This is a genomic window from Synechococcus sp. RC10B2, assembly GCF_047502635.1.
In genome coordinates this window covers 57,672-112,902 of sequence record NZ_JANSHO010000018.1, presented here as the reverse complement: position 1 = coordinate 112,902, position 55,231 = coordinate 57,672, and the positions used below count along the sequence as shown (strand labels likewise).

At 61.1% G+C, this 55,231-nt stretch carries 53 protein-coding genes and 2 pseudogenes (2 of these 55 only partly in view); 28 read left to right on the top strand and 27 right to left on the bottom strand.

Annotated features, from left to right (window positions below; all coding sequences use genetic code 11):
• The 4 genes from NW855_RS03435 to NW855_RS03420 form a co-directional block, all read left to right on the top strand.
• On the top strand, window positions 1-108 hold the final stretch of the coding sequence (locus NW855_RS03435; protein ID WP_240527694.1) for a 4'-phosphopantetheinyl transferase family protein. The gene continues 591 nt to the left of window position 1, outside the view; only the last 108 of its 699 coding nucleotides appear in the window; its start codon lies off the left edge, out of view; the stop codon is at window positions 106-108.
• A 43-nt stretch (window positions 109-151) separates the two neighbouring features.
• Window positions 152-601 carry a plastocyanin/azurin family copper-binding protein gene (locus NW855_RS03430; RefSeq protein WP_011429953.1) on the top strand — a complete coding sequence of 150 codons (450 nt, stop codon included), beginning with the start codon at window positions 152-154 and terminating at the stop codon, window positions 599-601.
• 68 nt (window positions 602-669) lie between these two features.
• Window positions 670-3,135 carry an HD family phosphohydrolase gene (locus NW855_RS03425; protein ID WP_011429952.1) on the top strand — a complete coding sequence of 822 codons (2,466 nt, stop codon included), beginning with the start codon at window positions 670-672 and terminating at the stop codon, window positions 3,133-3,135.
• A gap of 180 nt (window positions 3,136-3,315) precedes the next feature.
• A complete protein-coding gene (locus NW855_RS03420; RefSeq protein WP_414402548.1) occupies window positions 3,316-4,539 on the top strand; it encodes a glycosyltransferase in 1,224 nt (407 codons plus the stop codon).
• Between the two features lie 139 nt (window positions 4,540-4,678).
• On the opposite strand, the gene NW855_RS03415 is transcribed toward NW855_RS03420, so the two are convergent.
• From NW855_RS03415 to ffh, 3 genes are read right to left on the bottom strand one after another with little or no spacing between them, the layout of a single operon-like run.
• Entirely contained in the window at window positions 4,679-6,643 is a 1,965-nt protein-coding gene (locus NW855_RS03415) for a peptidoglycan D,D-transpeptidase FtsI family protein (RefSeq protein WP_240527906.1), read from the bottom strand.
• Complete coding sequence (locus NW855_RS03410) at window positions 6,640-7,095, bottom strand: tRNA (cytidine(34)-2'-O)-methyltransferase (RefSeq protein ID WP_011429948.1); 456 nt, start codon at window positions 7,093-7,095, stop codon at window positions 6,640-6,642. Before NW855_RS03410 ends, NW855_RS03415 begins: the two co-directional genes overlap by 4 nt.
• Before the next feature lie 9 nt (window positions 7,096-7,104).
• Entirely contained in the window at window positions 7,105-8,556 is a 1,452-nt protein-coding gene (gene ffh, locus NW855_RS03405; RefSeq protein WP_414346866.1) for a signal recognition particle protein, read from the bottom strand.
• 166 nt (window positions 8,557-8,722) lie between these two features.
• On the opposite strand from ffh, the gene NW855_RS03400 reads away from it, so the two are divergent.
• The 5 genes from NW855_RS03400 (at window position 8,723) to NW855_RS03380 (ending at window position 15,076) form a co-directional block, all read left to right on the top strand.
• On the top strand, window positions 8,723-10,171 hold the full coding sequence (locus NW855_RS03400) for a carotenoid oxygenase family protein (protein ID WP_011429946.1): 1,449 nt from the start codon (window positions 8,723-8,725) through the stop codon (window positions 10,169-10,171).
• Window positions 10,172-10,752: 581 nt separating this feature from the next.
• Window positions 10,753-11,502: a hypothetical protein gene (locus NW855_RS03395; protein ID WP_414508345.1), complete on the top strand. Its 750-nt coding sequence runs from the start codon at window positions 10,753-10,755 to the stop codon at window positions 11,500-11,502.
• Window positions 11,503-11,585: 83 nt separating this feature from the next.
• Window positions 11,586-11,870 carry a hypothetical protein gene (locus tag NW855_RS03390; protein ID WP_011429944.1) on the top strand — a complete coding sequence of 95 codons (285 nt, stop codon included), beginning with the start codon at window positions 11,586-11,588 and terminating at the stop codon, window positions 11,868-11,870.
• A gap of 86 nt (window positions 11,871-11,956) precedes the next feature.
• Complete coding sequence (locus tag NW855_RS03385; RefSeq protein ID WP_011429943.1) at window positions 11,957-13,684, top strand: ABC transporter permease; 1,728 nt, start codon at window positions 11,957-11,959, stop codon at window positions 13,682-13,684.
• A gap of 18 nt (window positions 13,685-13,702) precedes the next feature.
• Entirely contained in the window at window positions 13,703-15,076 is a 1,374-nt protein-coding gene (locus NW855_RS03380) for a nitrate/sulfonate/bicarbonate ABC transporter ATP-binding protein (protein WP_099812237.1), read from the top strand.
• Window positions 15,077-15,338: 262 nt separating this feature from the next.
• Here the strand turns inward: NW855_RS03380 and ndk are convergent, their stop codons facing one another.
• The 3 genes from ndk to NW855_RS03365 all read right to left on the bottom strand — a co-directional run bounded on the left by ndk (window position 15,339) and on the right by NW855_RS03365 (window position 17,114).
• Window positions 15,339-15,788, bottom strand: a complete 450-nt coding sequence (gene ndk, locus NW855_RS03375; RefSeq protein WP_011429941.1) for a nucleoside-diphosphate kinase — start codon at window positions 15,786-15,788, stop codon at window positions 15,339-15,341.
• 74 nt (window positions 15,789-15,862) lie between these two features.
• A complete protein-coding gene (locus NW855_RS03370) occupies window positions 15,863-16,522 on the bottom strand; it encodes a HupE/UreJ family protein (RefSeq protein ID WP_168174241.1) in 660 nt (219 codons plus the stop codon).
• Between the two features lie 79 nt (window positions 16,523-16,601).
• Complete coding sequence (locus tag NW855_RS03365) at window positions 16,602-17,114, bottom strand: hypothetical protein (RefSeq protein WP_414508344.1); 513 nt, start codon at window positions 17,112-17,114, stop codon at window positions 16,602-16,604.
• 73 nt (window positions 17,115-17,187) lie between these two features.
• Here NW855_RS03365 and NW855_RS03360 point away from each other — a divergent pair, with 73 nt between their 5' ends.
• Window positions 17,188-17,520 (top strand): MGMT family protein, encoded by a 333-nt coding sequence (locus NW855_RS03360; RefSeq protein ID WP_414508343.1) that lies wholly within the window; start codon window positions 17,188-17,190, stop codon window positions 17,518-17,520.
• 81 nt (window positions 17,521-17,601) lie between these two features.
• Here NW855_RS03360 and NW855_RS03355 read toward each other — a convergent pair whose 3' ends face one another.
• Complete coding sequence (locus tag NW855_RS03355) at window positions 17,602-18,756, bottom strand: RNA-guided endonuclease InsQ/TnpB family protein (protein ID WP_414508342.1); 1,155 nt, start codon at window positions 18,754-18,756, stop codon at window positions 17,602-17,604.
• A 157-nt stretch (window positions 18,757-18,913) separates the two neighbouring features.
• On the opposite strand from NW855_RS03355, the gene NW855_RS03350 reads away from it, so the two are divergent.
• The 4 genes from NW855_RS03350 (at window position 18,914) to NW855_RS03335 (ending at window position 23,368) form a co-directional block, all read left to right on the top strand.
• Entirely contained in the window at window positions 18,914-20,968 is a 2,055-nt protein-coding gene (locus NW855_RS03350) for a bifunctional metallophosphatase/5'-nucleotidase (RefSeq protein WP_414403026.1), read from the top strand.
• A 151-nt stretch (window positions 20,969-21,119) separates the two neighbouring features.
• On the top strand, window positions 21,120-22,310 hold the full coding sequence (locus NW855_RS03345) for an FAD-dependent oxidoreductase (protein ID WP_071813508.1): 1,191 nt from the start codon (window positions 21,120-21,122) through the stop codon (window positions 22,308-22,310).
• A complete protein-coding gene (gene thiS, locus NW855_RS03340) occupies window positions 22,298-22,495 on the top strand; it encodes a sulfur carrier protein ThiS (protein ID WP_011429935.1) in 198 nt (65 codons plus the stop codon). Before NW855_RS03345 ends, thiS begins: the two co-directional genes overlap by 13 nt.
• Before the next feature lie 45 nt (window positions 22,496-22,540).
• Complete coding sequence (locus tag NW855_RS03335) at window positions 22,541-23,368, top strand: thiazole synthase (protein WP_041438213.1); 828 nt, start codon at window positions 22,541-22,543, stop codon at window positions 23,366-23,368.
• 12 nt (window positions 23,369-23,380) lie between these two features.
• Here NW855_RS03335 and NW855_RS03330 read toward each other — a convergent pair whose 3' ends face one another.
• Complete coding sequence (locus NW855_RS03330; protein ID WP_011429933.1) at window positions 23,381-24,013, bottom strand: class I SAM-dependent methyltransferase; 633 nt, start codon at window positions 24,011-24,013, stop codon at window positions 23,381-23,383.
• 200 nt (window positions 24,014-24,213) lie between these two features.
• On the opposite strand from NW855_RS03330, the gene NW855_RS03325 reads away from it, so the two are divergent.
• From NW855_RS03325 to NW855_RS03315, 3 genes are all read left to right on the top strand, one after another.
• Window positions 24,214-24,945 (top strand): M50 family metallopeptidase, encoded by a 732-nt coding sequence (locus tag NW855_RS03325; protein ID WP_011429931.1) that lies wholly within the window; start codon window positions 24,214-24,216, stop codon window positions 24,943-24,945.
• A 124-nt stretch (window positions 24,946-25,069) separates the two neighbouring features.
• Window positions 25,070-25,201, top strand: coding sequence for a hypothetical protein (locus NW855_RS03320; RefSeq protein WP_011429930.1), 132 nt, complete (start codon window positions 25,070-25,072; stop codon window positions 25,199-25,201).
• A 101-nt stretch (window positions 25,202-25,302) separates the two neighbouring features.
• Complete coding sequence (locus NW855_RS03315; RefSeq protein WP_011429929.1) at window positions 25,303-26,436, top strand: glycosyltransferase family 4 protein; 1,134 nt, start codon at window positions 25,303-25,305, stop codon at window positions 26,434-26,436.
• 29 nt (window positions 26,437-26,465) lie between these two features.
• On the opposite strand, the gene NW855_RS03310 is transcribed toward NW855_RS03315, so the two are convergent.
• The 5 genes from NW855_RS03310 to NW855_RS03290 form a co-directional block, all read right to left on the bottom strand.
• Window positions 26,466-27,452 (bottom strand): ABC transporter ATP-binding protein, encoded by a 987-nt coding sequence (locus tag NW855_RS03310; RefSeq protein WP_011429928.1) that lies wholly within the window; start codon window positions 27,450-27,452, stop codon window positions 26,466-26,468.
• A gap of 103 nt (window positions 27,453-27,555) precedes the next feature.
• Entirely contained in the window at window positions 27,556-28,512 is a 957-nt protein-coding gene (locus NW855_RS03305) for an NAD(P)H-binding protein (protein WP_011429927.1), read from the bottom strand.
• 280 nt (window positions 28,513-28,792) lie between these two features.
• Window positions 28,793-29,083 (bottom strand): 4a-hydroxytetrahydrobiopterin dehydratase, encoded by a 291-nt coding sequence (locus tag NW855_RS03300; protein ID WP_011429926.1) that lies wholly within the window; start codon window positions 29,081-29,083, stop codon window positions 28,793-28,795.
• Window positions 29,084-29,150: 67 nt separating this feature from the next.
• On the bottom strand, window positions 29,151-29,672 hold the full coding sequence (locus NW855_RS03295) for a GNAT family N-acetyltransferase (RefSeq protein WP_011429925.1): 522 nt from the start codon (window positions 29,670-29,672) through the stop codon (window positions 29,151-29,153).
• A 2-nt stretch (window positions 29,673-29,674) separates the two neighbouring features.
• Window positions 29,675-29,845: a hypothetical protein gene (locus NW855_RS03290; protein ID WP_011429924.1), complete on the bottom strand. Its 171-nt coding sequence runs from the start codon at window positions 29,843-29,845 to the stop codon at window positions 29,675-29,677.
• Window positions 29,846-29,967: 122 nt separating this feature from the next.
• Between NW855_RS03290 and NW855_RS03285 the strand changes: the two genes are divergently transcribed.
• The 5 genes and pseudogenes from NW855_RS03285 to NW855_RS03265 all read left to right on the top strand — a co-directional run bounded on the left by NW855_RS03285 (window position 29,968) and on the right by NW855_RS03265 (window position 35,920).
• Entirely contained in the window at window positions 29,968-30,159 is a 192-nt protein-coding gene (locus NW855_RS03285) for a hypothetical protein (RefSeq protein WP_011429923.1), read from the top strand.
• A gap of 169 nt (window positions 30,160-30,328) precedes the next feature.
• Window positions 30,329-31,993, top strand: coding sequence for a CocE/NonD family hydrolase (locus NW855_RS03280; RefSeq protein ID WP_414402116.1), 1,665 nt, complete (start codon window positions 30,329-30,331; stop codon window positions 31,991-31,993).
• Window positions 31,994-32,098: 105 nt separating this feature from the next.
• Window positions 32,099-32,359 carry a DUF6761 family protein gene (locus tag NW855_RS03275; protein WP_011429921.1) on the top strand — a complete coding sequence of 87 codons (261 nt, stop codon included), beginning with the start codon at window positions 32,099-32,101 and terminating at the stop codon, window positions 32,357-32,359.
• Window positions 32,360-32,461: 102 nt separating this feature from the next.
• The gene (locus NW855_RS03270) at window positions 32,462-34,285 is read left to right on the top strand and encodes a glycosyltransferase family 39 protein (protein WP_414402774.1); all 1,824 of its coding nucleotides are present in this window, start codon (window positions 32,462-32,464) and stop codon (window positions 34,283-34,285) included.
• Between the two features lie 177 nt (window positions 34,286-34,462).
• Window positions 34,463-35,920: pseudogene (locus NW855_RS03265) on the top strand (circularly permuted type 2 ATP-grasp protein).
• A gap of 21 nt (window positions 35,921-35,941) precedes the next feature.
• Here the strand turns inward: NW855_RS03265 and NW855_RS03260 are convergent.
• From NW855_RS03260 to NW855_RS03245, 4 genes are all read right to left on the bottom strand, one after another.
• On the bottom strand, window positions 35,942-36,502 hold the full coding sequence (locus tag NW855_RS03260; RefSeq protein ID WP_414402772.1) for a gamma carbonic anhydrase family protein: 561 nt from the start codon (window positions 36,500-36,502) through the stop codon (window positions 35,942-35,944).
• Window positions 36,503-36,767: 265 nt separating this feature from the next.
• A complete protein-coding gene (locus tag NW855_RS03255) occupies window positions 36,768-37,763 on the bottom strand; it encodes an alpha-E domain-containing protein (RefSeq protein ID WP_414375235.1) in 996 nt (331 codons plus the stop codon).
• Window positions 37,757-39,634: a hypothetical protein gene (locus tag NW855_RS03250; protein ID WP_414508341.1), complete on the bottom strand. Its 1,878-nt coding sequence runs from the start codon at window positions 39,632-39,634 to the stop codon at window positions 37,757-37,759. Before NW855_RS03250 ends, NW855_RS03255 begins: the two co-directional genes overlap by 7 nt.
• A gap of 46 nt (window positions 39,635-39,680) precedes the next feature.
• Window positions 39,681-40,169, bottom strand: a complete 489-nt coding sequence (locus NW855_RS03245) for a Tic20 family protein (RefSeq protein WP_011429915.1) — start codon at window positions 40,167-40,169, stop codon at window positions 39,681-39,683.
• A 249-nt stretch (window positions 40,170-40,418) separates the two neighbouring features.
• Between NW855_RS03245 and NW855_RS03240 the strand changes: the two genes are divergently transcribed.
• Window positions 40,419-40,874, top strand: coding sequence for a hypothetical protein (locus NW855_RS03240; RefSeq protein ID WP_240530479.1), 456 nt, complete (start codon window positions 40,419-40,421; stop codon window positions 40,872-40,874).
• On the opposite strand, the pseudogene NW855_RS03235 reads toward NW855_RS03240, so the two are convergent.
• A pseudogene (locus tag NW855_RS03235) lies at window positions 40,842-42,047 on the bottom strand (RNA-guided endonuclease InsQ/TnpB family protein). The gene NW855_RS03240 and the pseudogene NW855_RS03235 sit on opposite strands and share 33 nt — an antisense overlap.
• Window positions 42,048-42,281: 234 nt before the next feature.
• Here NW855_RS03235 and hemH point away from each other — a divergent pair.
• Both hemH and NW855_RS03225 read left to right on the top strand, forming a co-directional pair.
• On the top strand, window positions 42,282-43,307 hold the full coding sequence (gene hemH, locus NW855_RS03230; protein ID WP_011429913.1) for a ferrochelatase: 1,026 nt from the start codon (window positions 42,282-42,284) through the stop codon (window positions 43,305-43,307).
• Window positions 43,308-43,476: 169 nt separating this feature from the next.
• Window positions 43,477-44,814 carry a CCA tRNA nucleotidyltransferase gene (locus tag NW855_RS03225; RefSeq protein ID WP_414508340.1) on the top strand — a complete coding sequence of 446 codons (1,338 nt, stop codon included), beginning with the start codon at window positions 43,477-43,479 and terminating at the stop codon, window positions 44,812-44,814.
• Here the strand turns inward: NW855_RS03225 and NW855_RS03220 are convergent.
• A complete protein-coding gene (locus NW855_RS03220) occupies window positions 44,811-45,542 on the bottom strand; it encodes a response regulator (RefSeq protein WP_049749731.1) in 732 nt (243 codons plus the stop codon). The genes NW855_RS03225 and NW855_RS03220 overlap by 4 nt on opposite strands.
• 275 nt (window positions 45,543-45,817) lie before the next feature.
• Here NW855_RS03220 and NW855_RS03215 point away from each other — a divergent pair, with 275 nt between their 5' ends.
• Complete coding sequence (locus NW855_RS03215; RefSeq protein WP_011429910.1) at window positions 45,818-46,720, top strand: 4-hydroxybenzoate solanesyltransferase; 903 nt, start codon at window positions 45,818-45,820, stop codon at window positions 46,718-46,720.
• 16 nt (window positions 46,721-46,736) lie between these two features.
• Here the strand turns inward: NW855_RS03215 and NW855_RS03210 are convergent, their stop codons facing one another.
• The 3 genes from NW855_RS03210 to ndhN all read right to left on the bottom strand — a co-directional run bounded on the left by NW855_RS03210 (window position 46,737) and on the right by ndhN (window position 50,196).
• On the bottom strand, window positions 46,737-48,638 hold the full coding sequence (locus NW855_RS03210; RefSeq protein ID WP_011429909.1) for a R3H domain-containing nucleic acid-binding protein: 1,902 nt from the start codon (window positions 48,636-48,638) through the stop codon (window positions 46,737-46,739).
• Window positions 48,639-48,653: 15 nt separating this feature from the next.
• Window positions 48,654-49,658, bottom strand: a complete 1,005-nt coding sequence (locus tag NW855_RS03205; protein WP_414508339.1) for an LdpA C-terminal domain-containing domain — start codon at window positions 49,656-49,658, stop codon at window positions 48,654-48,656.
• A 94-nt stretch (window positions 49,659-49,752) separates the two neighbouring features.
• Entirely contained in the window at window positions 49,753-50,196 is a 444-nt protein-coding gene (gene ndhN, locus NW855_RS03200) for an NAD(P)H-quinone oxidoreductase subunit N (protein WP_011429907.1), read from the bottom strand.
• 444 nt (window positions 50,197-50,640) lie between these two features.
• On the opposite strand from ndhN, the gene msrB reads away from it, so the two are divergent.
• The gene (msrB, locus tag NW855_RS03195) at window positions 50,641-51,051 is read left to right on the top strand and encodes a peptide-methionine (R)-S-oxide reductase MsrB (RefSeq protein WP_011429906.1); all 411 of its coding nucleotides are present in this window, start codon (window positions 50,641-50,643) and stop codon (window positions 51,049-51,051) included.
• 49 nt (window positions 51,052-51,100) lie between these two features.
• Complete coding sequence (locus NW855_RS03190; RefSeq protein WP_099812250.1) at window positions 51,101-51,904, top strand: FTR1 family iron permease; 804 nt, start codon at window positions 51,101-51,103, stop codon at window positions 51,902-51,904.
• A 274-nt stretch (window positions 51,905-52,178) separates the two neighbouring features.
• Here the strand turns inward: NW855_RS03190 and NW855_RS03185 are convergent, their stop codons facing one another.
• From NW855_RS03185 to NW855_RS03165, 5 genes are all read right to left on the bottom strand, one after another.
• Window positions 52,179-52,391 carry a CP12 domain-containing protein gene (locus NW855_RS03185; RefSeq protein ID WP_099835041.1) on the bottom strand — a complete coding sequence of 71 codons (213 nt, stop codon included), beginning with the start codon at window positions 52,389-52,391 and terminating at the stop codon, window positions 52,179-52,181.
• Between the two features lie 244 nt (window positions 52,392-52,635).
• Entirely contained in the window at window positions 52,636-53,367 is a 732-nt protein-coding gene (locus tag NW855_RS03180) for an energy-coupling factor ABC transporter ATP-binding protein (protein ID WP_099812251.1), read from the bottom strand.
• 33 nt (window positions 53,368-53,400) lie between these two features.
• On the bottom strand, window positions 53,401-53,670 hold the full coding sequence (locus tag NW855_RS03175; RefSeq protein ID WP_011429902.1) for a hypothetical protein: 270 nt from the start codon (window positions 53,668-53,670) through the stop codon (window positions 53,401-53,403).
• Window positions 53,671-53,762: 92 nt separating this feature from the next.
• A complete protein-coding gene (locus NW855_RS03170) occupies window positions 53,763-54,647 on the bottom strand; it encodes a leucine-rich repeat domain-containing protein (RefSeq protein WP_099887178.1) in 885 nt (294 codons plus the stop codon).
• 116 nt (window positions 54,648-54,763) lie between these two features.
• On the bottom strand, window positions 54,764-55,231 hold the 3' end of the coding sequence (locus tag NW855_RS03165) for an ATP-binding protein (RefSeq protein ID WP_414508338.1). The gene runs 1,134 nt beyond the window's last position; only the last 468 of its 1,602 coding nucleotides appear in the window; its start codon lies beyond the right edge, outside the window; the stop codon is at window positions 54,764-54,766.

Here is a 55,231-nt window from a genome sequence, read left to right as displayed (position 1 = left end):
GTTGCCGAGGGCTATGTTGCCGCTGTGGCGATGGAACAGCGGGAAGCCGGCGAGGCAGCTCCGACTGTGCGGCTCTATGAAAGTGCCGCTCCCCTGACCCCCACTTGAGCTGCTATCTTGGGTTTCCAAGCTAAGTTTTCAGGGTGTCGCCATGTGGAGTGGGCTGCGTCACTTCCTCATTTTGGGCCTCTGTCTGTGGATTGGGTTCGTCGGGATCCCGCATCCGGCATGGGCGCGAGATCTGTCGCGGCAAACGCCCCAGGACAAAGCTGTCGAGTTAGGTACTGCCGACAACCAGTTGGTCTTTGTGCCCAAAGAGCTCTTTTTTCGCAACGGCAACCTCTATCGTTTGCACTTGAGCAACCCCAGCCAGTTGAAGCACTATTTCAGTGCCAAAGATTTTGCCGATGCCGTTTGGACTCGCAAGTTGGAAGTGGCCGGTGTGGAAATCAAGGGCCAGATCCGAGAACTGGAGCTGAAGCCAGGCGCGGCGGTGGAGTGGCAATTTATTCCTTTGAAATCTGGGGTTTACTCTCTGGTTTGCACCATTCCCGGCCATGCCGAAGCGGGTATGATCGGGCAGATCACGATTGGCGACTAGGCTATCTCCTGGGCTAGGGGAGCAAAAGGGGATAGAAAAGAGAAGAACGCTGCCAGGCAAATCCTTCTATGAGAAACCCCCTCACGTCCCCAGTGCAGCGCTGGAGCCGGCGACCTCAGGCAGCCTCTTCTCGAAAAGCCCAGCCCCCCCTTTCCGAGCGGGTTGTCGGCTACGCCCTAGCGCTTCTCTCCCTCACTGCCGTCCACGGGATCCGCTACTACAACGAGCCGCAACTGACCGTTGGCAGCCGCTCCCCGCAAACGTTTCTCGCCCCTGCAGCGGCAGAGATCGAGGACGTGGAGGCCACCCAGGCCCGGCAAGCCGAGGCGCGACGGCGGGTGGTACAGGCCCTCAAAATCAACAGCGCCGCCAACGAGAGCATGCGGCAAAATCTGGAGGCCCTCCTGGCCGCAGTGGAGGCGATTCGGCAAGAGGCCGGCCCTCTGCCCTACGTTTCCGTTCAGTTGCTCTCCCTGCCTACTCAGATCTATCTGCGCCAACTGCCACCCGAAGAATGGGAGGCCTTACAGGCGGCAGTGCGGGAAACGGCCATCGGCACCCCCTCGACCGCTCCGCCTTTTCCGGCACAAAGGCGTCCGGAGCAGCTTCCCCCCGACCAGCGGGCCAGGCAAGAGCTGGTCCAGGTTTGGCAGCGGGCCTGGTTGGATGGAGCGGCCACTCAGACGGCGGCGACGGATCCCTATACCCAGCTAATTGCCCAGGTGGAGGCGGCACAGCAGCGCTACCAAGGGGCTTTGCCGTCTCTGGAACAGCTCACCCCCCCTGTCCCGGCCACGGTTCTCAACTTGACGGAGGCCGACTGGCAACATTTGCAAAACTTGAGCCGGCGGGTCTTGGAGCGCCTGCAGAAGATAGGCATTGTGGATGGCCTGCCCCGCGAGGTGCGCGCCGAAGGGATCCAAGCCCAACTGGACGATCTGGCCTTTCCGGGCAGTGCCGCCCAGCGGCGGGAGCTGCAGGGGCTGGTCTATCAGTGGCTGCAGCAGGTGCTGATCCCCAATCTGGAGGTGGATCCGCAGCGCACCGAGCAGCGCATTCGCGCCGAGCTGGAAAAAGTTGAGCCCGTCCTGATCTCGGTTGCCGAGAACCAGGTAATTGTGCGAGTGGATCAGGTCATCACCCCCGAGATCTTTTTGATTTTGGATCACTTTGGTTTTACCCAGCGCCGGATCAACATCTGGGGCCTGGTGGGGGTAGCTGGCGTCATGGGCTTGGGCCTGGCTGTCTTCGTGCCTTTGCAGCAACGCTTGCAGCCGGGATTGCGCCGCCGGGATCGGGTGTTGATCCTGATGGTTTCCCTGACTGCTCCCCTGTTGGCGGCCTTGTTCAAGCTGGAGTTCAGCTCTTTGCCGGCGGTGGGGCTGTTGCTGGGCAGTTTTTACGGGGCTGGGCTGGGCCTGGTGGTAGTGGTGGGCCAGGCGTTGTTTTTGCCCTTGGTCTCTGCTGCCAACCTACTCACCTTTGTGCCCTTACTTTCCGGCAGTGTGGTGGCCTGCGCCCTGGCCGGGCGCTCGCGTTCCCGCGAAGAGCTGGCCCTGCTGGGAGGAGGGGCGGCGGCAGTGCAGATGCTCACCTATGCGGCTGCTAGCTTGACCACAACGGGCGGCATCGACCTATTGGCGATGGCCTTGGGGGGAGGGATCACGCTGGGGTGGAGCATTGTGGCCCTGGGGGCCAGCCCCTACCTGGAGCGCCTGTTCGACCTGGCCACCCCCATTCGCCTCATCGAGTTGAGCAACCCCAACCGCACCTTGCTGCGGCGGCTGGCGGCAGAGGCCCCTGGCACCTTTCAGCACACCCTGTTTGTGGCCACTTTGGCGGAACGGGCCGCCCAGAAGTTAAACCTCAACGTGGAGCTGGTGCGCACCGGCACCCTCTACCACGACATCGGCAAGATGTTGCAGGCCCGCTACTTCATCGAGAACCAAATGGGCGGCCTCAACCCCCATACGCAACTGGACGATCCCTACCGCAGCGCCCAGATCATCAAAGCGCACGTCAGCGATGGGCTGCGCCTGGCCAAGCAATACAATCTGCCCACCGCCGTCCAAGCTTTTATCCCTGAGCACCAGGGGACGATCCTGATTGCTTACTTTTACCATCAAGCCCAGATGAAAGCCGGAGATCAACCGGTGCCCGAGGAGCCGTTCCGCTACGATGGCCCCATCCCCCAGAGCAAGGAGACAGGGGTGGTGATGCTGGCCGATGCCTGTGAGGCGGCCCTGCGCAGCATGACCCTGAGCGACGGCTTCGGCCCTGAGGTGGTTGAGCGGGCTAAGGCCGTTGTCCGCAAAATCGCCCAGGCCCGTTGGCAAGATGGCCAACTGGTCGATAGCGGTCTGACGCTGCGGGATTTGGAGGTGGTGGCAGACGCTTTTGTGGAGGTGTGGCGGGAATCCAACCACGAGCGCATTCCCTACCCCAGTCCTGCCCCTGCCCTGCCCTCGCCTGAGTCCGACGCTGCCCAGGCCCAGATGCCCGTGCTGATGACTCCTTCAACGGGATCTCCCTAGCCTCGGCGAGCTGAGTAGGTCGAGAAAAGTCTAGTCCCAGAGCTCATCCATCGGTACGATAAGGGATCATTTGCGCCGGTGGCGCGTGGCGCTGTTGCGAAGCGACACAGCTCCAAGTTTGACCTGCACTCAAGCTCTCCGCTTAGGATCCGTTACCCTCGTTTTTGGATGGCCTGCTGAATGCCTCATGTAGCTCCTGCTTCGTCCACCCATCTGCAAGCTTCGGCAGTCCCTATTCAGATCCCGCCGCTCTCTCAACCCAGCTCTGTCCAACTTTCGCTGGTCGTTCCCACCTATAACGAGGCCTCCAGCATTTGCAGCCTGATCCGGCAGTTGTGCGCCCACCTCGACACGATTCTACCGGGAGCCTACGAGCTGATTGTGGTGGACGACAACAGCCCGGATTACACCGCCAAGTTGGCCCAGGAACTGCAAGAGGAGCTTCCCCAACTCAAAGTTATCTGCCGCCAGCGGGAACGGGGCCTGGCCACGGCTGTGTTGCGCGGATGGCAAGCGGCCCGCGGCGAGGTGCTGGGGGTGATGGACGGGGATCTGCAGCATCCGCCGGAGATCATTCTCAAGCTATGGCCTGCCATCCAAGAGGGAGCAGACCTAGTGGTGGGCAGCCGCTACGTGGGGTCGGGGGGGGTGAGCCACTGGAACCTGGGCCGGCGCCTCGTCTCTCGGGGAGCTCAAGCCATCGGGCTGGTTTTGCTGCCAGGGGTTTTTAGGCGGGTGTCGGATCCGCTCAGCGGGTTATTTCTGGTCAGACGCCAGGCCATTGCCGGGATCCCGCTCAGCCCCAAGGGTTACAAGCTGCTGATCGAGGTGCTGGCACGGGGCCGGGTGACAACCATTGCTGAAGTCAGCTACATCTTTCAGGAGCGCCAAAACGGCGAGAGCAAAATTCAACTGCAAACCTGTCTTCAGTATCTCCACCATCTCATTCACCTGCGCTTCTCGCTAGGGCAGGTGGGAGCCTTTTTGCGCTTCAGCACAGTCGGCCTGTCAGGCACGGTGGTGGACATGGTTTTGCTCTATTTGTTACACGACCCGGCCAACTTAGGATGGGATCTCATCACGAGTAAGCTGATCGCTTCGGAAATGGCCATTCTCAATAACTTCCTGTGGAACGATCTGTGGACGTTTCGCCATGTTACCCGATTGCAGCCGGGCCTCTCGAACCGCCTGAAGCGGCTGGCCAAGTTTAATATGATCTGTTTGATCGGCCTGTTTCTTAACTCTTCGCTGGTGATTTTGCTGAGCGAGCGCTTGGGCATTCACTATCTGTTGGCCAACTTAATTGCGATCGGTATTGTTGTATTCTGGAACTTCTACCTCAACTCCAAGCTGAGCTGGAAAAGTGCAGAGGCTAAGCTGGATCCCGGGGGCGACAAGTCTTGAGCGTCTGGTTATTTCAGACCCAATTAAGACACTCCTGAAGCGCTCTGCTCCAGTGCCCTCATCCTCAACTCCTCTCCCAAGGAGTTAAGGATCGGCTTCTCGATCGGTTCCATTGCCATTGGATAGAGATCAGGCCATGTCAAGGGGAATTGGGACGGATCCCCTCTAGGGTGATGATCTCCTGGATAACCGAGCGAACCACAGGAGCCGCCGTTGTCGATCCGAAGGCATCTTCTCCCCGCGGCTCGTCGATCACGGCCAAGATCACGTACTGGGGGCGAAGGGCGGGGAAATAGGCCACAAAACTGGTGATGCGCTTGCCAGGCAGATAGCCTCCCCGCGGCCCTGCCTTTTGGGCCGTGCCCGTCTTGCCGCCGATTTCATATCCCTCGATCTTGGCCGATTGCCCGGTGCCAAAATCCACCGCATCTCGCATTTGGATGCGCACCGCCAGGGTAGCCTGCTCCGACAGCACCCGCACCGGCTGGGGTTGCGGGGATCCCCAAACCAAGGTGTCTGTATCCTTTTCGACCAGACCGCGCACCACGTGGGGCCGCACTTTCAGCCCGCCGTTGGCGATGATGCAGTGCAAGGTGGCTAACTGCAAAGGCGTGAGGGCCAATCCCTGGCCAAAGGCGACGGTGGCCCGCTCCACCGGTACAGTTACAAATTGCCGCAGGGGCTTCAGGCGGCTGGGCGGCTCAAAGGGCAGATCGACACCGCTGCGCTCGTTCAATCCCAGCCGCAGGAGGGCATGGTAGTACTGGCGGGGATCCAGCTTTTGCATCAGGTGCACCATGCCTACGTTGCTAGACAGGCGCAGAACCTCGGTAACGCTCAGCCAGCCATGGGCACCCCGCTGGCGGTAGTCGTGGTTTTGGATGGGCCAGCGACCAATCCAGATCTGCCCCGCGTCGTAGACCCGTTCGTTGGCCGTGAAGGCGCCGGCATCGAGCCCAATGGCGATGTTGATGGGCTTGAAGGTGGATCCCGGCTCGTACAAATCCGTAACAGCCCAGTTGCGAAAAAGGGCAGGGTCATACTCGAAGTAGCGGTTGGGATCGTAGGTGGGCTCGCTCACCAGGGCCAGGATCTCTCCCGTGTGAGGTTGCAGGACGATCACCGTGCCCCGTAGGGCTTGAAACCGTTCCAGTTGCGTTTTCAGGGCGGCGCGAGCAGCCCTTTGCAGCCGCATATCCAGGGTGAGTTGCAGCACCGTCTCGTGGGATTGCAACAGTCCTTCGGGCACTTCGGCCGCCAACAACTGGCCGTAGCCGTCGCGGGGAAGGGTAAGGTGCTGAACCGTCCGCTCCAGCAAGACCTGTTGAGAGTACTCCAGCCCCGCTTGGCCGCGGTGATCCAGATCCACATAGCCCACCACTTCGGCGGCCATTTCCTTCTGGGGATAGACCCGCTGCCGCTCGCTCACCAGCTCCAGGCCGTCCAGATACAAGGCCTGAATTTGAGTCGCCACTTCCGGCGACAGCCAGCGCTCCAGCCGTACCGCGTGAGTGGCCGACAACTGCTGGGTCAGTTGCTCAACTGGCCGCCGCAGCAGAGGGGCCAGAGCAGTGGCAATCTCCTGGGGGGTACGCTTGCCGAAGAGGCGGGGATGGGCCCAAAGGGTATAGGCAGGGCGATCTACAGCCAACAGCTCCGCCTGCTGCCGAGCTAAGGAGTGGCGGTCCACAATCGAGCGGCGGGGGATGAAGGGCCGGAGCTGGGCCCGCTGCTGGGCCTCGGCCCGCTTTTGTAAGAGCGGGCCCTGGTGATGTTGTAAATAGACCAAACGTGCCCCCACCCCCACCAGGGCGACAGCCAGAACCAGGCCCACCGCCGCGATGCGAAAGTTTAGTTGTCGGACTGTCGGGATCCGCTCCCCCAAAAGCCACGCCAGCCGGGATCCCTGGGGCCGGTGGCTGGGCGGCCAAGGGGGCCAAGCAGGTCTGCCCCGCTGCCGTTGGGCAAGTTGCCGGCTTCTCTGTCTGGTCTGCAAAGGTTGCTGGCCCAAACCGGCTCCAGACCTGTCTTCCACTGCCACTCCTGTGTAGATACCACCGTTAGTTTGCCGCCCATCGCCTTGTCCGGCCAGCTTTCGCCTCATTGGGTGGAAAATCCCTGTTGACGCAACGCTTCAAAGAGGGCGATCGCCACCGCATTGCTGAGATTGAGGCTGCGCACCGGCCCGCTCAGGGGGATGCGCACACTGGGATAGGTTTCCAAGAACATAGGATCCAGGCCACGGCTTTCGCTGCCGAACACCAGCCAGTCTCCTGGCTGATAGGCCACCTCGGTGTAGAGGGCCTTGCCGCGCACGCTAAAGCACCAGAACCGCGCCTCGGGGTGGGCTTGCACCAGAGCAGACCAAGAGGGATAGCGATGCAGTTGGACGTGCTCCCAGTAGTCCAGCCCCGCCCGCCTGAGGTAGCGATCCGAGAGGCGAAACCCCAAGGGATCCACCAGGTGGAGGGGCGTGCGGGTAGCTGCACAGGTGCGGGCGATGTTCCCCGTGTTGGCCGGGATCTCCGGAGCTACCAAAACAACATGGAAGGGCATGAGCCGCTCTCAATGGCTGCCAAACCCGCGGCTACCGCCTCCCTTTTTGCCCCCACCTTTGCCCGGCTTGCGGCTGGGCTGCTGTCGCGGCGGCGCTGCAGAACGTCCTCGCCACTGGGGGCCGCCCACCGGCAGTGGGCCTCGTCCACCCGGCATCCCTGCAAGGCCGCCCAGGCTCATGCTGCGCATCATGTCGCGCATGCGCTGAAAATCGCTCACCAGCCGGCTGACATCCTCCAGCTTGTGGCCAGAGCCCAGGGCCACCCGCCGCTTGCGGCTGACGCTGCGGGCCAAGAGATCCGGGTTGCGGCGCTCTTCGGGGGTCATGGAGTTGATCATGGCCTCGGCGCGGGCCAGTTGGTCTTGTCCTTTTTGCAATTGTTCCTCGCTGATTTTGCCCATCCCCGGCATCAGCCGCAGCAGCCCCGCCAGGGATCCCATGCGCTTGATCAGGCGCATTTGTTTGAGGAAATCGGTGAAATCGAACTGGGCGGTCATCATCTTTTCCGCCATCCGGGCGGCATCTCCCAGGTCGATTTCCTCCTGGGCTTTTTCCACCAGGCTGAGGATGTCTCCCATGCCCAAAATGCGCGAGGCCATGCGATCCGGGTAAAAGGGATCCAAGGCCTCCACCTTTTCGCCGACGCCGACGAACTTGATGGGCTGGCCGGACACCTGGCGAATGGAAAGGGCTGCCCCGCCGCGGCTATCGCCGTCCAGCTTGGTGAGGATGGTGCCGGTAAGACCCAGCCGCTCGTGGAAGGCCTGGGTGAGGTTGGCGGCCTCCTGCCCGATCATGGCGTCCACCACCAGCAGGATCTCGTGGGGCTGCACCGCCGCCTTGATCCGCTCCAGCTCCGCCATCATCTCCAGGTCGATCTGCAAGCGACCGGCGGTATCCAAGATAACGTAGTCGTAGCCCTGTTCCCGCGCGGCTGCCACTCCCTGGCGGGCGATCTCGACGGGATCCGTCTTGCCCAGGTCGAAGACAGGGATCTGAATCTGCTGGCCCAGGGTCTTGAGCTGGTCGATGGCCGCCGGACGATAGATGTCGCCGGCCACCAGGAGCGGCCTTTTGCCCTGCTTGCGCAAATACAAAGCCAGCTTGGCACAGGTGGTGGTTTTGCCGGATCCCTGCAGGCCGACCATGAGCACAATGGTGGGGGGCTGTTCCGCCTGGGCAATGGGCACATTCGCCTCCCCCATTACCTTCACCAGCTCGTCGTGGACGATCTTGATAAACTGCTGGTCTGGCGTCACCCCCAGGATGACCTCAGCTCCCAGAGCGGCCTGCCGCACGTCCTCGATAAACTGCTTCACCACCTGGAGGTTGACGTCGGCGTCCAACAGGGCGCGCCGCACCTCCCGCAGGGCTTCTTGGATGTTGGTTTCGGTGATCTTGTCCTGGCCGCGCAGTTTTCTCCAGGCCAGTTCCAACTTCTCGGAGAGGGCATCAAACATGAGCGCTGTTCATCCTGTCAAGGGCTGCTAGGGCATTTCCTACCATAGTTCAATTGGGGCAGCTCCATCTTGGGGATCCCGGCCCCAGCCGCTACCTGGGCCGAGAAAGGCTGGCTACTTTACGAAAGTTTAAGCAACAATAGAAGGCGTCGCTTGCAGACTGGCCATGGTCAGCGTCGCTTCCCGCTCCTACAGCACCACCGACTGGCAGTTGGGCTATCGCTCTTTACGCCAGGAGTATGACTATTGGGCGACGGAAATCGAGGGGCGGATCCCCGAAAGGCTGCAGGGAACCCTCTTTCGCAACGGGCCTGGCAAGCTGGAGGCGGGATCCCAGCGCTACGGCCATCCCTTCGACGGCGACGGCATGGTGTGTGCCATCACCTTTATTGACGGGCGGGTGCATTTCCGCAACCGGTTTGTGCGCACTCCCGAGTTTGAGGCCGAGGAGAAGGCGGGACGGGTGCTCTACCGCGGCGTATTCGGCACCCAGAAGCCGGGAGGCTGGTGGGCCAATTTCCTCGATCTGCGCTTCAAAAACCCCGCCAACACCAACGTTATCTACCAAGGCGGCAAGCTCCTGGCGCTTTGGGAGGCCAGCGCTCCCTATCGGCTCAACCCCGCCACCTTGGCCACCGAAGGGAGCGAGACCTTTGCCGGTGCCCTTGCCCCCAACCAGCCGTTTACGGCGCATCCCCGCCGGGATCCAGCCACGGGGGATCTCATGGCCTTTGGGGTGCAGACAGGACCTTCCTCCACGCTGCTGTTTTACCGCGTCGACGCCCAAGGAAGGCTGGTGGAAAAGCGGGACTACCGCCTGCCGGGTTTTGCCTTTCTGCACGACTTTGTCTGGACGCCCCGCTACTGGATCTTTTTCCAGAATCCGGTGGCCTTCAACCCCTTGCCCTATATGCTGGGCCTGCAGCCGGCGGGCACCTGCTTGACCCTAAAAAAAGGAGAGCCCACCCGCATTTGGCTATTTCCCCAACAGGGCGAGCCGCTGCAACTGCAAACGGAGCCGGGGTTTGTTTTCCACTTTGTCAACGGCTACGAGGTTGGGGATCAGGTGGTGGTGGATGCCGTTCTCTACGAAGCCTACCCTGCCCTGGAGCCAGGGGCTGACTACTTGCAAATTGACTTTGCCCAGGTGCCAGCCGGCAAGCTGTGGCGCTTTGAGCTGGATCCCAAGGCGGGCAAGGTTAAGCGGGAGCTACTGCTGGATCGCTCGGTGGAGTTTCCGGCTATCCATCCGGCCCGTATGGGGGGATCCCATCGCTACATCTACATTGGGGCTACCCATGCTCCCGGCCCCAACGCCCCCCTGCAGGCCATTCTCAAGTTGGACACGACAACAGGCCGCAGCGAGCAGTACAGCTTTGCCCCCCGCGGCTTTGTGGGAGAGCCGGTATTCATCCCCGATCCTGAGGACGCTGCAGAGGAAGCCGGCTGGATTGTAACAGTGGTCTTTGATGCCGCCAGTCAGCGCTCGCAGGTGGTGATCCTGGATGCCTCAGACCTGGCTGCCGGCCCGGTGGCGCGGATCCCCTTGCGGCATCACATTCCCTACGGCCTCCACGGCAGTTTCACCCCTCAGACATGGGTAGAGGCCAGATAGGGAAGGGATCTTGGCATGGCTGGGTTAGTCCCGGGCCGCCGGGCGCGAGCTGAGGAAAAGGTGCGGCTCTGTAGCTCAACATTCTGCAACCTGGGCCGGAGCAGTTGCTACTATCGGCTAGACTTCAGCTACAGTGTTGACAACCGCTGAACCGCGACTTGTTGGGCGCAGGCCTTGGGCGGGTCTGCTAAGCTGACGGGAGGAAAAGAGGAAGGCTGGTAAAGCTCGGTGGTGTGTTGAGCGGGTCTTGGGTCAAGGGCAGAGGTAAGCCCTGTTTTGGCAACGGCAGATGTCTTGCACTGCCTCCCAGCGTCGTCGCCCACCGCTGGGCATTCTGGTAAACATCCTGGATTGACTGCAGCGGAACCGTTACGATGTCCTCAGATCTGAGACCTCCCCTTCGAATTGTACGGCCCCCCAGGCCCACCTCAACCAGCGAGCCCAGGGGATCAGCTCAAGATGTCGGGTCAGCTGCTGGTGGGGGCCAGCCTGTTGTCGCCGCCGCCGCTACGCTAGAGCAGAAGAAAGCGATGGGGAGAGAGCGACCTTGCCTGGAGCCCATCCCGCCGCCCGGGGAGAAGATGCAGTACCGGGCGATTGGCCTCATCGAGGGGCGTTACATTCCCTCGCCCAACCACTTCACTCGCGGGATTTTGCGCACCTCGGATGGTTTAGATCTCAATGCGGTACTGCTAGGCCGGGTGATGAGCCTGGTGCGCAAGTACCTGAAGCCGGAACGCAACTATTTGTGGGTGGTCTATCCCCGCACCCGCGACAAGAGCCAGGATCTGCACGTGCAGTTGATGGGGGTGTGGGCCCCAGAAGAAATGGGGCAAACTCTGCCAGAGGGATCCCGTCCGACGGTGGTGCCGGACTGGTTTTCCATTCGCGGCGAGGTCGTTTTCCAATCGCAGGAAAAAGGGTTCATTATCGTCAAAATCCGTCAATCCGGCAAAAAGAACTCCGCCGGCTCTTCCCCTCAGCGGGCCCAGACGGCCAAGGGCGCCGCATCGCCTGCGGCAACAGCTCCCAAGCCTCAGGCTTTTAAACTGCGCCTGATCGGATCCTTGCCGGGCAAAGGAGTGGGCATCTTCTGGGATCTGCAGGTGCGCCGCCGCGGATCCCTGCTCTACGTGGAGGCAGGAACTCCCATCGGTCCTGTGCTCAAGGCGCCGCCACGCCCGAAGCGTTCCACTCCCCGCCCCAAACTCAAGAAACACTCTCCCCCCTCCACTCGCGGGCAACAGCTAAGCTCAGCTCAACCTTATTCGCCCTCGGATCCTGCCAAAGCACCCAAGCCAGCTAAGCCGATCAAGAAAAAACCTCTGTAGCCTCCATTCCTGGATACGAAGTTGTCTCTACTGCACTTCTGATATTGACCTCGTTGTAATAAACCTTTCACCGTGGTTGCGACATGGCAGAGTCAAACCCCCCTCCCAACAAAGATGAATTTATTTCCCCTCGCTATCCCTACTGGGGTGAGATAAAGCCGCAGAACTTAATTTTCGATGCCAATCTCCAAGAATTTAGCAATAAGGTGTCGCTGATTTGTAGCTTAGAAACGGGGGGCAAGATCACGCCGGAAGAGGCCTATCGCCAAATTAAAGAGCTGTGGAAACAGCTCAAACAGACCAAAAAAGCCATCCTTGACGATCCCAGGTGGAATGAACCTCCTCCCGAGTTACCGGAGGAAGAGTAGCGGGCCGGATCCTCCAGTTCGAAGCGCTCCTAGCTTAACCGCAAACAGTGTACACTGGGGGCGGATGCCAGGCCCATTCAGGGGACATGCGGACTTTTCCTTCTCCGGAGGTGCTCCGTCGGCTGCCGGCTGGGGCTGCCGATGGGGCCATCATTTTGGGTACGTTGGTTCTCCTGGGCTTGGTGGCGCAGGTGGGGGCAGGGACTTTTGAGCGGTTTCAGCCGCCGGCGGTGGTACCTCATATCGACTTGGATCCGCGCAACCTGCCCTACTACGCCGCCCGCTCCACCTTGCGCATGTTCATCGCCCTCGCCTTTTCCACCCTTTTTACCCTGATCTACGGGTATATCGCCGCCAAAAGTCGCTGGGCGGAGCGAATTTTGATCCCTTTGCTGGACATCCTGCAATCGGTGCCGGTGTTGGGGTTTCTCTCCATCACCGTTACCGGCTTTATCGCGCTTTTTCCCGGCAGCCTGCTGGGGCTGGAGGCAGCTTCTATCTTCGCCATCTTCACCAGCCAGGTCTGGAACATGACTTTTTCTTTTTACCAATCCTTGCGCACCCTGCCGCAGGAGCTGGTGGAAGCGGTCACCCTCTACCGCCTATCCGGCTGGCAGCGCTTCGTCCAGTTGGAAGTGCCTGCGGCGATGGTGGGCCTCATCTGGAACGCCATGATGAGTTTTGGCGGGGGGTGGTTCTTTGTGGCCGCCAGCGAGGCCATCAGCGTGCTCAACCAGGAATATACGCTGCCGGGGTTGGGATCCTATGTGGAAGCTGCCGTCCAGGCGGAAGATCTGCCCAAGTTGGGTTGGGCGCTTTTGACCATGGCGGTGGTGATTCTGCTGGTGGATCAGCTCTTTTGGCGGCCTCTGGTGGCCTGGTCGGATAAGTTTCGCCTGGAGCAGAGCGCCGGCGCGGCTGCCCCGGAGTCGTGGCTGTACGATCTGCTAACCACGGCGCGGATCCCACGGCTGATTGGCAATTGGCTAGCTCCCTCCAGAGAATTGGCGGATCGGCTGTTGTCCCATTTAACTCGCCTGCGCTGGGGGGATCCACCCAATCCAGAGGCGGAGCGACGCCGCGAGCGGCTGTTGACTCAGCTCTCTTGGGCTGCCATTGCCGGGATCGGGATTTGGATTGTTTATTTTGTAACCACCACCGTGGGCTTTGGGGAGGTGCTGCTGACCTTTGGGCTGGGGATCCTCACCCTGCTGCGGGTCAGCGTGCTGTTGGTTTTCGCCACCGTGATCTGGACGCCGATTGGGGTGGCCATCGGCTTTAATCCAGGCCTGGCGAAGCTGCTGCAGCCGGTGGTGCAATTTCTGGCAGCTTTTCCGGCCAATTTCCTCTTTCCGTTTGCCACCTTGTTTTTTATCCGCACCCAGATCAGCATTGAGTGGGGCAGCATTTTGCTCATGTCGCTCGGTGCGCAGTGGTACATTCTTTTCAATTCCATTGCCGGCGCCCAGAGCATCCCCACCGATTTGCGCGAAATGGCCGTGGATGTGGGCTTGCGGGGATGGCAGCGCTGGCAAAAGCTGATTATTCCGGGGATCTTTTCCGCCTGGGTTACCGGGGGGATCACGGCCAGCGGCGGGGCTTGGAACGCTAGCATTGTCTCGGAGATCGTGGCCTGGGGATCCACCACTCTTAAGGCTACAGGATTGGGCACCTATATTGCGGAAGCAACGGCGGTGGGAGATTGGCCCCGCATCACTTTGGGCATTGGCATGATGAGCTTGTTTGTGGTGGGCATCAATCGCCTTTTCTGGCGGCGGTTGTATCAATTGGCGGAAGAAAAATATCACCTTTAATCTTTGAGGCCATCTGATATGAGCTCTGCGGCTTCTCCGGTTCTGATCGAGGTTGAGAAGGTCTACAAGCGCTTCCCTTTGCCGGAGGGCAAGGGCGAGTTTACAGTTTTAAGCCAGATCGATTTGCAAGTGCGGGCGGGGGAAGTTTTGGCTTTGTTGGGCCGCAGCGGCAGCGGCAAAAGCACCCTGCTGCGCATCATGGCGGGCCTGATCCCGCCTAGCGAAGGGCGGGTGTTGAGCAATGGCCGACCCCTGCGGGGCCCCAACCCGGATGTGGCCATGGTGTTTCAGAGTTTTGCTCTCTTGCCCTGGCTGACGGTGCAAGAAAATGTGGAGCTGGGGCTGCAGGCTCAAGGGATCCCGCGCCAGATCCGGCGGCAAAGGGCCCTCAAGGCCATCGACCTGGTGGGCCTGGATGGGTTTGAGAACGCCTACCCCAAGGAACTCTCGGGGGGCATGAAGCAGCGGGTGGGCTTTGCCCGCGCCTTTGTCTTGGAACCCAAGGTGCTGTTTATGGATGAGCCCTTCAGCGCCCTGGACGTGCTGACGGCGGAGAACCTGCGGGGGGAGATCGACGAGCTGTGGAACACCCAGGCTTTCCCTTCCCAGAGCATTCTCATCGTTACCCACAACATCGAAGAGGCCGTGTTTTTGGCGGATCGGGTGGTGATCCTGGGATCCAACCCGGGGCGGATCCGGGGAGAGGTGAAAATCGACCTGCCGCGGCCCCACGAACGTACGGATCCCCGCTTCAAGTCCTTGGTGGACTACATCTACGAGATCATGACCAATCCGGAGATCCCGGTCACCGGCGAGGTGGCTGTCCCCAGCCGGGTGGGCAGCAGGGCACCCTCTCCCTACGCGCTGCCCCTGCCTCATGCGCGGGTGGGCGGCATCAGCGGTTTGCTGGAGCTGATTGTGGAATGGCCCCAGGGACGGGTGGAGATTGCCGAGCTGGCCGAGCGGCTGCAACTGGCCGTGGACGATCTGCTGCCGATTTTGGATGCGGCGGTGCTGTTGGGCTTTGCCGAGGTAACCGGCAGGGTGGTACAACTGACCGAGATCGGCCAGGACTTTGCCAACACCACCATCTTGCGCAGCAAGGATCTCTTCCGACAGCAGCTTTTGGCACGGGTGCCGGTCTTCAAGAGCATCCTGCAGACTCTGGAAGAAAAAAACAGCCGCTCCATGCGGGCGGACTTCTTCTTGGATCTCTGGGACGAACATTTTCCCCACGAGGAAGCTGAACGGCAGTTTGCTACAGCCGTTGACTGGGGCCGCTACGCGGAGCTCTTTGAGTACGATGCTTCGGAAGAGCGGCTGTATCTCCCGGATCCCAGCGAAAGCTCCGCCGCTTCTGAGCCCGTCGGCCTCGATTCCCGTTCTGGCTAGGGCCGGCTTGGCTCTGCCTTTTCCAGAGCTGTGTTGTAGGGCAGAGGTACGATGCCTGTCTCAGAAAGCCCAAAGATTTATAGCCGTTTCAAACAAAATACATAAGACACCACCCAAGCACCCCGCGCCGCTACCTTCACCCCCAGCTCCTCCCCCTGTGGGAGAGGGGAGCCCCGGAGCGCTGCACAGTTTTCATCTCTAGCTTCTGTTCGAAGGGAGAAGAGAGCTAGGGATCGACGCGACGAACCATTTTGCTGCCGCCCTACTCATAAATCCAGCTTTGGGTGGCGGGCGTCCAATTTACCAGCTCAGATTCCTGAAACCAAAGGGCGATCTCCCGTTGGGCGGTCTCAGGGCCATCGGAGCCGTGGACGAGGTTGCGGCCTATGTCGATGCCGAAATCGCCGCGGATGGTGCCCGGCTCGGCGTCCAAAGGGTTGGTCTTGCCGATGAGCTTGCGGGCGGCGGCAATCACCCCTTTGCCCTGCCAGACCATGGCCACCACCGGCCCCGAGGTGATGAACTTCACCAATCCGGGGAAGAAGGGGCGCTCCCTGTGCTCGGCATAGTGGGCTTCCGCCAGCTCTTGGCTCACCTGCACCAGTTTCAGGCCCACCAACTGGTAGCCTCGGCTTTCCAGGCGCTGGATGATGCTGCCCACCAGCCCCCGCTGCACGCCGTCTGGCTTAATGGCGATAAAGGTGCGCTCCATGGGATCTCCCCTTGTTGTTACTAATCTTCACCGTTATCCTTGTACCGGATTGGGGATCCCCAGTGCAAGGGTGTCTAGGATCCCACCACGGCCAAGGCCAGGAAGCCACTCCCCACCACCGCGATGGCCCAGCCGGCCCAGCGCAGCAAGCCCGGGATCCGCGACCCCCAGGTTTCAGCCGCCCAGAGGGCAAAAAGTGCCACTCCGTACTGAACCAAGCTCAAGCCCAGCAAATAGCCCAGCCAAGGCATGGGTTCGGCGCCGATGATCGCCTCGGCATAGGCATAGCCATGGAATAGCCCCGCCAGGGATCCCCACAGGAGCAAAAGCCAACTTGGGATCTGCCGCGATTGGGCCAGCAGCAGGCCAAAGAGCACCACCGAGCTGGCGATGACCAACTCCGTCAGCCCCAGGGGATCCCAGCCGGCCAGGTGGATCCCAGTGCCCACCAGACCTGCCAACACAAAGCCCAAAGGGATCCCGTAGCGCCAGGGTTGCCTTGCCGCAATTAAGCCAATGGCCACCACAAAGGCCAGGTGATCTGGGCCGATCACCGGATGGGCCAGGCCCGACAAAAACCCCTCCCACCCCGTGGCGGGCAATCTCCCGCCCAAGGCGTGGTGGGCAAAAGCCGGCCCAGAGGCCAGCCAGGCGATCCCCGCCCCCAGTCCAACGGCCCAGCCGCGGCCCACCTGAGCAGGCAAGGACAAAGGTCGCTGCCACTGCCAAGACATGCTTTTTGCTACCTCACGATTGAACCTATGCGAATGGGTCTAAGCTTGCTGTACCAACAGGCGGGTTTTCTGGGCAAGTTCAAAGGCGCTCGCTGTACCCTTGCAAGTTCTCCGGCTCAAATTGGCGCAAGATCCGCGTGGCCTCGCGCAGGCGGGTTTCGTTCTCTTCCTCCACAATGAGTACGTACTTACCCGCATCGAGGCGGTTGCGGTAGGCCAAAGCATCGCCGGAGCCACTGGTCAGGCCCACCCCGCCCCCGACAAAAAAGCTGCCCATGGCCCCGCTCAGCGCACCCAGCAGGCCGCCGATGAGGTGGTTGCCCAGGGATCCCGCCCAGGCAAAGGTATCCAGGCCGCTGAGGACGCTGAACCCCACCCCGGCCAAAAAGCCAAAGGGCACCAGCCAGATGGCCAGGCGCTGCATCTGGCGGCGGGCCGCTTGGGCCGGATCGATCAGCCCAAACTCGTCCGCCGTTTTGTAGCCTCGCCCCAGTAGGTGCAGCCGCTGCAGGGGAAAGCCAGCCTGTTCCAGGGCGCTGTAGGCCGCCTCGGCAGCCATGCGATCCGGCAGTACTGCAATGAGGTAACTCATAGGTAGCTCATGGGATAATCTGTGCCCGTCATCGGCCAATTCCATTGTCTCCTGAGTTTGGGGAGGGATCCCGGTGGCCCAGTCTGTCAGCCTCTACCAGCGCTTCTATGAGGTCGTGCGGCGGATCCCGCCAGGGCGGGTGGCCACCTATGGGCAGGTGGCGCGGCTGGCCGGCTACCCTGGCTACGCCCGCCAGGTGGGCTATGCCCTGTTTCGCCTGCAAGGTCAAGAGACCGATATCCCGTGGCATCGGGTGATCAACGCCCAAGGGCGCATCTCCTACTCCCCTTTTCGCCTCGGCTACGACGAGCTGCAAAAAGTTCTACTCCAAGCCGAAGGGATCCCCTTCGACGCCGAGGGCCGGGTGGACTTGCAACAATTTGGCTGGGATCCAGGGGAAGCTTAACCTAAACTTGACCTAACCTTAGACAGGCCATAACGAAACCCCCATCCCACCCCTGGTAACGTAAACTACCCGACACCCGCGCTATGCGCAGGGTGCGGGCTTTATCCCAATCCCTAGCGGCCCCAGAGGACAGCTAAGTTTCGGAATTTCAGGCGAGTTTACAGTCGCCCCAAGGAGAGAGATCACCTGAGCAGCGTTATGGTCAGCATCCCCTTCCCACCCACAATGCCCACACTTGAACGACTTACCATTGCGGTAGGACTTACCCCGCTCAGGGTGGATGTGCAGGCATTTATGGCAGGTCTGGCTGGTGTAGGCAGGCGGCACCAGCACCACAGGTACTCCAGCAATGGCAGCCTTGTAGGCCACAAACATCCTGAGCTGGTAGAACGCCCAGTTGTTAGTCCTGCGCCGCTCAGCCTTACTCCGAGACTTCTGATTCAAGCAATCTCTGATGCCTGTCAAGTCTTCAAAAGCCAGTGCCGCACCAATAGCCTGGGCATCCCTGACCAAGGTTTTGCTGATGTTATGGTTCAGCCATGTCTGGTAGCGCCGTTCTCTCCCAGAGAGCCTTCTCAGCAGCCTCCTAGAGCTGCGAGTGCGTTTGGATTGAACCTTGGCGCGTACACGGCTGAACCGGTCACGGACGGCCTGGATGTGTTCTCCACTCCAAGAGCGCCCGTTGCTAGCGGTGGCGATATCCCGCCTGCCCAAGTCAACTCCGATTACCTTTGGAGTTTTACCGGTCGGGGGAGTGTCCAACTCAACCGCAATGTTGATGTAGTAGTCCCCTTGCTTGGTCTTGGACAGAGTAGCGCTGGTGGGCGTTTGCCCCCGCAGCAAAGCGATTTGATAACCGCCAATCTTGAGCTTGAGCCAAACCCGTCCGCTCATCAGGGTCACGCCCACGGCTTGGTCGGACTCTCGGTACTTAAAAGTACGCACATCCAAAGTCAGGCTGGTGGGGCGAAACTTGTGGACTTGTTTCACCGCTTTGGCGTTGCTAATCACACGGCGGAGCGCCTGACAGACGTGGTTGGCTTTCAGCCCCGTTGCTGCCCTTACCGGCCGATAGACCAAGTGGTGCAGCTTGGCGGTGTTCCAGCAGTTCTTTTGTTTGGCGGTGTCGAGAATCTGGTTGCAAGCATTCGCAAAGCCCTGCAAAGTGCGGTCAATTTCTTGACGCAACTCTTGTGGGACTATCAGCTTGCAACGTACAGAGATAGTCTGGCTCATGGGCTTATTGTAGTTCATCCAGACTTTGGCCGGCAAACCTATATAGAGGAGGGCTTTCCTCCCGACACCAAGCCTGCGGCTATGGTGCGGGCCTCCAGCCCGAAAATTTGGTGAACGCGGATGCGTCCTCTCTTGCGGATGGAGTGAAGGAATTGTCATGAAACCAGCTTGTCGCGCTCGAGGGTCTGCCCCTGCCAAGAGATGGCTTCCGGCTTGGCTGAACCCTCTGGCCAAGTCCCTGTGGGTTGGGCTGTGCTGCCTGGTGCTGAGCCTGGCCAGCGCCTGCGGTACCAGCAGCAGCTCAGTTCCCCCGTCCGGCGGCGGGGCAGGGTTTATCGCCTCGGATCCCAACGTCACCCTCTCCACTCAGCCGCCCGCTTTTACGCTGCAGATTTTGCACGCCAGCGACTTGGAAGCTTCCATTGCCGCCGTTCAGGATGCCCCCCGCTTCTCCGCCGTGGTCAACGCGCTGCGGCCCGCATTTCCCAACACGGTGGTGCTCTCCAGCGGCGACAACTACATTCCCAGCCCCTTCTACAACGCCAGCGCGGATCCCTCGCTGCGGGGCCGGTATGACCGCACCCCTGGCAAAGCCGACATTGAAATCATCAACGCCATCGGCTTCGAGGCGGCTGCCTTTGGCAACCATGAATTTGACCAAGGCACACGCCAAATTCGCGACTTGATCCGACCCGACACCAGCCGCGGCTACGCGGGCGCCCGCTTTCCCTACTTGAGCGCCAACCTCAGCTTCAGCGGCACTGGCGAATTGACCAGCTCTGACTTTGCTGCCGATGGCCAAGAGGCCAGCTCCATCCGCGGCAAGATCGTCAAGACGGCGGTGATTACGGTGGGAGGGCAGCGGATCGGCCTGGTGGGTGCCACCACTACGCGCCTGGCCGCCATCTCTAGCCCTGGCCCTGAGGTGAGGGTGGAAGGCAAAGTGGACGACACCGACCAGGTGAATGCCGCCCTCATCCAGAACTTCGTCAACCAGCTCACCGGCCAGGGCATTAACAAGATCATCCTCCTGGCCCACCTGCAGCAGCTCCAAAACGAGGTAACCCTAGCCAGCCAACTGCGGGATGTGGACATCATCATCGCCGGCGGCTCCCACCGGGTGATCGCCAAGCCCACCGACCGCCTGCGCCCTGAAGATGTGCGCACAGGTGACTACCCCATCCTGCGCTCCTCGGCCAGCGGCCAACCCGTGGCAGTGGTGAACACCGGCGCCAACTACCGCTACGTGGGCCGCTTGGTGGTCGGTTTCGACGCCAACGGGGTGATTGCCCGCATCGATCCGGTGAGCGGCGCCTATGCCACCGACGACCAAGGGGTAGCAGCCGTGCGCGGCACCCCCAACCCCGACGTGGTGCGGATCGCCAACGAGATCGGCAACATCATCCGCACCAAGGATGGCCGCACCTTTGGCTCTACCACCCAATTCCTCAACGGCCTGCGGGCCGAGGTGCGCACCGAGGAAACCAACCTGGGCAACCTCACGGCGGATGCCAATTTGGCCTATGCCAGAACGGTTGACCCCACCACCGTCATCTCCCTCAAAAACGGCGGCGGCATTCGCGCTCCCATTGGAGCTACCACCGGCGGTGGCGGCGGCGAGCCGGTGCGGCGGATCCCTCCGCTGGCCAACCCCGATGCCGGCAAGCAGGCGGGCCAAGTTTCGCAACTGGATATCGAAACTTCCCTTGCCTTTAACAACGGCCTGTCGCTGGTGACGGTTACCGCTGAGGAGCTGAAGCAACTGATGGAACATGGGGTGGCGCAAAGCCAGCCGGGGGCCACGCCGGGCCGTTTCCCGCAGATCGGCGGCTTTGCCTTCAGCTTCGATCCCTCGCGGCCACCGGGATCCCGCGTGGTCTCCTTGCGGGTGGACACGCCCACCGGCCGGGATGTGGTGGTGCGCAACGGCCAGTTGCAAGGGGATCCCCGCCGTACCTTCCGCCTGGTGACGTTGGGCTTTTTGGCCGACGGCGGGGATGACTATCCCTTTCCGCGCCTGTCTAACCCCAACCGGGTGAACTTGGCTCCCAGCTCCGGCAACAGCTTCGATACCCCCGGCAGCGAGCAGGATGCCCTGGCCCGCTACTTGCGGCAGATCGGCGTGTTTACCCAAGCCGACACTCCGGCTGCCCAAGATACCCGCATCCAGAACCTGTCGGTGCGCCAAGATACGGTGCTGCAGGGCTTGTAGGCTGGGCTACTCTCAACCGGTGGATGAAGCCAACCGCCCCTCTCCTCTCTGGGGAGAGGGGATGGTTTTAATGAGGAGCCATTCAGCATTCTCGACCCAATAGAATATGCCACCATAGTGCTGCGGGTAGCGCTAGACACGCCAACGCCCCATGAGCCTGTCAAACCCATCTTCTCTGGCCGCCCCCCCGCTCGCTTCTTGGAGAGTGCAGCCGGATCCCGTCCTCATCCTTGGAGCCGGTCTAATGGGGCGCCTGTTGGCTGCCACCCTGGTCGAGGTCGGGCATTCTGTGCGCATTGTGGAGGCAGCTTCTCCCACTGCCCCTGAGAGCAGCGCGGCCCATCTGGCTGCTGCTATGCTGGCTCCTCTGGCGGAGTCTGCCGTCGCCGAGGCCAGCGTAGTAGCGCAGGGGTACTATGCCCTCTCCCGCTGGCCCGCCCTTCTGGCCAGCCTGCCAGAGCCGGTTTTCTTTCAGCAGGAGGGCACTGTGATCCTTTGGCACCGCCAAGATGCCGGGGAAGCCAAGCGTTTCTCGGCCCTACTGGCTGCTGTAGGGGAACGCCTTCCCCATCTCCCCAAGCCTCAGCAACTAGATGCCCAGGCGCTGGCCGAGCTGGAGCCCTCGCTGGCCGGGCGATTTGGGCAGGGCCTGTATCTTCCCCAGGAGGGCCAACTGGACAACCGCCAACTGCTGGCTGCTTTGCTGGCCAAATTGCGCCAGCACGGGGTGGAGGTGGAGTGGGGCCGCCCCTGGGATCTGGAGCAGGCGCGAGCTTGGCAGGAGCAAACCGGCGGGTGGGTTTTGGACTGCCGCGGCCTGGGATCCCGAAAAGAATGGGGCGGACAGGCACCGCTGCGGGGAGTTAGGGGCGAAGTGGTACGTCTGTATGCCCCGGAAGTATCTTTGCGGCGCCCGACCCGGCTGTTGCACCCCCGCTACCCGATCTACATCGCTCCCAAGCCGGGGCACCTGTTTGTGGTGGGAGCTACCGAAATCGAATCTGAAGATCGCTCGCCGGTGAGTGTCCGCTCGGCTCTGGAGCTGCTCAGCGCCGCCTACGCCGTGCATCCTGCCTTTGCCGAAGCGCGTATCCTGGAGTTAGGCAGCCAATGTCGCCCCACCTTGGCAGATCATCTCCCCGCAGTGGTGGAGCGCTCCCCGCGGCTGTTGCAGATCAACGGCCTCTACCGCCATGGTTTCCTCATCTCCCCCGCCATTCACGATGCCGTTTTGGAGTACCTCCACCACGGCAGTTGCCGCTTGGCGCAGCAGCTTGGGATCCCCTTTCAGGTGCAGGCTGCCCCTCTTGCCGGTGAATCCCTATCGCCATGCGTGTCTTGATCAACCAAAAGCCTTACGATCTGCCGGAGGGCACCACGTTGGCCGAGGCGATAGCCCAGGTGGGGGCCAGCGGCCCTTTTGCGGTGGCGGTTAACTTGGAGTTTGTGCCACGCGACCGCTACGAGCAAACCCGTTTGCAAGAAGGCGACCGGGTGGAGATCGTCGTGCCGGTTGCCGGCGGCTAGTGCCCGATTGCCTCCCCTCAAATCCCGCATTGTTGCCCCTCAGCGATGTCCACTCTTCTTCCTGTCTCCCCTTCAACTCGGGCCGATGAGGATCCCTTGGTGCTCTACGGCCAAGCGCTGCCCAGCCGCCTGCTGCTGGGGACAGCCCGCTATCCTTCGCCGGCTATTTTGGAGCAGGCGGTGGCGCGGGCCCAGCCCTGTTTGTTGACCGTTTCCCTGCGGCGCCAGGGGGCGCTGGGGCCGGAAGCTTCCCAGGGGTTCTGGGCCTTGCTGCAGAAGCTAGGGATCCCGGTTCTGCCCAACACCGCCGGCTGCCACAGCGTGCAGGAGGTAGTCACGACGGCGGAGATGGCGCGGGAGGTGTTCGGCACCGACTGGATCAAGCTAGAGCTGATTGGCGATGACTACACCTTGCAACCGGATCCGGTGCAACTGCCCGCTGCCGCCGCCGAGCTGGTTCGGCGGGGGTTTAAGGTCTTGCCCTACAGCACCGACGACCTGGTGCTGTGCCAGCGGCTCTTGGATGCCGGCTGTGAGGTGGTCATGCCCTGGGCCGCCCCCATCGGCACGGGCAAAGGCCCCCTCAACCCCTACAACTTGCGCCTGCTGCGGGAGCGGATCGAGGCGCCGCTAATTGTGGATGCTGGACTGGGCCTGCCCTCCCACGCCTGCCAGGTGATGGAGTGGGGCTTCGATGGGGTGCTGTTGAATACAGCGGTGGCCCTGGCCCGGGATCCGGTGGCGATGGCCGAGGCCTTTGCGGAAGCGGTGCGCTCAGGCCGCCGGGCCTACTTGGCCGGCGCGATGACGCCTCAAGAAGCAGCTCAGCCCAGCACGCCAGTTCTCGGCACCCCCTTCTGGCACCAGGGTTAACTGCCCTATAACTCAAGCAACAGGCTTTTGCGCCTGGACGACCTGCAGGGCTCCTCCAGCGTGCAGGGTCTGCCGGACGGCTTGCCAGCCCTGCTGCTGCAGGTACTGGGGCAAGTCCAGCTTGAGGAAGTGCCAAGCAGTCTCGGTCTCAAACAGGGCTAGAAACAAAACCAGTCCAGGCCAAAGTAGGGGCTGCCGGGGCGCGTGCAAATCGAGAATTAAAAGCCCTCCCCCCGGTTTGAGCACCCGCCACCCTTCGCGCAGCACCTGTTCCAGATCGGGGAGGGGCAGCTCGTGCAGGGCCAGGCTGGTGTGTACCCAATCAAAGCTGTCGGTGGGGAAGGGCAGATCCTGGGCAAAGGCTTCCACAAATTCGACGTGGGGGAGGCGCTGGCGGGCTGCCGCCAGGGCCTTGGGGGAAGCATCCAGCCCAACGACGTTTTGGCTCAGCTCGGCCAAGATCGGGGTTACCTCAGCGGGGCCACAGCAGAGATCCAACACCCGCTCCTGGGGATGAATCTGGATCCCTTGTAGGGGCAATCGCCGCAATCGCTCGCGGCCCCCCACCGCCAGGGCCGCCGCGCGGCTGATGCTGCGGTAAAGCCAGGGAAAGCGGTAGCTCCAGTCGCGCAGGAAGGTGGCCATAAGCAGGGATCCCTGGGGGGCTTCTTCAACCTACCTGTGAGACGGCTCCCCTGTCTCCTTGCTGCCCCTCACCCCAACCTCTCTCTCGGAGGGAGAGGGGAGTTGGCCTGGCTATTTTTGCCTGAGGTGGAACTTTCTTCTGCTGGCAATCGTCTAGACCAGCAGGTCATCTTGGGCCTTTTCCCCACCCACCTGCTGGTATGACTCAGTTTGAGCTGCCTCCTTCCCCTTCCGCAAGGCCTGGCCGGCACAGCGTGGTTTGGCTGGTGGCTGCTGCCGGGCTGACGGTCTTGCTCTGGCAGTTTCCCTGGGGCAATTACCTCCTCTACCCCTTTACCCTGTTAGCCACCTGGTTTCACGAGATGGGCCATGGCCTGATGGCGCTGCTGTTGGGGGGAGAGTTTCATCGTCTCGAGATCTATCCCGACGGCTCGGGGCTGGCCATCCACAGTGGCCAGCTATTTTTGGGGCGGGTGGGGCGGGCCTTGGTAGCCGCTGCCGGGCCGATGGGGCCGCCGCTAGCCGGGGCCCTGTTCATCCTCACCTCCCGCCGCCGCGGCACAGCTCGGCTGGGGCTGGTGTTTTTGGGATCCCTGTTGTTGCTCTCGACGCTGCTCTGGGTGCGCTCTCCCTTTGGCCTGTTGTTCCTCCCGGCCATGGGTTTGGGCATCCTGGCAGTAGCTCGCTGGGCTTCTCCTTGGCTGCGGGGCTTTGCCTTGCAGTTTTTGGGGGTGCAAGCCTGTGTGAGCACCTACCACCAACTCGACTACCTGTTTGTGGAGTCTGCGGTGATTAACGGGCGGCTGGTCCTCTCGGATTCCAGCCAGATTGCCCAAAACCTGTTTTTGCCCTACTGGTTTTGGGGAGGGGTGATGGCGGTGTTCTCTTTGGTCTTGCTGATCACCAGCTTGCAACTGGCCTTTCGCGACTAGGGGGCAAAACCGCAATTTTGGAAGTGATTCCTGTCACCTAAAAATCCGTCGCCCATCACTGCCCAGCCGCAAAAACCGCCGCTACAGTAGGGGGCATGAGGAGTGAGGAGTGTGGGAGCGGATTATGTGGCGAGATGTTATCGGACTGGCCCTGGCGGCCACGCTGTTGTTGATTAGCAAAACGGCGGCTGATACCCTCGGCCAGAACCAAGAGCCAACTCATTCTGTTCCGCTGCAAGACAAGCTGCTGGAATAAAGTTGTGCCGCTGCTGTCCCAAGCCGTTATCTCGTTGCCGCTTTGTGCAACACTCATCCTCAGAGAATCTTTAGAGTCTTTTCATTAGGCTTGGGATCCCAATGCGCATAGCCCTGTTTACGGAGACGTTTCTGCCCAAGGTGGATGGCATCGTCACGCGGCTTTGCCACACAGTGCGCCATCTAACGGCTCGCGGCAACTCGGTGCTTATCGTCGCGCCTCAGGGAGCCCCCAGGCGGTTTGCGCGGGCACGGGTCTACGGGATCCCGGGCTTCCCCTTGCCTTTGTACCCGGAGTTGAAGCTGGCTGCCCCTGGCCCGGCCATCGGCAAGCTGCTCAACCGTTTTCGACCGGATGTGATCCACGTGGTCAACCCGGCAGTTTTGGGGTTGGGGGGCCTCTACTACAGCCAGACGATGGGGATCCCGCTGGTGGCCTCCTACCACACCCATTTGCCAAAGTACCTCAAGCACTACGGGCTGGGTTTCCTAGAGGGGGTGTTGTGGAGCCTCCTCAAGCTGGGACACAATTTGGCGCGGCTCAACCTCTGCACCTCGACGGCCATGATGCAGGAGTTGAGCGCCCACGGCATCGAGCGGGTACACCTGTGGCAGCGGGGGGTGGATACGGAGCTGTTTCACCCGCAGGCTGCTAGCCCAGAGATGCGGGCCCGCCTCACGGCAGGGCAGCCGGAGCGACCCCTGTTGCTCTACGTGGGGCGGCTCTCAGCAGAAAAAGAGGTGGGGCGGATCCGGGTGTTGCTGGAGCAGATCCCGCAAGCGCGGCTGGCCATTGTGGGCGACGGGCCGGAGCGGGGATCCCTGGAGCAACATTTTGCCGGCTACGATGTGGTGTTTACGGGCTACTTGCAGGGGCAAGACCTGGCAGCGGCCTTTGCTTCCGCGGATCTGTTCGTGTTCCCCTCCCGTACCGAGACGCTGGGGCTGGTCTTGTTGGAGGCCATGGCTGCCGGCTGTCCGGTGATCGCCCCCCGCTGCGGCGGCATTACCGATGTGGTGGACAGCGGCCGCAACGGCTTTCTCTTCGAGCCGGACTCCGACAGCGACTTTGTTCGGGCCACGCGGCAGCTGTTGGACAGCGCCGGGCAGCGGCAGCTCTTCCGGCAGCAGGCCCGCCAAGAGGCTGAGCGCTGGAGTTGGTCGGCAGCCACGCAGCAGTTGGAGGAGTACTACCGCGCCGTCATCGCCGAGTCGGGATCCAGGCTGCGGAAATGACGTTCCAGGACACCTAGGGTGGAGTCCACTTAGGCAGAGACGGGCCGATCCCCTTCAATAGCCCGCACCTGGTCGACGAAGAATTCTTCCAAAGATTGCCGCTGCAGATGCAAATCGGTCACCACCGCCCCCGCCTGGCTTAGAAGCGTTAGCAGCTCCGGCAGGGATCCGCCCCATTCCCCCGACCAGTGGGATCCCTGGATGGAGAAGTGCTCGAGGCGGTCGCGGAACTGGTCGATGGCGCCGCCGTGCCCTTGCACGTGGTAGCTTTTGCTTTGGCCCAGCAGCTCGTCCAACGTCCCCTGCTGCACCAATTTGCCGCCGACCATGAGGCCGACGCGGTTGCAGATCACCTCCACATCTCCCAAGATGTGGCTGTTGAAGAACACCGTTTTGCCCTGTTGCTTGAGGGACAAGATGATCTCGCGCATCTGGTAGCGGCCCATGGGATCCAGCCCCGACATCGGCTCGTCTAGGAACACCAGCTCCGGGTCGTTGATCAGGGCTTGGGCCATGCCGGTGCGCTGCAGCATGCCCTTGGAGTAGGTGCGCAGTTGCTTTTTGCGGGCCGTATCGATAGAAAGCCCCACCAGCTCCAGCAGTTGCGGGATCCGCTCCTTGAGGAGGCTATCGGACAGGCGAAAGACCTTGCCGGCAAAATAGAGAAACTCCCATGCCGTCAGGTAATCGTAAAAATAGGGGTTCTCCGGCAGATATCCCACCCGCTGCTTAATGGAGCGATCCCCCAGAGGCTTGCCCAGGAGCGTGCCCCTGCCGCTGGTGGGCTCCACAATCCCTAGCAGGCATTTGATCGTGGTGGTTTTGCCGGCCCCATTCGGCCCCAACAGCCCAAAAGTTTCGCCGCGGGCTACCGTTAGAGAAAAATCCTTCAGGGGGCTGACCACCTTGTTTAGCCAAAAGCCGGTGCGATAGGTTTTGGTCAGGCCGGAGATGGCAATGGCCGGTTCGGGATGGAGGTCAGTCGCTTCAGGGGAGGGGGCAACCGTCTCGCTCATAGAGAGAAAGCCGGGGCTGAGAAAAGAACCAGGGCGAACCCTGGGGGATGCTGGGCCGCTATCCAGTTTACCCTGTCCCAGCTACTGGTTTGGTTGCAGTTTCCTAGAAGGGCCTCTTGACCTTGGGTTGTTTAACCTTCAGCTCGCGAATCCGTTTCAACATCTTTTGGAAATACTCAGCCAGGTAGTCTTCAAGGGAGGTCAGGGAAGCCAGTTCAATGCCCAAGGCTTCGCACACAGGCGTCATGTCGGCATACATCGGCTCTTTGGCGGCAATTACCTCCACAAACGCCAGCCGGTCGGCAATGTTCCAGCTCCACTGAAAAAACTGGGCCACCCTGCGCGCTCCCCGCAAGACCCCCAGTGGTATGGTTCGAACCTTGGCCTTTTTGCCGGAAAGCTGCTCACAGAGAGCGATGACCTCTTGGGAAGTCCAGGCCTTGGGTCCCACCAAGGGAAAGACCTGCTGCTTGGCGGCTTCGACGCTGAGGGCTCGCACGGCAAATCGAGCTGCATCTAGGGTGTCGAGGTAGGCCGTGGGGATGCTCTCGCTGGCTACCCAAACAATTTGCTCTTCCAAAATCGGGATGGCGTACTGGCCGATCAATCCCTGCATAAAGCCCGCCGGACGAAAGATGGTGTAGGGCATCTGGGATCCGATCAAGTATTTCTCGATGTGGTGCTTGAAATTCATCAGGGGCACATTAGGGTACTCGTGCTGAGCACCCATGATGGAGAAAAAGATAAAATGCCCCACTTGGGCAGCCCGTGCCGCATTGATCAGAGCAACTTTGCCATCCCAATCCACCTGGCGGGCGCTGAGGGTGTCGGTTACTCGCACCGTGGCACAGTCGATCACCGCCTCGACGCCTTCCATCGCCGCTCGGAGCGTGCTGGGCTGCAGTAGGTTCCCCACCTTGAGGTGAGCCCCCCACTCGCTCAAGAAAGCAGCCTTGGCTGGGTTCCGCACCAGACAGGTAACCTGATGCCCCTCTTCGATGGCCCGCCGCACCACCTGACGGCCCAGCGTTCCCGTTGCCCCCACAACCAGCACGTTCATAAAATTATCATTTCTTAACCTTAGGCTTAGTCTATCAGACGGATGCAGCTCCTAACACAAGAGGATAGCTTGGTAGCCCCGTACTTTAGTGCGGAGCGGAAAAGCCCTTGAGCCACTTTAGTTGCTTCTTGACAGCGCCTTCGCGAGTCCATTTTGGGCTGCGTAAGAATCCCCTGGGTGGGAGTGTCAAAACTTGACCTGAGCAGTGGCAAACAAATAGGGATCCCCGCGGCGCCGCAGGGATCCCTGGTTATGGCTCAGTCTGCCGCCGAGAGAGTGTCTAGCCAGCCAGCTCGTTCATGCGTTGCGCCAAAGTGAAGTCCAGTTCCGTAATGCCCCCGGCATCGTGGGTGGTGAGATCCACCCGCACGCGGTTGTACACATTGGTCCACTCGGGGTGGTGCCCCATGCTCTCGGCTACCAAAGCCACACTGCTCATCCAGCCAAAAGCTTCCACAAAAGAGCGAAATTGAAATTGGCGATGCAGCTTCCCATCCTGCAAGGACCAACCCGGCAGGCTTTCCAGCTTGGTCTGGATCTCAGCCTCGCTGAGTTTGACAGGTCTGGACATGGGCGTTCCCTCCAGTCGTTGCCACCGCTTTCATCAAAAAATCACCTGAGGGCGGATCCCGGCTTCTTTACAAAACTTCGTAGTCTTCCGGTTCCTGCGAGGCAGCAGCAGGGCCAAGGGGTTTGTACAGCCAGTAGCCTTGCACAGTAAAGTGGGCCTGCCTGTAAAAGTTGAGGGCAGCTTGGTTGTGGCGGTAAACCTGCAAGGTAATGGCCGCTAACTGCTGCTGGGATCCCCAGCGTTCCACCTGTTGCATCAAAGCTTTGCCCAGTCCGCGCCGCCGGTGGGCAGGATCCACCCAGAGCAAAAAGATATAGGCCACTCGCCGATGGGTGGCTTGATCGGTGGAAACGCCGGCCCAGACACCGCCCACCGGCTCCCCTGTTGCTTCCTTGAGGATCCACCAGCAGGGGGTACGGGGAGGGTCGAAGAGGCGATCCAACGTCGCTTCCAGATGATCCCAGTGCCTTTGCTCGGGGAAAGATTCCTGCAAGGTGGCCTGCAATCCCCGCCGCACCCAGGGCCGATCCCAGGCGGAGCCAAGGCGCCAGCGGTAGCCAGCAGGCAAAGGGATCTCCGGTTCAGCCATCCTCAGCCATTCGCGGAAAAAAGAGCGGCAAGGCCCACCGCTGCTGCCTCCTCGATCGGGGCCGGCTGAGCCATATCTTCTGGCAGAAACGAGCGAATGCTCACCACCACCAGAGTGAATAGAAACACCAGCAGGATGAAGGCGGGAAAGATATACTGCCGTAGGATGTTCATATTTCTACACCTTAGCTCCTACAGTATAGTGCAAGTCGGGATGCGAGCGCGAAGAGGCTTCTCCAGGCCAGCCGCTGTTAGACTGGTGTAGCCATAGCTTTTGCGGGCAACTCCTCCGTCCGATGTCCTCCGCACCCTCTGAGCCCAATCCGGAAAACTTGCCTGTCTTGGGGCAGAAGGTACAGGCCAAGCTGCGCGCTCTGGCAACCCTGCCTGGCCTTGGCGAGAAAGGGATCCGGCTCCTGCTGCGGGTTGCTCAAGCCGACCCGGAGTGGAAAGTGCGGGCAAGAGCCTACGAAGTGTTGCCTCTTTAGAAAGAGGCGATCCTGCCCGATGGTTCGGTCTGGTCTTCCGACAAGCCCTCCTGAGCTGGCCTAACTCCAGCAACAGCTCAATCCACCTGGCTGCGGGTTTCTCTTTCAGGGCAGGGAAGAGCTACAGGTCTTGAGCCTAAAATACGCCTATCCCCTGCTGTGGAGATCCTTGGCTTCTTCAATGGACCCCACTGACCCGACCATGCTGCCTGTGCGCCCCCGAGAAACCGTTTCCATGTTCACCCGCGACGGGATCCAACTGGACGCGGATGTCTATCGCCCCGAAGGGGAGGGGAGCTACCCGGTCTTGCTGATGCGGCAACCCTACGGGCGGGCCATTGCCTCGACGGTAGTATACGCCCATCCGCGCTGGTATGCGGCCCACGGGTACATCGTGGTCGTCCAGGATGTGCGGGGGCGGGGCACGTCCAAGGGATCCTTCTACCCTTTCCGCCACGAAGCCGAGGACGGGTTCGACGCCGTCAACTGGGCGGCCGCTTTGCCGGGGAGCAACGGTGTGGTGGGTATGTACGGCTTTTCTTACCAAGGCATGACCCAACTGTATGCCGCCTCCACCCGTCCCAGCGCCCTGAAGGCCATCTGCCCAGCCATGCTGCCCTACGATCTCTACGCCGATGCCGCCTATCCGGGGGGAGCCTTCGCTTTCTACAACAACCTCAGTTGGGCCCTGCAACTGGAAGCTGAGGGGGCGCGCCTGCGCGGCGATGCCAACGCTTACCAGGCCCTTTTCAAGGCCTCCCGCAACCTGCCCCTTTACGATCCCATCCCCCTCAAGCCAGGCGTGCTGCAGCAATATGCGCCCCAGTCCTATTACTTTGACTGGCTGGAGCACAGCGAGCCCGACGACTACTGGCGCCAGCTCTCCCCCCGTCTGGAAGCGGTGGATCTGCCGATGTTGCACATTGGCGGCTGGTTCGACAGCTACCTAACCGGCAGCCTGCGCCTTTACAAGGAAATAAGCGCCCGCAGCCAAAACCCTCAGTACCTGGTTGTCGGGCCCTGGGCCCACCTGCCTTGGGGGCGCAAAGTGGGGGCGCTGGACTTTGGCCCCGAGGCCGTCAGCCCCATCGATCGGCTGCAGGTGCGCTGGTTCGACCAGTTCCTCAAAGGCAAAGACACAGGGATCCTCCAAGAGCCGCCGGTACGCCTGTTCGAGATGGGATCCAACCGCTGGCGCAGCTTTGAGGCCTGGCCCACGCCGGAGCCGAAGGTTTTCTACCTGCACAGCAGCGGCCTGGCCGCCCTTTCTGAAGCAGAGGGATCCCTTCGCCCAGAGCCCCCACCAAAGCAGCAGTCGGATACTTTTGTTCACGATCCCTGGCGACCCGTGCCGGCCCTAGGAGGCCACCTCATCCATCCCGCCGGGCCGCAGGAGCGCTCTGCCCTCGACTGCCGCGCCGATGTTCTCACCTACACCACCTCTCCCCTGGCAACCGACCTCGTCCTGGCAGGGGACATTCTCGTGGAAGTGTATGTGGAAGCCGACAGCCCCAGTTTCGATCTCTGCGCCGTGCTCTCGGTGGTGAGGCCGGAGGGCCAGGTGTATAACTTTTCCCAGGGCTACCGCCGGCTGCGGGATCCCCAGCCCAAGGCCCCCATTGGGATCCCTTGCCAGCCCACCTGCATCCGCATTCCCCGCGGCCACGCCCTGCGCCTCAGCCTTAGCGCGGCCTGTTTCCCGGCCTACCCCGTTAACACAGGCACGGGGATGCGAGAAGAGCGGCTCATCGAGGCCCGCATTCTCACCCTCGCTCTTCACAGCGGCAGCGACACCCCCTCGCGGCTGCATCTGCCCATTGTCGAGGGGAGTTAGGGGGAGTGACAGTTTAAGACAACACAGCTTCTCATCCCTTCGCAACTCCTCCTCACAAACAGACATCAAACGTTAGGATAGAAGCAAGCAGGGCAAGGGAACCCCATGTTGCAAGACCCGAAGTTGATCCGGCACTATCAGGCTTTGACCGACGCGCTGGTGGACAGTTGGCATCGCGGCTATCGGCGCACTGACGAGCTGCGCCTGCTGGTGGATGGCTACCTGCTGGCCCTGCGAACTGGCAAGCAATTGCAGCCTTTTGAGATCTACCGCCTTGAAGACGAGGTCAACCGCTTCCTCTACGACCCCTCCAACTTCGTGGAGCCGGAACTGGAGCGGGAGACCGAGGCGATGCGGGGCTATTGATATTGCTTATTGATATTGCATAGAGAGGGGCCGGGGGTGAGGGATCGAACACCGGCAGAGGCCTGGTAGGCTGGGGTCAGTGCTGTTCCTCACTCCAGTCCTATGGCGGTTTGGGATACGCTGGCAACTTCTCGGCGTCCGGCCCTGCTGGGATCCGGCTTGGGCTTGGGGATAGCCTTGACCCTTGGGTATGGGCTGTTCGGCTACCACGTCTTGCAGGTTGGCATCTGGTTGTTGAGCATCCTGTTGGTGGGGTTGTACGTGGCCCAGTTTCCCCCAGCTCAGCCCCCTTGGGATCCGACGCGGCTGCGCTGGCGCCAGGAGTTGCTGCACCTGGGGCTATTGGCGTTGGTTTTTGCTCCCATCTACCTCTACGACCTGGCCAACATCCCCTTTCAGATCAACACCGACGAGATTGTCATCACCTCCATGGCCCGGCGGGCTTCAGCGGTACGCTACCCCGATATCTTTGGGCTGATGCCAGAGTACTTCTATTTTCCCCGCTTTATGTTCAGCCTCTTTGGCGGCCTGACGCGGCTGATGGGGGGAGTCACGCTGGTGAATGTGCGCACGGTGCATGCCACCTTCGGGGTTGTCACCATTCTGGTGGCCTACGGGTTTTTTCGGTCGTTCTGGAACCCCCGGCTGGCCTTGGCGGCGGCGGCCCTCCTGGGATCCAACCACGCTCTGCTGGGCATCAGCCGCATGGCGATGCGGGAGAACCTGATTGTGCTGGTGGAGTGTGCGGCCCTGGCCTTGATCTTAAAGGGCGTGCGGGAAAAGAATCCCCTGCTTTTGTATTTGGGGGGAGGGGCAGCGGGTTTCTCCCTCTACGGCTATCTGCCGGGGCGGGTGGTGATCTTGCTGGGGTTGCTGTTTGGCGGCCTCTACCTGCTCCTGGGCCGGGAGGATCTGCAAGGAGAAAACAAGCAGGCCAACCCCTTCTGGACTTTGGCCAAGCTGACGGTGCCGGCGGCGCTGGGGTTTTTCCTGGTGGCTGCGCCCATTCTGGTGGCCACTGCCACTGCTCCGCCAGTGAGCGCCGAGTATGCCCGCCAGCAATTTCTCTTTTTCCCAGAAGGGCGGGCGCTGCAGCAGATGTGGGTGAATGCCGCTACGCCAGCCGAGGCGGTGTGGCGCAACATCCGCAACGGCCTAAGTATGTTCAACGACCCCAGCCAGCACGACCGGGGCTATATCTATCCCAACTACGGCCATGCCTTTGTAGATCCCCTGACAGGGGTCTTGATCTGGCTGGGGCTGGGATCCGGGCTCTACCGCCTTCTCAAAGGGCGCAGCCAACCCCACGACTGGCTCTGCCTGGGCAGCTTCCTGTTTCTCTACCTGCTCTTTAGCTTGGCCATCACCAAAGCCCCCAACTACACTCGCCTGCTGGTGATCCTGCCCTTTGTAGCCTACCTAACCCTGGAAGGGATCCAGGCGCTGGCTGCTCTCCTGGGACGTTGGGGATCCCGGGCAAGAGGTTGGCTGCCGGCAGCGGCGATGGCGGGGGCGGTCCTGTTGATCGGGGGATGGAACTTGGCCATTTTTGGGGATTTTGTCCACAAGGGCTGGACCCAGGGCAACGATGTGGGGGCCACCGGGCGCTATGTGGCAGCTCGCCAAATGGATCCCGACTACCGCTTCTATCTGGCGGCTAGCACTGCCTACCCCTATTTCAGCTGGGGGGAACCCCACTATTGGCAAAGTTGGATCCAATTTTTTGCCGGACGGGAACAAAAGGTAGCGGTGTTTTCCCCTGAGGTGTTGCCCATCCAGGCGCTGGAGCCACCGTTTACCCTGTTCATGAACGAGTGGGTATGGGATCAGCAGGGGGCAGAGCTGCAACGGCGCTTTCCCAAGGGGCAGTTGCATCGGATCCCTGCCGAGCGGGGGCTATGGGCCTTTGAGGTGGCGGATCCCTAGAGCTCCCCCCCTGGTTTGGCCAACCCACTGTTCGCGGGACGGAGTCCTTTCGCGTCAGCGGGACGGAGTCCTTTCTTTTTACCAGGCTAAAAGTAGCTGAAAGCACACTATGCAGATCCAGAGCCGCCAACAGTAGAAGAAGTAGAAGAAGATGATAGCGTTCCAGGGATCCCAGACGTGCGTTGTGATGCCTACGACCCGGGCGAGGGGTTTTACGACGAGCTGTTTTTGGGGCGTAACCAGCCCCGTCCTGAGGCGATCCCGCTGATTGAGCGCATTCATTCTCTGGAAGAAGGGGAACTGCAGCAGCGGCAAGCGGCGGCGCAGGCGGCCCTCTTTCAAATGGGGGTGACCTTCAACGTCTATGGCGATAGCCAGGGCACGGAGCGAATTTTCCCCTTTGACATCATTCCCCGCATCGTCTCGGCTTCCGAGTGGCAGCGGCTGGAGAAGGGTCTCAAGCAGCGCATCCACGCCCTCAACCTGTTCATCGACGATGTCTATCACGACCAGAAGATCCTTAAGGATGGGGTGATCCCTGCCGAGCTGATCGAAACGGCCAAGGGATTTCTGCGGCCCTGTGTGGGGCTCAACCCACCGGGGAGAATTTGGTGCCACGTCACCGGCACCGACCTGGTGCGGGATCGGGACGGAACTTGGTACGTGCTGGAAGATAACCTGCGCTGTCCGTCGGGAATCTCTTATGTGCTGGAAAATCGGCGGGTGATGAAAAGCACCTTTCCCTCCCTGTTCAACACCATGGGGATCCGCCCGGTGGACGATTACCCCAGCCACTTGTTGGATACTCTGCTTAACCTGGTGCCGCACCTAGCCAATCCAACGGTGGTGGTGCTCACCCCCGGCATCTAAAACTCCGCCTACTTCGAGCATTCTTTCCTCGCCCAGCAGATGGGGGTGGAGCTGGTGGAAGGGCGGGATCTGGTGGTGGCCGATGGCTATTTGCAAATGCGCACCACCAAAGGGCTGCAGCGGGTGGATGTGATCTACCGCCGCATCGACGATGACTTCATCGATCCCCTTGCTTTTCGCCCTGATTCCCTCTTGGGGGTACCCGGCCTGTTTGAGGTTTATCGGTCAGGGCGGCTGGCGATTGCCAACGCTTTGGGAACGGGGGTGGCGGACGACAAGGTGATCTACGCCTATGTGCCCCAGATGATCCGCTACTATCTGGGAGAGGAAGCCATTTTGCCCAACGTGCCCACCTACCTCTGCTGGGATCCCAAGGATCAGGCGTATGTGCTGGAGAACCTCGACAAGCTGGTGGTGAAGGCAGCCAACGAGTCGGGTGGCTACGGCATGTTGATGGGATCCCAGGCCACACCGGAAGAGCGGGCTGCTTTTGCCGAGAAAATCCGCGCCCAACCGCGCAACTACATCGCCCAACCCACCCTGTGCCTTTCTCGCGTGCCCACCTTGGTGGATCGGGGAGAAGGCCCCCGTCTAGAACCCTGTCATGTGGACTTGCGGCCCTATATCCTCTACGGCAAAGAGATCTACGTTCACCCAGGGGGGCTGACCCGCGTCGCCCTCAAGAAGGGATCCCTGGTGGTGAACTCCTCCCAGGGGGGCGGCAGCAAAGATACCTGGGTGCTCTGCGCGGATCCCGGCTGTTGAGAGACGGCTGGCAAAATAGGCTCAAAGTCGCTTGCCCGAACCTCTGCTCCACCGACCAAAGCGGCTGGCATGTTGAAGCGCCAGATCCACGTAGTGCTGAGCGTGAAGGCGCAGTTGCTCGACCTCTTCCTCGGTGAGGGTGCGGATAGCCTTGGCTGGGATCCCCGCCGCCAAAGAGTGGGGTGGCACAGACCGGGTGACCACTGCTCCAGCTCCCACCATGCTGCCCGCCCCGATGGTGACCCCGCTCAAGAGAACGGCCCCAATCCCGATCAGACATCCCCCCTCGATGTGGGCACTGTGGATGACCGCTCGATGGCCTATGGTCACTTCCTCGCCAATCAGGGTCGGCTGTCCGGGATCCCCGTGCAGAATGGCTCCATCTTGGATATTGCTGCGGCGGCCAATCACAATGGGCGAGAGATCCCCCCGCAAGATGGCCCCGTACCAGATGCTCACCGCTTCCGAAAGATGGACATCGCCGATCAGTGTGACATTGGCGGCAATAAAGGCTGCCTGGTCGATCCCTCTCGGCTGCTGCTCTAACCCCACTTTCCAAACGCCCTTGGCAACGGCTTCCATTTCCCCAATCCTACTGCTACCGGGGGTGCGGCAATTCCAGACCTGCCCCAGCGCTCCGCGCCGCCTCCAGTCCCAGAAAAAGAGAGGAGCCAGGGATCCAGAAAATCAACCCGTCCCTTTGCTCCTGTTTCACCATTGTCAATCCATTGCACAATAGCAATGAGATATAAGCAACACATTTGGCTCATTGTCGATAGCTGTGGAAGCGTTCGTTAGATTAATTTCTAACTCTTGTAGGAGAGGGGCTAGGGGTGAGGGATTTTAGCTAAGCCTGCCGTTGCAGCAGGGGAGAGGATTCAGACGGTTGCAAGGGGCGAATGGCAAAGAAAGTTTCGTAGATACAATCGCCAACGTGGTTCATTTGTAGCTGCAATTTGTCGAGAAACTCATGTAAGCCCTGCTCCATAATGTCGTCGATGGTTAGGTAGTCCAGCTCAGAACGCAGGCGGCCCAAAGCTCGCTCGCTGGGATCCCGCCAGGTATCGGCTGGGGTGCCGGTGATCTGGTGCAGGGATCGATCCGCGTGAATAAGACAAAACTGAATAGAGCGGGGAAATTGCCGATCCAAAATCAGGAAAGAGGCCACCTCCCTGGGATTGATGCGGTGTTGGCGGCTGTGTTTCCGATACATTTCATAAGCACTGGCCGACTTCAGCAAGGCGATCCACTGCAGCTCATCCAAAGCCGTGCCCACGTACTGCAGAGAGGGCAGCAAGATAAAATACTTAACGTCCAAAATGCGCGCCGTTTTGTCTGCCCGCTCCAAAAGACGGCCAATCTGGCCAAAGTGCCAACCTTCCCCGTGGGTCATGGTGGCATCCATCACCCCGGCGAATAGGTGACTGGCCAGCTTCACTTCCGTGAAAAAATCGTGGAGCTGACTCAGGTGGGGGCCTTGCTGAGCTGCTTCTTTGACCATCAAATAAAAGCGGTTGACCCGCTCCCACATTTCTGAAGAAATGACCTCCCGCACAGAACGGGCATTTTCTCGCGCCAGCCGCAAACAGGAAAGGATGGAGTTGGGGTAATCCCTATCAAAAGCCAGGAACTGGATGACCGTTTCTTGGGTCGCCTGGCCATAGCGTTGGTAAAACAGCTCCTGATCCCCGGTGGTGTAGACGATGGGATCCCACTGCTGGGCGGGACCGCTGGGCAAGTCTAGGATGAGGTTGAGATTGACATCGATGAAGCGGGCGATGTTCTCGGCGCGCTCCACGTAGCGGTTGAGCCAGTAGATGGAATCGGCCACGCGACTCAGCATGCTGTTACCTCCTCTGGAGTTTCTTGTCTCTGCGCTCCGTTCAAATTCAACAAACGAAGCAGCCGCCGCACCTTCACCAGCAGCACCCCCGTCAGGCCGGTCAAGATCCACCCCATCCACTCGGCTGCAGTACCCAGATAGCGCACCTGCACGCGATGATCCCCCGGCGGGATCCGCACCTGCAACAGCCCCAGTCCATTGTGCTCGGCAGATGTGAGGCGACCATCCACCTGTACCCGCCAAGCGGGGTAGTAAAACGTGCGCAGGACTACCCATTGATCCTGATTGGTGGGGTTAACGGCCCAAAAACGACGGTAGCCATAGCGCCACTGCTCCACTTCCAACAGTGGCTCCAGATTGCCTTGCTCTTGTCCAAAATCCACTACGTCCCCCTGCCACCGCAGCAGCGGATCCACCTCTGGGGGCGGCATGGGCAGGGTTGCTTGGCGAGGTCGGTACTCCAGCGCATCCACCAGCGCCAACCCATCGGGAAAGCGCCAGTGCAGGTGCAAAAAAGCAATGCCCGGCCGCTCTTGCGGCTCGTGGGGGAACTGCTTGGCCGCAGCTAGCTCTTGAAAGGTTTGGACAAGCTGCAGATCGAAGCCGGCTTTGGACATCAGTTGCAAGCCCTGCCAGGTTTGTACTCCCATGGCCAGGCCGATCCCCACCAGCAAAAGGAGCTGCAGGCGCTTGTGCCCCCATCCCCACCCAGCTAAGGATCCCAATAGCCAAGGCACGGTTACTGCCGTCACCGCCATCCAGCGCCAGGAAAACTGGATGCGCCGCAGCGGCAAAACCCACTCGTAGAGCCCAGCCAGCAGATCCGTCATCATCAGCAACGCCACCAGGCTGGCTCCCAGGCTGTAGAGCAGGGTGGCTTTGGCAAGAGGGAATTCGTCAGCTCCGCTTCCCTGCAAGAGCAACGTCCCCTCTGTTCGGCGGGCCAGCCACTCCAGAAAAACCAGGAGCCCCGCCCCCACCAGAACCGCTGCCATCCAGACCCAGTACCCCACCAGGTTGCTCTCAAACCAGTGCTCTGTCCAGCGCGGCTGAAGCTGCATGAGCCCGCTCAGCATCAGGCGATGGTGGGGCGTGTACTCTTCGGCAAAGTTGACAAAGTCCACCTGGACATGGCGCTGATCCCAAAAGGCCGGCAACAGATAAAAAGCAGCCCACCCCAGCCCCAGCCCAAATCCTAGGTAGCAGCGTCCCACCCTGGGCCAGAAGGGATCCCTTCCCCCCAACACCCAAGGCAGGGGCAGCCAAATCAAGGTAAACACCAGCAACGTGGGCAGATGAGAGAGCGTCAGCAACCCATAGCTCAGCGCCAAAACCGCAACCGGCCCAATGGACTGGGGCCGGCAGATCGTCTGCAGCGAGGCCCAGAAAATCCAGGGCAGGATTGCAATGGCCCACACTTCTCCAATTGCCCCCCGTTGGTAGATGTCTACCAACCAATAGGGGCCGGCCATGCTCAGCAGGGCCAAGCCCAGCGCCAAAGCCCAAGGAAGCACTTGCCGCAGCAGGACGTACAGCCCCAGCCCGAAGACTGCCATCGCCAGGCCCATGCTGGCCACCAAGGATCCAGGCATATCCAGCCCCAGCAGGCGAAACGGCAAAGGGGCCACCATGCATAGAGGTGGATAGAAGGCAAAGGTGGGGTTGCCGTAGCCGAAGTTGGAATACTCCAGCCAGCGGGGGTAAAACTGCCCGCCGAAAAACTGCCGCTGATACTGAAAGGCCCAACTGAGGTTGAAGTGGGTGGAATGAGTGATGGGGTAGCCCCGCTGCAGCATCGGCCAGAGCAGGGCCAGCACTCCAGTTAGCAGCGCAAGCCCGACCAGCAGCTTCGGTTGGCGTAACGCTTTCATCCTCACTTCTGGACTAGGCGTTGCCTACCTCCCTCTTTGCCAGGAATTAATAGCGAATCCAGGCATAGGCGGCATCGGAGAGCACCGGCACCTCGGCATAGTGGCCGCGAACGTTCTGCACCCAAGCGTAGACGGTGATGGCGATCACGCCCAGAAGTGCGGTGGTGGCCAAAATGCTGACAAGTGCTGCCAGGCCGAGGTTGCCAAAGAGCATAGCAAACACCTGCATCAACACTTGCACCAAGAACAGGGCAATGTTGAGCAACAGCGCCTGCATGGTGTTGAAGCGAACAAAGTGGGCGACACGGCTGTTGCGGACTAAAAATAGCAGGGCGAGAAATATCCCCACCCCCAACCAGCCTGTGGCCAGGGGCAGCAAGCGCAGCAGTGGACTAAAAATGGGGATCAAACCTGGCAGAGATTGAAACAAACCCGAGGGCACAAAGCCGAAGGGCAGGGCCGATACCAAAGGCAGAAGGTAGGGAAGGGATCCCCACAGCCGATTGATGGGAGTGATGTCGCCGCGCCAGGTCATGTCTCGAGCCCCTCAGTTCAGTGCAGTAGTGCTGGAGTCTGCTTGTTGGTGCGCTTTCAGAATTTCTTTAAACGGCACCTAAGCTTTGCGCTTATTGTAGTCGATGAAGTTGGCCGGCTCAACGCGCCTAGCCCCAAGCTGGCCTCCGCTTTCGAGTGAGGGGGAAACTGTTCAAGATGAGCATCTTGCAGGATTGGGGTTGATATAATCGACGGCAACTCCCACCCACAGTGATTTTTGGCCTCCGCCATGAAGATTTCGCCATCTCTCGCTGCCCGCCTCTTGGGAGCTGTTCTCTGGCAAGCTTGGTCTGTGCTTGTCGGCTTTTTCAACGACCGCCTGTTGCCGGAGCGCTGCCACGTTCGGCCCGAAGCTCTGCCGGAGTGGATGGCTCAGGTGTGGGCCGGCTATCTGCGCTATCGCAAAGCCTCTCGTCCGGGAGCGATTCAGTTTCGCGGCTTGACGGTGGATCCCGGCCAAGAGGGATCCTCAGCTCACCTTGTTGGGGCTGGCCCGCTCCGCTACCGTGGCTGCCCTCTGGAGACAGTTGCCCGGGATGCCGTCCAACCCTTTGGCAAAACCCCTTTTGTGCCCCCCTACCAGCGGCTGCTCAATACGCTGCGCTTGAAGTTGAGCCTGGCCGATGTCGATAGCTATTCGGTCACGCCGGCCCTACAGCGGGTTTACCGCGGCCAAGAGTTGTAAACTACCCGGCTCCGACTGCCCCCCGTATACGGGGGGCAGGGGGATGTAGGGTGGCCGGTTTACAGCAGCCCCCAATAATGCAATGACATAGGCGCTACGCTTCGCTGACGCTAATGCTGCGTTGTAGTCTGCATCCCCTTCCCAACTGCAAGCCGGGTTGACACAACGGAAGCGTTTCCCTTCCCGTTGCCCGATCCACAGGCACTGGTGGCAAATCTGCGAGGTATAGGCAGGCGGCACCACCACAACCGTGACCCCGGCCCGCAGCGCCTTGTAGTGCACAAACTGCCTCAGCTGGTAGAACGCCCAACTATTCGACCGCCGACGCTCCGTTTTGCTCCGTGGCGGTTGGTTGACACGCTCTCCGATTCCAGTTAGGTCTTCCAAGGCAATCGTGCTATTGGTCGCCTTTGCCCTGGAAACAATAGCCTTGCAGATGCAGGGATTGACCCAGGTTTGCAAGCGTCTCTCCTGACCAGACAGCTGTTGCAAGAGTTGGCGGCATCTACGCCGACTAGACCTTGTGCCCTGACTGGCTTTGCATGGGAGCACCGCTCGCAACCAGGATCAACGGCTGTCCATTCCAGGGATCTCCCTCTGAGGTATGGGCAATATCTCTCCTCCCCAAGTCCACCCCAATCGCCTTAGCCGCGGTTTGCAGCTCCGGCGGTTGCGTTTCCACACAAATCGTAGTAAGAACCCTCTTTGCGTTTGACAAGGTGGCCGATTGGGGATTGGTGCCGGCCAGCATCCCTCGTTGATAGTTGCCGATGGACAGCTCCAACCGTTCCCGCCCCTCAACGGTGGTGAGCGATACTGTCCAGTCTTTCGCTCGGAAGGAGAAGATGCGGGCAGCGTAGGTCACGAAGCCCGCCTTGAAGGCTTTGACCGGACGGTTTTTTCTGGCTGGCAGTCTTGCGGGCAGATACCACCCGTCTGCATACCTGTTGTGCCAGGTTGCTGGATAGGCCAAAGCGGGCACGGATGTCGCGGTAACCCAGAGATTGGAGCTTAAGGGCGTTGAGGATCTTCTCCGGCGTGTTTTGGTTGACCCAGTTCAAGGCCTGCACAAAGGCGTCCAGCGTCGCATCTAACTTGGCGGCTTGCGACTCCGATAGGACTCCGTCCCGCTAGCGCGAACAGTTCGCAGGAAATAGTCAAGACTTGGGTCATGCTGTCACTATACATCAACAGACCGCATTCCTCCCGACGCTCGGCTGCGCCAGAGCGCGGGGCTCCTGCGGTTTCTAGCTGACACCGGGCGGAGCAGTAGGGGAGGAGGGGGGATCCCTGGCTAAGGATGGGGGCCGAGAGAAAGCTGAGAAAGGTTGCAAGAAAACTTAATGCCCCTTCCCCGCTGGGGGGCAAGACCTCCTACAGTGGATAAGGAAGGTCATTGGGTTTGTCATGTCCAAAAGCGGCGTGCTCCTGCTGAACTTGGGGGGGCCAGAGACCCAGGCTGATGTGCAGCCCTTTCTCTACAACCTCTTTGCCGATCCCGAGCTGATCCGCCTGCCCTTTCCCTTTTTGCAGAGGGCTTTTGCCTGGGCCATCTCCACGCTGCGGGCGCCCAAATCCCGGCGCAACTACGCGGCCATCGGGGGGGGATCCCCTTTGCGGCGCATCACCGCCGCCCAGGCACAAGCGTTGCAGGCTCAACTGGTGGCGGCGGGCTACGACGTGCCGGTGTATGTGGCCATGCGCTATTGGCACCCGCTGATCGAGTCGGTGGTGCAGCAGATCAAGTCGGATGGGATCACCCGCCTGGTGGTGCTGCCGCTCTACCCGCAGTACTCCATCAGCACCACCGGCTCCAGCTTCAAACTCCTGGATCGCCTCTGGGCCGAAGACCCGGAGCTGGCCCGCATCGAGCGCCGCCAGATCTGCTCTTGGTACGACCAGCCCCAGTATGTCCAGGCCATGGCTAGGGCCATCCGGGAGCAGTTGGATGCCTTCGAGGATCCGGCAGGGGTGCATGTGCTCTTTAGCGCCCACGGCATTCCCGAAAGCTATGTCACCCAGGCCGGGGATCCCTACCAGCAGGAGATGGAGGCCTGCGTCCAGCTCATCTGGCGGGAAGTTGGGCGCCCCAATCGCCACACCCTCTCCTATCAGAGCCGGGTGGGCTCGGTGCGCTGGCTGCAGCCCTATACCGAGACGGTGATCCCAGAGCTGGGAGCGTGCGGGGTCAGGCAACTGCTGGTGGTGCCGATTAGCTTTGTGTCGGAGCACATCGAAACCCTGCAGGAGATCGACATCGAGTATCGGGAGCTGGCCCACCAGGCTGGGATCCGCGAGTTTCGCCGCGTGCCCGCGTTGAATGCCGACCCGCTGTTTATTGCCGGGCTGGTGGCGCTGGTGCGGCCCCATCTGCTCACTTCAGCACCTGCTTTTGTACCGGCGGCGGTGGGCGGCTCGCTGCTGGAGCGATAGCTAAAAGGGATCCAGGCCGCGAGCGGGCCTGGGCAAGCGAGGGTCAAATCCCCAAAAGCAATCGCTTGTTTTTGCGCAGCGGTCAGGTGAGGGTACGGCCTGTCTGGTTGCTTGCGCTCTGGGGATCCTAGCCCTTTAGATCATCGAAGTCTCCCCCCTGTGCACATCGATGAGCGAAGCCCTGCTGAGCAAGTGGCTGCTGACCTATTTCCGCCAACGGCTGCCCTTTCCCAAAGAGTGGCTGCCCCAGGGGAGCTACTGGGTGGGGGGATCCCTGCGGGATGCCTATCTGGCTTGGCTGCGGGGCCAGGCTGGAGACTCCAAGGGGCCGGTGGATCTGGATTTAATGTGTCCGGCGGATCCCGTGGGGTGGGCGGCGGGGGTGGCGCGGCGGCTGAAGGCCGGCTTTGTGGTGCTGGATGCGGAGCGACAGATTGCCCGCATCGTGCTGGGCCAAGGAGGGGCTTCCACCCCCACAGCGGCGACGGTGGACGCGGCCCTGCAGGTGGGCCCCACCCCGGAGGCAGATCTGCGGCAGCGGGACTTCACCTGCAATGCCCTGGCTCTGGAACTGCAGGAGGGGCACCTGTTGGATCCCACGGGGGGGCGGGCAGACATTGAGCAGAGGTGTCTGCGCATGGTTCACCCCGACAACCTCAGTGCCGATCCGGTGCGGCTGTTGCGGGCCTATCGCCAGGCAGCTCAACTGGGGTTTGCGCTGGATCCGGCCACGGCAGAGGCGATTCGTCAGCGGGCCCCCCTTTTGGCCAGGGTGGCGGCAGAGCGGGTGCGGGCCGAGGTGGTGACCTTGTTGGAGACGGGGATCCCCGGCTTGGCCCACCTGCAGGTAGCGGTGGCGGCAGGTCTGCTAGCGGCTTGGCTGCCCCGCCTAGCGCCCCAGAGCCCCGGCTTTGCCCAGGCCCAAGCGGTGTGGCAATGGGCCGAGATCTGGCAGCTTCAGTATCCCCGCACTCTGGCGGAGCTGGCCCAGCCTTTGGCGGATCGGCGCGGCGGCCTGTTGGCAACGGTGTTGGCAGCCCTGCTGTGGGATCCGGCGGGCACCCCTGCCGAGACGGTGGAAGCCGAGCTGGAACGGCTGCGCTTTAGCCGCGCCGAGATGCGGGCCATCCAGAAGCTGCACCAGCTTCTACCCCTGTTGCAAACGCTTCTGACCCATTCCCCCACTCCCGGACAACAGTGGCGGCTCTATCACCAGGCGGGATCCCTCTTCGGCGGCCTGGCCCTGCTGGCAGCAGCCACCGGCAGCAGCCCCCAAGAGATAGAATCCTGGCTCCGGCGCTACGAAGATCCCCAGGATCCCCTGGCCCATTTGGTGCCCCTGCTGGATGGGAACGACCTGCTGCACAGCTTGGGTGCTAAACCCGGACCCTGGGTGGGCCAGTTGCTGCAGGCTCTACAGGAGGCGCAGGCCGCGGGGCAGATCCAAACCCGCGCCGAAGCCCTCTCTTTTGCCCGCCGCTGGCGTGAGAGGAGTTCCCAACCCTAGCCAAAGCGATAGCCGAAGCCGCGCACCGTCACCAAATACTCTGGGTTGCTGGGATCCAGCTCCAACTTTTCCCGCAGCCAGCGGATGTGGACGTCCACCGTTTTGCTGTCGCCCATGAAGTCGGATCCCCAGATGCGCTCCAAGAGCTGTTCCCGCGTCCAGACGCGGCGAGGGTTGGACATAAACAGCTCCAGCAGGCGGAACTCCTTAGGCGAGAAACTCACCTCCACTCCCCGCACCAAGACGCGACACTCTTGGGTAAACATGCAAATATCCCCGTAGCGGAGCACCGTGGCCTCGCTGGCGTGGGACTGCTGCCGACGGCGCAACACGGAGCGACAGCGGGCGATCAGCTCCCGCATGCCGAAGGGCTTGGTCAGGTAGTCGTCGGCTCCCAGCTCCAGGCCCACCACCCGGTCGGTCTCGCTGCTTTTGGCCGTCAGCATCAGGATGGGGATGGTGTTGCCCTCCCGGCGCAACAGCCGGCACAGATCCAAGCCGTTCAAGCCGGGCAGCATCAAATCCAAGATCATCAAATCCAGCCGTTCGGCCGTGTGAACCAGCTCCAGCGCTTGTCGACCATCGGCGGCCTGCAAAACTTGGTATCCCTGTTCTTCGAGAGCAACGGCAACGGTTTCTCGGATTGCATCCTCATCGTCCACCACCAGCAGAGTCTCCAGAAGGGGAGGAGCTTCCTTGACTTGAACTTCGGGAAGTTGACTGGTCATGGAAAGGGTTGCTTGCATGGCAGACTCCGTCTCGCTTGCGCGAACGGCCTCACAGGGGAAAAGCAGCAAAGTTCATCACCCTCAACAGCAGCCCCCCGCTAGGATATCAAACTTCTCAGGCTGGCCAATAGTGGGAAAAGAGGAGCCAAATGCTGGCCAAAAAGTAGAGACGGCGAGGGGGACGACAAGGGTTCCAGGGCGGGCCAGTTTAGGATGATTTAAGATCGGTGCGGAGCTCCATTCCTCTCGGCAACTGGCCCTCTTTCGACCTGGCTATGTCTGCCTCTCCTTCTGCACTCTGGGCCACTGGCGGAGCGATTTTACGGCTGTTGCGCTGGCATAAGCCGGCAGGGCGGCTGATCCTGATGATCCCGGCTTTGTGGGGGGCTTTTCTGGCCGGACGGGGAACGCCGCCTTGGCCGCTGGTGGGGATCCTGATTTTGGGCAGCTTGGCCACCAGCGGGGCGGGCTGTGTGATCAACGACCTCTGGGATCGGGATTTGGATCCCTTGGTGGAGCGCACCCGCAACCGCCCCTTGGCCAGCCGCGAACTGACCGTTGCCGTCGGCATCGTGATGGCGCTGCTGACCTTGGCCTGTGCGGCGGGGCTGGCGCTTTTTCTCAACCCGGTCAGCTTTGCCCTCTGCGTGGCGGCAGTGCCGGTGATCCTGCTCTATCCGGGGGCTAAGCGGGTGTTTCCCGTGCCCCAACTGGTGCTAGCCCTGGCCTGGGGATTTGCCGTGCTCATCAGTTGGACAGCGGTGAGCGGCCAAGATCCCCACACACCCCTGTGGGAGGAGGGGCTGGGCTGGCTGTGGCTGGCCACGGTGTTGTGGACGTTGGGGTTCGATACGGTCTATGCTCTATCGGATCGAGAGGACGACGAACGGGCCGGGATCCACTCCAGCGCCCGCTTTTTTGGGAGACAAACCCCAACGGCGGTGGGGCTGTTTTTCTTGGGCGCCGCCCTTGCCCTCTTGGGGGTGGGGATCAGCCTGCAGTTGCACGCGGTCTATTTCCTTAGCCTGGCAGTTGCCGCCGCTCTCTGGGGCCGGCAAACCTGGCAGCTTCACCAGGTCAATCCCCCTCCCACTCTCTACATGGCCATCTTCGGCCAAAACGTCCTCCAGGGCTTCATTCTCTTGGCAGGGATGATCGCCGGATCCCTGCTGGCCTGAGGAACCCTGGCTGGAGCTAGTTGGGATAGATGCGCAGGCGGCGGTTGGGCTCTTCGCCGAAGCTCTGGGCCCGCAGGTGATAGTGCTCCACTAGCTGGTGCTGCAGCTTGCGGATCAGAGGGGAGCGGGGCAGCAATTCCACCGGCTGGGACTTGGGAATGACGATCTGCTCTACCGCCAGCCGGGCCTCCTCCAAGGCTTCCGTTTCGTCGCCCGAGCTGGCCCGAATGAACAGCTCTAGGTCGGAATCGGAGCCGTCCTCGCTTTCGATGTTGAGGATGTGACGCAGGGCGCGGGCAAGGGCGATCAGGGTATTGGCCTTGACGGTGTGAATCGGGATTTGGCGGGCGTGGGCCAGTTGCTGGATCTTGGAGCGGCTGCGCACCTGGGATCGCAAAGCCAAAACAATATCTGCCTCATCCAGATCTTTGGTGACATCCGCCGACAGCTTCAAAGTCTGGATCACCTGCTCCAGATGGAAGCGGCTAACCCCGTAGGGATAGATCCTCAGCGGCCCATCCAGATCCCGTTGCCGTTCTGCCAGGGCAGCCGCAGCAGGTTCCTCCCAGTCGGCATCCTCTTCCGCCTCAGCCCTGGACTCTGCCTTGGGGCTGGCCATAACTTGAGGCTCAGCACGGGATCCCGCTGCTGCTGGCGGGACAGATTCCTCCCCCTTGGCCGAAGGCGAGCCAGATTCGCCGGGCTGGCGCAGACGAGTTTCACTTGGTTCTAGGGGCAGAGCTTCCATCCGCCCAGAACGGCGCCATCCCCCCCGCTCCCGTGTTGGGGACAGGGTGCTGCCGGCAGGGGGGGGCCACTGGGGCCCAGACAGGGTGGGGCGCTCGATCACCACTTGGCCGCGTTCGTCCAGGCTGCGCAGTTGCACCAGCGGCTCGCGGTTGCGCAGGAGGCGATCCACAGTGGCCGCCACATCTTCGTGGATGACCCAGCGATCCCGCTCCAGCATCTCCACCGCAATCTCAAACGTGGGGGGGGCCTTCCGCTCCAAGACGCTCTTCTGGCAGCCCCGCCGCCGCGCCTCTTCGTCTCCGAGCGTGACCGACTGGATCCCGCCAATTAGGTCGGAGAGGGTGGGGTTTTTGATCAGGTTGTCGATGCGGTTGCCGTGGGCAGTGGCCACCAGTTGCACCCCCCGTTCGGCGATGGTGCGGGAGGCCAGAGCCTCCAACTCGGTGCCGATCTCGTCGATCACCACCACTTCCGGCATGTGATTTTCCACCGCCTCGATCATCACCTTGTGCTGCAGCTCCGGGCTGGCCACCTGCATGCGCCTGGCCCGGCCAATCCCTGGGTGGGGCACGTCGCCATCGCCGGCAATTTCGTTGGAGGTATCGATGATGATGACCCGTTTGTGCAGCTCGTCCGCCAGCACGCGGGCAATTTCCCGTAGGGCGGTGGTTTTGCCCACCCCTGGGCGGCCCAGCAACAGCATCGAGCGGCCCTGCTCCACCAAATCGCGGATCATGCTGATGACGCCGATAACGCAACGCCCTACCCGACAGGTGAGGCCGATGATCGTGCCCTGGCGGTTGCGAATGGCGCTGATCCGGTGCAGAGTTGAGGCAATGCCGGCGCGGTTGTCGCCGCTAAACTCTCCCACTTGGCTGATGACCAGATCCAGGTCGGCGCGGGTGACCACCTCCTCCGAGAGGTAATCGGCAAAGCCGGGGAAGCGGGCTTCCGGGCGGCGGCCCAAATCCAGCACCACCTCTACCAGCCGATCCAACTGGGGATGCTGCTCCAGGCGCTGGCGGATGGAGGCGGGCAGAACGTCCAGCAGCTTGCCCAAATCGTCGTTGTAGAGGACTTGCCCGGGAAAAGAGGTGCGTTCGCTGGAGCGGTGCGGAGCACCTTCCCGATCCGCCGACGGGTTGAAGGGCTGTACTAAGAAACTCATGGTCGGGCAACGTTGTTAAACACTGGAAAAACAGGTTTGTCTGGGGGCCACCGCTCGTTGCTTCACTTGCTGCACCAACTGCTTGGCCACTGGGATCCCACCTGCCAATCCAGGCCCCCCCTCCAAGTAGGTGGCCACCAACTGTCGCGCATAGCTGCCGAAGGCCACCCCCGCCACCGGCCAACGGGGATCCAGCAGCGACACCGTTTGCCCATTGGTTCCTCCTGCCAACTGCACATAGCCGGGCAACCCCATGCTCAACACCTTTCGGGCCAACTTCAGAGTCGCCTTGCCGGCGCCAGCTCCAAGATCCCCGCTCATAGGCCGACCGTCCACCTGCCAGATCAACACCTCCGGCAAGGGATCCATCAAGGCCAGCAAATCCCGCAAATAGACCTCGAGGCCGGGACCATCGTTAAAGCTGATCGAGACGGCCCGCAGCCACCGCAGCCAGGGCTTTAGGGATCCCCACAATTGCGCGAATTGGCTCTGTCGACCGATACGGGTGTGGATTTCCACCGCCTCAACCCCCAGCTCTAGCAAGGACGGCAGGATCTCCGCCGCCGCAACCTGATAGCCTTGGGTGGCGATGCGTTGGTGGGGACACACCGGCTCACAGCGGCCACAGCCGTAACAGAGCTCTGCCCGGATGTGAACCTGGGTGGAAGTGCCTGCCCGGATCAGGGCGTGGGGCGGACAAACGGCTAGGCAGGGCTGCGGACAGTCGGCAGGACAGACGGGATCCGTCAGCACCGCCTTGCGAAAATGCACATCTTCGCCGTCGTTGACGCTGACCATCAACCAGGGGGACCCCACCTGGGGAGCTTCTGCCTGGGCCCGCCGGATCCCTTCTTGGGCAGCTTGCACAATGGCTGGGTCAGCGGCGACGTCAATGCAATCGGCACCGGCAAGCGTGTAGAGGAAAGCTAACTCTCGAATCGACGGCAAGTGGTGGAAACTTGCGCCGCAGATCAGCTTAAACCAAGTACCCTGTTGCAGCGAGACGTTCGGCAAGGTCACAGGCACGGAAGGCCACCGGCAAGATGAGAGTCTGGGCTGCAGGCCGCCTACTTGAGATGGTAGCAAAGAATTTTCGAGGAATCTGAACAGATCCTCAGGCACTCTGCAGAGGTTGCCACCGAATTGACCGCTCTCGACCCAGCTCCACCACAAATTTCACGCCCTTATCTTCTTGGCTCAGCTTCACCAGGTAGGAGAGCTCTTGCCGGCTGAGCACATGCCCCTCGTAAAACCAAAACACCAATCCCTTGGCCTTTGGGGGCAAGGTGGCGCGGTACTGCTCGATCAACGAGGGGTAGAAATAGGTGCGCCGCTGCGATTTGCCCAGCGTGGCAGGCCGCACCCCATGGCTGGACGTCAGATAACTGGCCAGATCCCCAATCCCCTTGCTGGAAAGGGTGACTACCTCGTAGCCAGCTCCGCGCAGCCGCCGCAGGTAGTGCCCTTCCGATCCCCCTTCTGGGGTAACAAAGATGGCCAGAGCCCCACACTGCTCGAGCTGCTGCACAAACTTGGCGCCTGAGCCGACCAGCAACATGGCAATAACTCCGTCGTTTTCAGGGTTAGCAAAAGAATCCCCAGGCCAGCCCGCCTAGGCCGAACGGATCCCTTGCCTGTGCTCATTGTAGCGGGAGTATGTCCCCAGCCAGGGATAGAAGCTACAGATAGAACTCATAGAGAAGCTCGCCGACTCTTTGCCGCGCGGAAACTGCCGGCTTTGGCTGAGGGGTAGCCGACCAATGGTGAAGATACCCGTACCTTCGCCTTTGTGGGGAAGAAGACGTGAAGAAGAGTTAAGATACATACAAGCATCTGCTTGCAAGTCTCAGAAACAGCCGGACAGGGCAACTGGAGAGTCCGGCGGCGATGGCTTCACCCATGTCAGGACGGACAAACCGCTTATGCGACGAGGCAAGCTTTTGACTTGACAGTGGCCGGGTTCGTTACGGCACCCCTCAGCTTGACAGGAGAGCAACAGGCGATGGCTCAAGAAATCTATCCCGTTACCAAAACCGACGCTGAGTGGCGACAACTGCTCACCGAAGAGCAGTACTATGTGCTGCGCCAAGAGGGAACCGAGCCCCCCTTCCGCAACGCCTACTACGACAACAAGGCTCCAGGGATCTATGTCTGCGCTGGCTGTGGGCAGGAGCTCTTTTCCTCGGCAGCCAAATACGACAGTGGCACTGGTTGGCCCAGTTTTTGGGAGCCGATTGCTCCTCATGTGATCGGCACCAAGACGGATTGGAAGTTGCTTGTGCCTCGCACCGAGGTTCACTGCTCCAACTGTGGTGGTCACTTAGGGCACGTGTTTCGGGACGGTCCCCCACCAACGGGTCTGCGCTACTGCATCAACTCTGCTGCTCTGAAGTTCATCCCCGCCACCACCTGAGCCTCTCCTCAGGCAACGCTAGAATTGAGCCACCTGCCTGGGTGAACCTATGTCGGACTACACCTTTTTGGATGCTGCCTCGATTTTGCTGCGGGAGGGTCTGGAGGCGCTTTTGGTGCTGGTGGCTTTGCTGGCCCTTCTGCGCAAAAGTGGGCAGTCGGCCCCGCAGCGCTGGGTGTGGCTGGGGGGATCCATGGGTCTGCTGGCAGCGGTGATGCTCGCCTTGCTGGTGAAGTTGTTTTTCCAGCAGTTGCTGACCCACACCCGCCAAGAGGTACTGGAGGGGATGACTGGGCTGGTGGCAGCAGGTTTGCTGTTTTCGGTCAGCCTCTGGCTGCACCGGCGGGCCGCCCTTGCTTCCTGGCAGACCTTTGTGCAAGAACAAGCCCAGGCAGCGCTCGCCACAGGCCAGGTTTTTTCCCTAGCTTTCCTGGCCTTTGCAGCGGTGTTTCGCGAGGGGGCAGAAACGGTGTTGTTTTACGTGGGATTGGCCCCTTCCCTGGCGGCAAAAGATCTCTGGCTGGGGATCGGTCTGGGATCCCTGCTGCTGGTGGGGATGGCGGTCTTGCTGCTGCAGGTGGGGCTGAAGCTGCCCTTGGGGGCTTTTTTCCGGGGTTTAAGCCTGCTGATTTTTTACTTGGGCTTTAAGTTCCTGGGCAGCGGCCTCCATGCTTTGCAAGTGGCGGGCTGGCTTCCGATCACCCCCTTATCCGGGATCCCGAAGCTGCGCTGGTTGGGTTTGTATCCCACTTGGCAGACGCTGATCCCACAAATGGTGCTGCTGGGAACAGCCTTTGTCTTGTGGATGAGGCAATGGCGGCGGGCTGACTCTGCTCAAAAGCTTTCTCCGTGAGAAACTTTCTTTGCGAGCAGGGTACCTCCCACAACCCTCAAGTTCGAGGGGCTGGGGTTTCGAGGGTTGTTGCTCGAAGTAGCCGGCGATCCTCCCTCTTCCTGGGGTGAGCAAAGTGTCCCGGCTGGACTCAATTCTCGGTGCCCAGCTACGCATTCCGGCCCAGAAAGACGAAGCCCGCCAGCAGGGAGCTGGCAGGCCGCTGGATCTTGTCGGGGATCCCACTTGCGATCGCTGTCGATAAACCGAGACCGATCTGCAGGGTTACCAGAAATCAGGTGTCGTAAACACGGCACTCGACGGCGTCGGGGTTTTCAGCACAGTGCTGCTCAAGGCTGCTGGGAGCTTTGGGCTGGTGGCTGCGGGCTGCCAGCACTTCCTCAACAGCATCCCAAGCTGCACGGCAGTGAGGATCCCCTTCGCCGTACTCAGAACAGATGTTACGGGCGTTTTCCAGCTCTTTGGCAATGACTTCAGACAGTCCCATATTCTCAAGCTCCTTTCAACGAGATGGGGCCAGGGGCCCACGGGTATAATCTGCTGACGCAGATCCGCAGGGATCTAGCGCACTCGCGGATCAACAGGCAGAAACCTGCCGCTCCGCAGGGTAGATAAGTCCAGGATGATGCCTTGCTGCCAACCTATCGATCGCTGTGGATACATTACCATTCTAAGCAGCGACCGCCGGGGGTTGCAGCCACCCTTTTGCGATCTCTTCGGGATCAGCGGGGCTAAGACCTGAAGGCGCCAAACAGTTGTCCAAGCTGTTGCCGCACCTGCTCTGGGGATCCCTGATGGCGCACCTGTCCTTCGGAGAGGAAAATTGCTCCATCCGCCCATTCCAGCTCTGCCAGCCGATGGGTTACCCAGAGAGCGGTGATCCCCTCTTGATCCACCAGGCGGCGGATGCACCGCAGCAACTCCGCCTGGCTCTCGGGATCCAGCAGGGCTGTTGGCTCGTCCAAAAGCAGAACCTCGCTGCGCCGGGCCAGCGCCCCGGCGACTGCCACCCGTTGCTTCTGTCCACCGCTGAGGCCGTGGATGGGCCGGCGGATCAAGTGCCGCAAGCCCACCTGCTCCAAGGCCATTTCCACCCGCTCGGCAATCTCTTCCAACGTGAGGGGTTCTGCCCCCAAACCAAAGGCGACGTCTGCCCCTACCGTCGGCATGAACAGTTGGTGATCCGGGTTTTGAAACACGTGGCCCAGCCGCCCGCGCACCTCCAGGTGGCCCGCTAGGGGCTGAGGATGGGTGAGGGATCCGGACAACAGTTGCAATAGGGTAGACTTGCCGCTGCCGTTAGGCCCCAGCAGCATCCACAACTGGCCTTTGGGAATGACAAAGCTGCACTCCCGCAGAACCGGGGGACGCTCCGGCCAGGCAAAGGTCAGGCCCTCCACCCGAATGGCCGGCGGGGACTCCCTCTTGCCGCCGCGCAAGGACTCTGTCCCCCTCTCCGACATGAGAATCCCTCGCGAAGACCCGAAGAGCTGCTCTCAACCCTGCAACTGCGCCAAAAAGCCGGGACGAGTTCCTGGGGCACCAGGGCCACCCGACTTGGTGGTCATTTGCACGCCACACAGCTCGCCGGTGAGCAGGAACACCTTTTTGCCGGTGCGGTCACAGGTCAGCTCCAAGCTTTGGGGGGATCCGCTCTGGAGAGCGTTGACCACGCTTTGGTAGGCGCGGTTGGCCGCTTCCTCCTCTTTTTGGTGGACGACGATGGGGGCGGGATTCCCTTTCAAAAGCAATTCTAGGATATACATGGCTGACCGTTCGCGTAGTGGGCTGTGGACACCTGATCCCAGTATCGCAGGTCGGCGGAAGACCTGGAGGCCGGCAAACCCAGATCCCAGCGCTAGGGGCAGGGGCGGGCGGAGGTGGGATCCCCTGGATTGAGACCGGCAAACCAGCTCGACAGGGCCGCCGGCAGGCAGAGGCCAGGGTTGCCCTCGATGTGGAGCCGTTCCAGCCGCGGCAGTTCTGCCAAAAAGCCGGGCAGCTCGCCCGTGAGCCGGTTACGGGCCAAGCGCAGATCCCGCAATTGCTTGAGTTGGGCCAGCTCCGGAGGCAGGGATCCGCTGAGGCGGTTGTCTGACAAGTAGAGGTTTTCCAGGTTGTGCAGTTGCCCCAGTTGGGGCGGAATGGGCCCAGAGAGCTGGTTGCGATCCAAAAACAGCCCCTTGAGGGAGCGCATCTGGCCCAGTTGGGCGGGAATGGCGCCGCTGAGCTGGTTGTTTTGCAAGCTGAGGTTTTCTAGGCGGCTGAGCCGGCCTAGCTCTGGGGGGATGGGGCCGGAGAGCTGGTTGTGATCCAAAAACAGGCCCCGCAGGTTGCGCAGTTGCCCTAGCTCCGGCGGAACGGGGCCGGAGAACTGGTTGTAGTCGAGAAAAAGCTGTTCCAACTCCCTCAACTGCCCCAGCTCGGCGGGGATGGGGCCAGAAAGCTGGTTGTAACTGAGAGACAAAGCCCGCAGGTGGTGGAATTGGCCAATCTCCGGCGGCAGGGATCCGCTCAGCCCGCGGCGATCCAACACCAACTGGACAAGGCACTGATCCCCATCAAACAGAGCCACTTCCTCCACCACCACCTCAGGCCGGCCCATCGCAGCCAAGACTTGCCGTAGGAGGAGAGGATCCCGCTCCCGACAAGAGGCGAAAGACCAGGCCATCGTCCCCCAGCTCAGCCAAGCCCCAATGGCCAGCAAGAGCAAAATCCGAGCTTGTCTTTTGACTGATCCCATTGCCCCTTCCCGGCCAACGTCTTAAGGGAGCATAACTCCCCTCCAGATCCTTGCCAACTACTTACTAGCTGGGGGAAGGGGCAACAGTTCTTCCAGAGCAGGGCGCCAGGCAGGAGCTAGGATTGGCTGCCTTGAGAGCGCTGGATCACCTCAGCTTCGCTTAGAGGGGTAGGGGCGTGGAAAGACAGGCACCAGGGAGTTTGGATTTTGCAGGGCGGGTGAAGCTGCTGCGAGGAGAGATAAAACTGTCCCACCTTTAAGACAGCCACATCTTCTCCGCTTCCTCCCCGCTGGGCAATTTGCTCGCGCACTACCTCAATGGCTGCCGGAGACGTGACTCGGCCAAAAAACTGGGTGGAGCAGTTGGCGATGACGTTGTGGTCGATGCTCTTGGGTGCTTGGGTAGCAAAAATGAGACCCAAGCCGTATTTGCGCGCTTGGGCGGCCAGGCGCAGCAGGCTCTGCTTGCAGGGGGTAGTCCCCTGGGAGGGCACAAAGTCTTTGGCCTCGTCGATGACCAGCAGCCCGCGCACTGGCGCTTCCGGCGGGGCGGGGTTTTTCTTGATCCAGGTAAACAGCGCCAT

What these genes read in the sequence shown, in the direction of transcription:
- NW855_RS03430 (WP_011429953.1), top strand. Translation starts at nt 152, where the DNA reads ATGTGGAGTGGGCTGCGTCACTTCCTCATTTTGGGCCTCTGTCTGTGG.
- NW855_RS03425 (WP_011429952.1), top strand. Translation starts at nt 670, where the DNA reads ATGAGAAACCCCCTCACGTCCCCAGTGCAGCGCTGGAGCCGGCGACCT.
- NW855_RS03420 (WP_414402548.1), top strand. Translation starts at nt 3,316, where the DNA reads ATGCCTCATGTAGCTCCTGCTTCGTCCACCCATCTGCAAGCTTCGGCA.
- NW855_RS03415 (WP_240527906.1), bottom strand. Translation starts at nt 6,643, where the DNA reads ATGAGGCGAAAGCTGGCCGGACAAGGCGATGGGCGGCAAACTAACGGT.
- NW855_RS03410 (WP_011429948.1), bottom strand. Translation starts at nt 7,095, where the DNA reads ATGCCCTTCCATGTTGTTTTGGTAGCTCCGGAGATCCCGGCCAACACG.
- ffh (WP_414346866.1), bottom strand. Translation starts at nt 8,556, where the DNA reads ATGTTTGATGCCCTCTCCGAGAAGTTGGAACTGGCCTGGAGAAAACTG.
- NW855_RS03400 (WP_011429946.1), top strand. Translation starts at nt 8,723, where the DNA reads ATGGTCAGCGTCGCTTCCCGCTCCTACAGCACCACCGACTGGCAGTTG.
- NW855_RS03395 (WP_414508345.1), top strand. Translation starts at nt 10,753, where the DNA reads ATGCAGTACCGGGCGATTGGCCTCATCGAGGGGCGTTACATTCCCTCG.
- NW855_RS03390 (WP_011429944.1), top strand. Translation starts at nt 11,586, where the DNA reads ATGGCAGAGTCAAACCCCCCTCCCAACAAAGATGAATTTATTTCCCCT.
- NW855_RS03385 (WP_011429943.1), top strand. Translation starts at nt 11,957, where the DNA reads ATGCGGACTTTTCCTTCTCCGGAGGTGCTCCGTCGGCTGCCGGCTGGG.
- NW855_RS03380 (WP_099812237.1), top strand. Translation starts at nt 13,703, where the DNA reads ATGAGCTCTGCGGCTTCTCCGGTTCTGATCGAGGTTGAGAAGGTCTAC.
- ndk (WP_011429941.1), bottom strand. Translation starts at nt 15,788, where the DNA reads ATGGAGCGCACCTTTATCGCCATTAAGCCAGACGGCGTGCAGCGGGGG.
- NW855_RS03370 (WP_168174241.1), bottom strand. Translation starts at nt 16,522, where the DNA reads ATGTCTTGGCAGTGGCAGCGACCTTTGTCCTTGCCTGCTCAGGTGGGC.
- NW855_RS03365 (WP_414508344.1), bottom strand. Translation starts at nt 17,114, where the DNA reads ATGAGTTACCTCATTGCAGTACTGCCGGATCGCATGGCTGCCGAGGCG.
- NW855_RS03355 (WP_414508342.1), bottom strand. Translation starts at nt 18,756, where the DNA reads ATGAGCCAGACTATCTCTGTACGTTGCAAGCTGATAGTCCCACAAGAG.
- NW855_RS03350 (WP_414403026.1), top strand. Translation starts at nt 18,914, where the DNA reads ATGAAACCAGCTTGTCGCGCTCGAGGGTCTGCCCCTGCCAAGAGATGG.
- NW855_RS03345 (WP_071813508.1), top strand. Translation starts at nt 21,120, where the DNA reads ATGAGCCTGTCAAACCCATCTTCTCTGGCCGCCCCCCCGCTCGCTTCT.
- thiS (WP_011429935.1), top strand. Translation starts at nt 22,298, where the DNA reads ATGCGTGTCTTGATCAACCAAAAGCCTTACGATCTGCCGGAGGGCACC.
- NW855_RS03335 (WP_041438213.1), top strand. Translation starts at nt 22,541, where the DNA reads ATGTCCACTCTTCTTCCTGTCTCCCCTTCAACTCGGGCCGATGAGGAT.
- NW855_RS03330 (WP_011429933.1), bottom strand. Translation starts at nt 24,013, where the DNA reads ATGGCCACCTTCCTGCGCGACTGGAGCTACCGCTTTCCCTGGCTTTAC.
- NW855_RS03325 (WP_011429931.1), top strand. Translation starts at nt 24,214, where the DNA reads ATGACTCAGTTTGAGCTGCCTCCTTCCCCTTCCGCAAGGCCTGGCCGG.
- NW855_RS03320 (WP_011429930.1), top strand. Translation starts at nt 25,070, where the DNA reads ATGTGGCGAGATGTTATCGGACTGGCCCTGGCGGCCACGCTGTTGTTG.
- NW855_RS03315 (WP_011429929.1), top strand. Translation starts at nt 25,303, where the DNA reads ATGCGCATAGCCCTGTTTACGGAGACGTTTCTGCCCAAGGTGGATGGC.
- NW855_RS03310 (WP_011429928.1), bottom strand. Translation starts at nt 27,452, where the DNA reads ATGAGCGAGACGGTTGCCCCCTCCCCTGAAGCGACTGACCTCCATCCC.
- NW855_RS03305 (WP_011429927.1), bottom strand. Translation starts at nt 28,512, where the DNA reads ATGAACGTGCTGGTTGTGGGGGCAACGGGAACGCTGGGCCGTCAGGTG.
- NW855_RS03300 (WP_011429926.1), bottom strand. Translation starts at nt 29,083, where the DNA reads ATGTCCAGACCTGTCAAACTCAGCGAGGCTGAGATCCAGACCAAGCTG.
- NW855_RS03295 (WP_011429925.1), bottom strand. Translation starts at nt 29,672, where the DNA reads ATGGCTGAACCGGAGATCCCTTTGCCTGCTGGCTACCGCTGGCGCCTT.
- NW855_RS03290 (WP_011429924.1), bottom strand. Translation starts at nt 29,845, where the DNA reads ATGAACATCCTACGGCAGTATATCTTTCCCGCCTTCATCCTGCTGGTG.
- NW855_RS03285 (WP_011429923.1), top strand. Translation starts at nt 29,968, where the DNA reads ATGTCCTCCGCACCCTCTGAGCCCAATCCGGAAAACTTGCCTGTCTTG.
- NW855_RS03275 (WP_011429921.1), top strand. Translation starts at nt 32,099, where the DNA reads ATGTTGCAAGACCCGAAGTTGATCCGGCACTATCAGGCTTTGACCGAC.
- NW855_RS03270 (WP_414402774.1), top strand. Translation starts at nt 32,462, where the DNA reads ATGGCGGTTTGGGATACGCTGGCAACTTCTCGGCGTCCGGCCCTGCTG.
- NW855_RS03260 (WP_414402772.1), bottom strand. Translation starts at nt 36,502, where the DNA reads ATGGAAGCCGTTGCCAAGGGCGTTTGGAAAGTGGGGTTAGAGCAGCAG.
- NW855_RS03255 (WP_414375235.1), bottom strand. Translation starts at nt 37,763, where the DNA reads ATGCTGAGTCGCGTGGCCGATTCCATCTACTGGCTCAACCGCTACGTG.
- NW855_RS03250 (WP_414508341.1), bottom strand. Translation starts at nt 39,634, where the DNA reads ATGAAAGCGTTACGCCAACCGAAGCTGCTGGTCGGGCTTGCGCTGCTA.
- NW855_RS03245 (WP_011429915.1), bottom strand. Translation starts at nt 40,169, where the DNA reads ATGACCTGGCGCGGCGACATCACTCCCATCAATCGGCTGTGGGGATCC.
- NW855_RS03240 (WP_240530479.1), top strand. Translation starts at nt 40,419, where the DNA reads ATGAAGATTTCGCCATCTCTCGCTGCCCGCCTCTTGGGAGCTGTTCTC.
- hemH (WP_011429913.1), top strand. Translation starts at nt 42,282, where the DNA reads ATGTCCAAAAGCGGCGTGCTCCTGCTGAACTTGGGGGGGCCAGAGACC.
- NW855_RS03225 (WP_414508340.1), top strand. Translation starts at nt 43,477, where the DNA reads ATGAGCGAAGCCCTGCTGAGCAAGTGGCTGCTGACCTATTTCCGCCAA.
- NW855_RS03220 (WP_049749731.1), bottom strand. Translation starts at nt 45,542, where the DNA reads ATGACCAGTCAACTTCCCGAAGTTCAAGTCAAGGAAGCTCCTCCCCTT.
- NW855_RS03215 (WP_011429910.1), top strand. Translation starts at nt 45,818, where the DNA reads ATGTCTGCCTCTCCTTCTGCACTCTGGGCCACTGGCGGAGCGATTTTA.
- NW855_RS03210 (WP_011429909.1), bottom strand. Translation starts at nt 48,638, where the DNA reads ATGAGTTTCTTAGTACAGCCCTTCAACCCGTCGGCGGATCGGGAAGGT.
- ndhN (WP_011429907.1), bottom strand. Translation starts at nt 50,196, where the DNA reads ATGTTGCTGGTCGGCTCAGGCGCCAAGTTTGTGCAGCAGCTCGAGCAG.
- msrB (WP_011429906.1), top strand. Translation starts at nt 50,641, where the DNA reads ATGGCTCAAGAAATCTATCCCGTTACCAAAACCGACGCTGAGTGGCGA.
- NW855_RS03190 (WP_099812250.1), top strand. Translation starts at nt 51,101, where the DNA reads ATGTCGGACTACACCTTTTTGGATGCTGCCTCGATTTTGCTGCGGGAG.
- NW855_RS03185 (WP_099835041.1), bottom strand. Translation starts at nt 52,391, where the DNA reads ATGGGACTGTCTGAAGTCATTGCCAAAGAGCTGGAAAACGCCCGTAAC.
- NW855_RS03180 (WP_099812251.1), bottom strand. Translation starts at nt 53,367, where the DNA reads ATGTCGGAGAGGGGGACAGAGTCCTTGCGCGGCGGCAAGAGGGAGTCC.
- NW855_RS03175 (WP_011429902.1), bottom strand. Translation starts at nt 53,670, where the DNA reads ATGTATATCCTAGAATTGCTTTTGAAAGGGAATCCCGCCCCCATCGTC.
- NW855_RS03170 (WP_099887178.1), bottom strand. Translation starts at nt 54,647, where the DNA reads ATGGGATCAGTCAAAAGACAAGCTCGGATTTTGCTCTTGCTGGCCATT.